General features: G+C 69.6%; 52 protein-coding genes and 1 riboswitch (1 of these 53 running past the window's edge). Of the genes, 25 read left to right on the top strand and 27 right to left on the bottom strand.

Translation table 11 applies throughout. The features are described 5' to 3' along the window. Window positions 1-65: 65 nt before the first annotated feature. The 5 genes from ACWGST_RS03365 to ACWGST_RS03385 form a co-directional block, all read right to left on the bottom strand. On the bottom strand, window positions 66-1,190 hold the full coding sequence (locus ACWGST_RS03365; RefSeq protein WP_452045230.1) for a hypothetical protein: 1,125 nt from the start codon (window positions 1,188-1,190) through the stop codon (window positions 66-68). Between the two features lie 98 nt (window positions 1,191-1,288). After that, on the bottom strand, window positions 1,289-1,996 hold the full coding sequence (gene lepB, locus ACWGST_RS03370) for a signal peptidase I (protein ID WP_452045231.1): 708 nt from the start codon (window positions 1,994-1,996) through the stop codon (window positions 1,289-1,291). Between the two features lie 43 nt (window positions 1,997-2,039). Then, window positions 2,040-2,909, bottom strand: coding sequence for a nucleotidyltransferase family protein (locus ACWGST_RS03375; RefSeq protein WP_452045232.1), 870 nt, complete (start codon window positions 2,907-2,909; stop codon window positions 2,040-2,042). Window positions 2,910-3,084: 175 nt separating this feature from the next. Beyond that, window positions 3,085-4,158, bottom strand: coding sequence for a glycosyltransferase (locus ACWGST_RS03380; RefSeq protein WP_452045233.1), 1,074 nt, complete (start codon window positions 4,156-4,158; stop codon window positions 3,085-3,087). A 135-nt stretch (window positions 4,159-4,293) separates the two neighbouring features. Further along, window positions 4,294-5,655 (bottom strand): MFS transporter, encoded by a 1,362-nt coding sequence (locus ACWGST_RS03385; protein ID WP_452045234.1) that lies wholly within the window; start codon window positions 5,653-5,655, stop codon window positions 4,294-4,296. A gap of 281 nt (window positions 5,656-5,936) precedes the next feature. On the opposite strand from ACWGST_RS03385, the gene ACWGST_RS03390 reads away from it, so the two are divergent. After that, window positions 5,937-6,374 (top strand): DUF2269 family protein, encoded by a 438-nt coding sequence (locus tag ACWGST_RS03390; RefSeq protein ID WP_452045235.1) that lies wholly within the window; start codon window positions 5,937-5,939, stop codon window positions 6,372-6,374. A 107-nt stretch (window positions 6,375-6,481) separates the two neighbouring features. On the opposite strand, the gene ribH is transcribed toward ACWGST_RS03390, so the two are convergent. The 5 genes from ribH to ACWGST_RS03415 form a co-directional block, all read right to left on the bottom strand. Next, window positions 6,482-6,958 (bottom strand): 6,7-dimethyl-8-ribityllumazine synthase, encoded by a 477-nt coding sequence (gene ribH, locus ACWGST_RS03395; protein ID WP_452045236.1) that lies wholly within the window; start codon window positions 6,956-6,958, stop codon window positions 6,482-6,484. Next, on the bottom strand, window positions 6,955-8,271 hold the full coding sequence (gene ribA / locus ACWGST_RS03400; RefSeq protein ID WP_452045237.1) for a GTP cyclohydrolase II: 1,317 nt from the start codon (window positions 8,269-8,271) through the stop codon (window positions 6,955-6,957). The genes ribH and ribA overlap by 4 nt, the downstream gene beginning before the upstream one ends. Beyond that, window positions 8,268-9,014, bottom strand: a complete 747-nt coding sequence (locus ACWGST_RS03405; protein WP_452045238.1) for a riboflavin synthase — start codon at window positions 9,012-9,014, stop codon at window positions 8,268-8,270. The genes ribA and ACWGST_RS03405 overlap by 4 nt, the downstream gene beginning before the upstream one ends. A gap of 1 nt (window position 9,015) precedes the next feature. Further along, a complete protein-coding gene (gene ribD, locus ACWGST_RS03410; RefSeq protein ID WP_452045361.1) occupies window positions 9,016-10,086 on the bottom strand; it encodes a bifunctional diaminohydroxyphosphoribosylaminopyrimidine deaminase/5-amino-6-(5-phosphoribosylamino)uracil reductase RibD in 1,071 nt (356 codons plus the stop codon). A gap of 99 nt (window positions 10,087-10,185) precedes the next feature. Then, window positions 10,186-10,328: riboswitch (FMN riboswitch) on the bottom strand. A 37-nt stretch (window positions 10,329-10,365) separates the two neighbouring features. Further along, the gene (locus tag ACWGST_RS03415; protein ID WP_452045239.1) at window positions 10,366-11,400 is read right to left on the bottom strand and encodes a sugar-binding transcriptional regulator; all 1,035 of its coding nucleotides are present in this window, start codon (window positions 11,398-11,400) and stop codon (window positions 10,366-10,368) included. Between the two features lie 80 nt (window positions 11,401-11,480). Between ACWGST_RS03415 and ACWGST_RS03420 the strand changes: the two genes are divergently transcribed. The 3 genes from ACWGST_RS03420 (at window position 11,481) to glpK (ending at window position 15,816) form a co-directional block, all read left to right on the top strand. Next, on the top strand, window positions 11,481-13,280 hold the full coding sequence (locus tag ACWGST_RS03420) for an FAD-dependent oxidoreductase (protein WP_452045240.1): 1,800 nt from the start codon (window positions 11,481-11,483) through the stop codon (window positions 13,278-13,280). 169 nt (window positions 13,281-13,449) lie between these two features. Further along, window positions 13,450-14,244 (top strand): MIP/aquaporin family protein, encoded by a 795-nt coding sequence (locus ACWGST_RS03425; protein WP_452045241.1) that lies wholly within the window; start codon window positions 13,450-13,452, stop codon window positions 14,242-14,244. Window positions 14,245-14,301: 57 nt separating this feature from the next. Further along, the gene (gene glpK, locus ACWGST_RS03430) at window positions 14,302-15,816 is read left to right on the top strand and encodes a glycerol kinase GlpK (protein WP_452045242.1); all 1,515 of its coding nucleotides are present in this window, start codon (window positions 14,302-14,304) and stop codon (window positions 15,814-15,816) included. Window positions 15,817-15,967: 151 nt separating this feature from the next. On the opposite strand, the gene ACWGST_RS03435 is transcribed toward glpK, so the two are convergent. From ACWGST_RS03435 to sdhC, 9 genes are all read right to left on the bottom strand, one after another. Next, window positions 15,968-16,735 (bottom strand): HAD family hydrolase, encoded by a 768-nt coding sequence (locus tag ACWGST_RS03435; RefSeq protein ID WP_452045243.1) that lies wholly within the window; start codon window positions 16,733-16,735, stop codon window positions 15,968-15,970. Next, window positions 16,732-17,307, bottom strand: a complete 576-nt coding sequence (locus ACWGST_RS03440; protein ID WP_452045244.1) for a GNAT family N-acetyltransferase — start codon at window positions 17,305-17,307, stop codon at window positions 16,732-16,734. Before ACWGST_RS03440 ends, ACWGST_RS03435 begins: the two co-directional genes overlap by 4 nt. Before the next feature lie 2 nt (window positions 17,308-17,309). Beyond that, entirely contained in the window at window positions 17,310-18,323 is a 1,014-nt protein-coding gene (gene trpS, locus ACWGST_RS03445; protein ID WP_452045245.1) for a tryptophan--tRNA ligase, read from the bottom strand. A gap of 44 nt (window positions 18,324-18,367) precedes the next feature. Further along, window positions 18,368-19,207, bottom strand: coding sequence for an exodeoxyribonuclease III (locus tag ACWGST_RS03450; RefSeq protein ID WP_452045246.1), 840 nt, complete (start codon window positions 19,205-19,207; stop codon window positions 18,368-18,370). A gap of 53 nt (window positions 19,208-19,260) precedes the next feature. Then, a complete protein-coding gene (locus tag ACWGST_RS03455) occupies window positions 19,261-20,514 on the bottom strand; it encodes a YhjD/YihY/BrkB family envelope integrity protein (RefSeq protein ID WP_452045247.1) in 1,254 nt (417 codons plus the stop codon). A gap of 84 nt (window positions 20,515-20,598) precedes the next feature. Further along, the gene (locus ACWGST_RS03460) at window positions 20,599-21,366 is read right to left on the bottom strand and encodes a succinate dehydrogenase iron-sulfur subunit (protein WP_452045248.1); all 768 of its coding nucleotides are present in this window, start codon (window positions 21,364-21,366) and stop codon (window positions 20,599-20,601) included. Between the two features lies 1 nt (window position 21,367). Continuing rightward, window positions 21,368-23,176, bottom strand: coding sequence for a succinate dehydrogenase flavoprotein subunit (gene sdhA / locus ACWGST_RS03465; protein WP_452045249.1), 1,809 nt, complete (start codon window positions 23,174-23,176; stop codon window positions 21,368-21,370). Window positions 23,177-23,183: 7 nt separating this feature from the next. Next, window positions 23,184-23,630, bottom strand: a complete 447-nt coding sequence (locus ACWGST_RS03470) for a succinate dehydrogenase hydrophobic membrane anchor subunit (protein WP_452045250.1) — start codon at window positions 23,628-23,630, stop codon at window positions 23,184-23,186. 14 nt (window positions 23,631-23,644) lie between these two features. Next, window positions 23,645-24,067, bottom strand: a complete 423-nt coding sequence (gene sdhC / locus ACWGST_RS03475) for a succinate dehydrogenase, cytochrome b556 subunit (protein WP_452045251.1) — start codon at window positions 24,065-24,067, stop codon at window positions 23,645-23,647. Window positions 24,068-24,253: 186 nt separating this feature from the next. On the opposite strand from sdhC, the gene ACWGST_RS03480 reads away from it, so the two are divergent. The 8 genes from ACWGST_RS03480 (at window position 24,254) to ACWGST_RS03515 (ending at window position 34,012) form a co-directional block, all read left to right on the top strand. Next, entirely contained in the window at window positions 24,254-25,372 is a 1,119-nt protein-coding gene (locus ACWGST_RS03480; RefSeq protein ID WP_452045252.1) for a mannose-1-phosphate guanylyltransferase, read from the top strand. A 98-nt stretch (window positions 25,373-25,470) separates the two neighbouring features. Continuing rightward, window positions 25,471-26,547: a BMP family lipoprotein gene (locus ACWGST_RS03485; RefSeq protein ID WP_452045253.1), complete on the top strand. Its 1,077-nt coding sequence runs from the start codon at window positions 25,471-25,473 to the stop codon at window positions 26,545-26,547. A gap of 181 nt (window positions 26,548-26,728) precedes the next feature. Continuing rightward, window positions 26,729-27,823 (top strand): BMP family lipoprotein, encoded by a 1,095-nt coding sequence (locus ACWGST_RS03490; RefSeq protein ID WP_452045254.1) that lies wholly within the window; start codon window positions 26,729-26,731, stop codon window positions 27,821-27,823. Window positions 27,824-28,042: 219 nt separating this feature from the next. Continuing rightward, a complete protein-coding gene (locus ACWGST_RS03495; RefSeq protein ID WP_452045255.1) occupies window positions 28,043-29,560 on the top strand; it encodes an ABC transporter ATP-binding protein in 1,518 nt (505 codons plus the stop codon). Continuing rightward, window positions 29,557-30,948, top strand: coding sequence for an ABC transporter permease (locus tag ACWGST_RS03500; RefSeq protein ID WP_452045256.1), 1,392 nt, complete (start codon window positions 29,557-29,559; stop codon window positions 30,946-30,948). Before ACWGST_RS03495 ends, ACWGST_RS03500 begins: the two co-directional genes overlap by 4 nt. 23 nt (window positions 30,949-30,971) lie before the next feature. After that, window positions 30,972-32,234 carry an ABC transporter permease gene (locus ACWGST_RS03505; RefSeq protein WP_452045362.1) on the top strand — a complete coding sequence of 421 codons (1,263 nt, stop codon included), beginning with the start codon at window positions 30,972-30,974 and terminating at the stop codon, window positions 32,232-32,234. A gap of 60 nt (window positions 32,235-32,294) precedes the next feature. Further along, on the top strand, window positions 32,295-32,714 hold the full coding sequence (locus ACWGST_RS03510) for a cytidine deaminase (RefSeq protein WP_452045257.1): 420 nt from the start codon (window positions 32,295-32,297) through the stop codon (window positions 32,712-32,714). Next, a complete protein-coding gene (locus ACWGST_RS03515; protein ID WP_452045258.1) occupies window positions 32,711-34,012 on the top strand; it encodes a thymidine phosphorylase in 1,302 nt (433 codons plus the stop codon). Before ACWGST_RS03510 ends, ACWGST_RS03515 begins: the two co-directional genes overlap by 4 nt. 355 nt (window positions 34,013-34,367) lie before the next feature. Here the strand turns inward: ACWGST_RS03515 and ACWGST_RS03520 are convergent, their stop codons facing one another. Continuing rightward, on the bottom strand, window positions 34,368-35,261 hold the full coding sequence (locus tag ACWGST_RS03520; RefSeq protein ID WP_452045259.1) for an endonuclease domain-containing protein: 894 nt from the start codon (window positions 35,259-35,261) through the stop codon (window positions 34,368-34,370). A 422-nt stretch (window positions 35,262-35,683) separates the two neighbouring features. Here ACWGST_RS03520 and ACWGST_RS03525 point away from each other — a divergent pair, with 422 nt between their 5' ends. From ACWGST_RS03525 to ACWGST_RS03535, 3 genes are all read left to right on the top strand, one after another. Next, window positions 35,684-36,811, top strand: a complete 1,128-nt coding sequence (locus tag ACWGST_RS03525; protein ID WP_452045260.1) for an adenosine deaminase — start codon at window positions 35,684-35,686, stop codon at window positions 36,809-36,811. Window positions 36,812-36,878: 67 nt separating this feature from the next. Then, complete coding sequence (locus ACWGST_RS03530; RefSeq protein WP_452045261.1) at window positions 36,879-37,343, top strand: PTS sugar transporter subunit IIA; 465 nt, start codon at window positions 36,879-36,881, stop codon at window positions 37,341-37,343. Then, window positions 37,340-37,624, top strand: coding sequence for a PTS sugar transporter subunit IIB (locus ACWGST_RS03535; RefSeq protein WP_452045262.1), 285 nt, complete (start codon window positions 37,340-37,342; stop codon window positions 37,622-37,624). The genes ACWGST_RS03530 and ACWGST_RS03535 overlap by 4 nt, the downstream gene beginning before the upstream one ends. A gap of 95 nt (window positions 37,625-37,719) precedes the next feature. On the opposite strand, the gene ACWGST_RS03540 is transcribed toward ACWGST_RS03535, so the two are convergent. Together ACWGST_RS03540 and ACWGST_RS03545 are read right to left on the bottom strand one after the other, a co-directional pair. Beyond that, window positions 37,720-39,447: a phospho-sugar mutase gene (locus tag ACWGST_RS03540; RefSeq protein ID WP_452045263.1), complete on the bottom strand. Its 1,728-nt coding sequence runs from the start codon at window positions 39,445-39,447 to the stop codon at window positions 37,720-37,722. 9 nt (window positions 39,448-39,456) lie between these two features. Further along, window positions 39,457-40,284, bottom strand: coding sequence for a purine-nucleoside phosphorylase (locus ACWGST_RS03545; RefSeq protein ID WP_452045264.1), 828 nt, complete (start codon window positions 40,282-40,284; stop codon window positions 39,457-39,459). Window positions 40,285-40,368: 84 nt separating this feature from the next. Between ACWGST_RS03545 and ACWGST_RS03550 the strand changes: the two genes are divergently transcribed. Together ACWGST_RS03550 and ACWGST_RS03555 are read left to right on the top strand one after the other, a co-directional pair. Beyond that, a complete protein-coding gene (locus tag ACWGST_RS03550) occupies window positions 40,369-41,799 on the top strand; it encodes an NAD(P)H-quinone dehydrogenase (RefSeq protein ID WP_452045265.1) in 1,431 nt (476 codons plus the stop codon). 97 nt (window positions 41,800-41,896) lie between these two features. Further along, window positions 41,897-43,402 carry an APC family permease gene (locus tag ACWGST_RS03555; protein WP_452045266.1) on the top strand — a complete coding sequence of 502 codons (1,506 nt, stop codon included), beginning with the start codon at window positions 41,897-41,899 and terminating at the stop codon, window positions 43,400-43,402. A 101-nt stretch (window positions 43,403-43,503) separates the two neighbouring features. Here ACWGST_RS03555 and ACWGST_RS03560 read toward each other — a convergent pair whose 3' ends face one another. Both ACWGST_RS03560 and ACWGST_RS03565 read right to left on the bottom strand, forming a co-directional pair. Beyond that, a complete protein-coding gene (locus ACWGST_RS03560; protein ID WP_452045267.1) occupies window positions 43,504-45,282 on the bottom strand; it encodes an acetyl/propionyl/methylcrotonyl-CoA carboxylase subunit alpha in 1,779 nt (592 codons plus the stop codon). Between the two features lie 103 nt (window positions 45,283-45,385). Continuing rightward, complete coding sequence (locus tag ACWGST_RS03565; RefSeq protein WP_452045268.1) at window positions 45,386-46,051, bottom strand: Maf family protein; 666 nt, start codon at window positions 46,049-46,051, stop codon at window positions 45,386-45,388. A gap of 63 nt (window positions 46,052-46,114) precedes the next feature. Here ACWGST_RS03565 and ACWGST_RS03570 point away from each other — a divergent pair, with 63 nt between their 5' ends. The 4 genes from ACWGST_RS03570 to ACWGST_RS03585 are packed head-to-tail and all read left to right on the top strand — an operon-like array spanning window position 46,115 to window position 50,401. Continuing rightward, window positions 46,115-47,473 (top strand): class I SAM-dependent RNA methyltransferase, encoded by a 1,359-nt coding sequence (locus ACWGST_RS03570; protein ID WP_452045269.1) that lies wholly within the window; start codon window positions 46,115-46,117, stop codon window positions 47,471-47,473. A gap of 3 nt (window positions 47,474-47,476) precedes the next feature. Continuing rightward, entirely contained in the window at window positions 47,477-48,184 is a 708-nt protein-coding gene (locus ACWGST_RS03575) for a response regulator transcription factor (RefSeq protein WP_452045270.1), read from the top strand. Continuing rightward, window positions 48,171-49,400, top strand: a complete 1,230-nt coding sequence (locus ACWGST_RS03580) for a sensor histidine kinase (RefSeq protein ID WP_452045271.1) — start codon at window positions 48,171-48,173, stop codon at window positions 49,398-49,400. Before ACWGST_RS03575 ends, ACWGST_RS03580 begins: the two co-directional genes overlap by 14 nt. Next, entirely contained in the window at window positions 49,397-50,401 is a 1,005-nt protein-coding gene (locus ACWGST_RS03585; protein ID WP_452045272.1) for a hypothetical protein, read from the top strand. The genes ACWGST_RS03580 and ACWGST_RS03585 overlap by 4 nt, the downstream gene beginning before the upstream one ends. A gap of 376 nt (window positions 50,402-50,777) precedes the next feature. On the opposite strand, the gene ACWGST_RS03590 is transcribed toward ACWGST_RS03585, so the two are convergent. Both ACWGST_RS03590 and ACWGST_RS03595 read right to left on the bottom strand, forming a co-directional pair. Continuing rightward, complete coding sequence (locus ACWGST_RS03590) at window positions 50,778-51,023, bottom strand: acyl-CoA carboxylase epsilon subunit (protein ID WP_452045273.1); 246 nt, start codon at window positions 51,021-51,023, stop codon at window positions 50,778-50,780. Between the two features lie 8 nt (window positions 51,024-51,031). Then, entirely contained in the window at window positions 51,032-52,630 is a 1,599-nt protein-coding gene (locus tag ACWGST_RS03595; RefSeq protein WP_452045274.1) for an acyl-CoA carboxylase subunit beta, read from the bottom strand. Window positions 52,631-52,781: 151 nt separating this feature from the next. Here ACWGST_RS03595 and ACWGST_RS03600 point away from each other — a divergent pair, with 151 nt between their 5' ends. From ACWGST_RS03600 to ACWGST_RS03610, 3 genes are all read left to right on the top strand, one after another. Next, complete coding sequence (locus ACWGST_RS03600; protein ID WP_452045275.1) at window positions 52,782-53,669, top strand: biotin--[acetyl-CoA-carboxylase] ligase; 888 nt, start codon at window positions 52,782-52,784, stop codon at window positions 53,667-53,669. A gap of 7 nt (window positions 53,670-53,676) precedes the next feature. After that, entirely contained in the window at window positions 53,677-54,240 is a 564-nt protein-coding gene (locus ACWGST_RS03605) for a PH domain-containing protein (protein WP_452045276.1), read from the top strand. Window positions 54,241-54,580: 340 nt separating this feature from the next. Next, window positions 54,581-55,198: a DarT ssDNA thymidine ADP-ribosyltransferase family protein gene (locus tag ACWGST_RS03610; RefSeq protein WP_452045277.1), complete on the top strand. Its 618-nt coding sequence runs from the start codon at window positions 54,581-54,583 to the stop codon at window positions 55,196-55,198. A 72-nt stretch (window positions 55,199-55,270) separates the two neighbouring features. Here ACWGST_RS03610 and ACWGST_RS03615 read toward each other — a convergent pair whose 3' ends face one another. Beyond that, window positions 55,271-55,801 carry a GtrA family protein gene (locus ACWGST_RS03615; RefSeq protein ID WP_452045278.1) on the bottom strand — a complete coding sequence of 177 codons (531 nt, stop codon included), beginning with the start codon at window positions 55,799-55,801 and terminating at the stop codon, window positions 55,271-55,273. 68 nt (window positions 55,802-55,869) lie between these two features. On the opposite strand from ACWGST_RS03615, the gene ACWGST_RS03620 reads away from it, so the two are divergent. Beyond that, window positions 55,870-56,069, top strand: partial view of a 5-(carboxyamino)imidazole ribonucleotide synthase gene (locus ACWGST_RS03620; protein ID WP_452045279.1) — the 5' portion only. Its footprint extends 949 nt past the window's final position; 200 of the gene's 1,149 nt are visible here — the first part of the coding sequence; its start codon is at window positions 55,870-55,872; its stop codon lies beyond the right edge, outside the window.

A 56,069-nucleotide genomic window follows, 5' to 3' on the forward strand; every position in this document is an offset into this window, starting at 1 on the left:
GCCCTTCATCCTGTTTCGGATCGTCTCAGCGCGCTGGCGTACCTCAACGTGCAAGACGACCGCAGTCAGTCCCTTCGATCCGCAACGACGACCAGGCCTTTGCGCATGAGTTCATCGATCGCCGCAGCGACGAGTTCCGACGCGTCGCCCTGCGGCGGACGACCGAAGTCGGCGACTGCTTGGGCCACCAATTGCTCGAGCGACAGACTCCTGCCGATCCCCAGCCAGATCGAGGGGGCGATGCCGGCGAGTACGTGAAGGACGCCGTCACTGATGACCGCGATGGAGCCATCGGTTGCGATCACGTCGGAGACTGCCCCCCACCTGAACTCCGTCGCGCCGATCTCGATTCCATCCCGATGCGCCGGCGCGATCGGCTGCCACTTACCGCCGATGCTCGGCGGCGCGCCCAGCAACTCGGGTATCAAGGCGGTGAGCGACGTCGCCTCACCGTAGGTCACCTTCCACACACCGCCGACGGCGTCGCAAAGCCTCGCGAGCCGCTGCAATGGCACGTCGAGGTCGGTGATGTAGCTCAGCTGCGGGACGAGGTCGGTGATCGCGTCGATGACTGGCACGCGCGACAGCACGGGCTCGGTTACTCCGGGCTGACGATCGAGCAACACGAGCGCCGCGAGGCGCAACCGATCGTTCGGCAGCTCCAACAGCCCGGCGCGGCGCGGCGAAACCTGTTCTTTGGGGCCGCCCAACCGCACCATCGACAGCGGCTTGCGGTACGCCTGCACAGTGAGGTCGTGGTCAACGGCGACGGTCTCGTCTGAGACGTAGCCGAAGTGCGCACCGAGGGCCGCGCTCAGGGTCGTCTTGCCACGCCCCGACGGGCCGACGAAGGCGACCACGCGGCCGTCGTCCATCGCGACACCCGCGGCATGCATCATGATCAGCTCGCCCCGCTTGTGCTCGAGGGCTGCGTACGTCACGCGAACTGAAAGATATTCGAGCATCGAGACGATCTCGCCATCCGGATCAACCTGGACGACAGCATCGACGGCGCCCGTGGTCGACATCGCCCCGGACCACGCATCCAGCACACGCTCATGCATGTCGTCTGACACATTGGCAGGGAACTGGATACGCACCGTCGCACCGATCGCTGCGACATCGAGATGCTCGGCGGGTACCTGATCGGCCACGCTCAACGATTCGTCTGGATGCTCGCGGAGACTCATGCGTTCATCCTCTCGTGCGGTTACACGGCCCGCGGCCACGTTCGGTATGCGACAATCCGTCCAAGTTACTACAGAGCCGCCGGGGCACCCTGTTGCCGTCAGCCGAACACCGTCCATCGGGGGATCGGCCAGAGATTGGCGACGACCTTGCCGACAACGCCCGCCCGCGATGCCCAGTGCCAACAGTCCTCACGTGCGGAAGGCGAGCGGCACGATACGGCCGAGTCCAGTGAAGCTGACCGATTGTCGCCGAGCACGAGGAAGGAACGGTCAGGCACCGTGACTTCATCGAAGCAACGTGCGGAGCTCGGGGTCGTTGTGCAGTCGAGTGTACCGGCTTCGAACGGGAAATCGTTGTGCACATAGGGCTCATCGAGGGGCCGCCCATCCACGAGGACTGCACCAGAAGTGTTGCAACACTCGACCACCTGACCAGACGATCCGATCACCCGCTTCACGAGTGTGTGTGTTCCTGACGGGCCGAACCCGGTGACCTCGCCGACCCACCGCAGCACCGCTCGGACCGGATCGACCGGTGCCGTGCCGGGGACCTCCCATGCACGGTCTGCATCGAACACGACGATGTCGCCCGTCGTCGGCTCGGATCCCAGATAGGCGAGTCGGTTCACAAGAATTCGGTCGCCGGGCTCGAGGGTCGGCCACATCGACTCGGACGGTACGACGTAGGGTTTTGCGACGAACGTCAGCACCAACCCGACGACGAGGAAGGCGAGCGCCAACTGACCCCAGAAGCCGCCGAGAAGCCGGCGCCAACGAGGTCGAGGTGCGTTGGCGTCAGTCGTCATCCCGCTACCGTACTCGTGACAGGTTCGTTCGTGCGCTGCAGGGTCATCGGCGAGTTCCCGAGGCGACGACACCGACAGTGATCTCGCGGAGGGCACGAGCCGGGCGGCGGAAGAACTCGCCGACGACCTCTCCGCGGGTGGGCGGCCGTCCGAGCCGGTGTGCGAGGTGGTCGACGTTGACGAAGGGGGCGCGGGCGATCACTCGCATCGCCGCCCCGAGGCTCGGCGCTGCCCTCACGCGCGCCCACCACTCGGCGGAGCGGGTGCCTCCCTCGGAGGCGATCTTCCACAGGTGGTAGTCCCGCTCGCCTCGGAACTGATCGAGCTCGCCTGTGGCAGCAGCAAAGGCGACAGGTGCATCGAGGTCGGCAACGAGTGCCCGCATCTGGTCTCGTCGCTCGTCGGTGGCGTCGCGCCAGACAACCTGGACATCGGGCTTGGTGCGCATGGTCGATCGGGCCGCGTTGAGCACGAGCAGCACGGCCTGCGCCGGCAGACTCGGCACGGCGCATCGGATGCCGGCGATTTCTACCTTCTGCCGGTCGGCCCAGAACCGAGCGAATGCGCTCTCGGGGCGGATTCGTATGCCGGGAAAAGAGCGATGAATGTCGACGTAGCCCCACGCGTCATGGAGGTACGTCTGGGCATGACCGAACGGGGAGCCGTACTCGTATGTGCTGTAGAGGCGCCACCCGTGCCGTCGTAGCGCCCGGTCGAGCGCGGCGATGTGTGTTGGCCGCACGAGCACGTCGACATCGCTGCCGGTGTAGCCGCCGGGCCTCAGCGACGGGTCGGCGGCGACACCCTTGATGTGCAGCAGGTCGACGCCCAGATCGTCGGCGACGTCCTGTACCGCCGCATGGCCGAACCGTAGGCGCACCGAGAGTGGCACGTCGATCTGGGATTCGTTCACGCCCGATGCACCACCCCTTCGGTCACCTTATCAAGTCCGGCGAAGCGCCCATGGGAGGAGCGGCCGTGTCCCCTCGATCGTGGCATGCGACCGCGTCGCGGCACGCGTCTGGCACATCCTACGCCTGGATATGGACGAGAAGGACATCCGCGACGCGGTTGTCGCGAGGCACTCGTCACGCCCGCTGCGCCACCTCGTCCATCACCCGGGTGAGGCGGGCGACATGCGCGTCGCGGCCGAAGCCGCGTGCCCATTCGCGAGTCGCGGATGGATCGAGGTCGCGGGCCTGCCTGATCGCGGTCGCAAGATCAGCGGCGGTGGCGGATGCCGCGTGGGAGCCGCTCACCCCGGGGCTGACGGTCTCGAGGTAACCGCCTCGGGCGATCGTCGCGGCGGGCGTTCCCTCGAGGGCGGCCTCGATGACCGTGAGGCCGAAGTCCTCGTGAGCGGCGCCCAGCACGACGGCGGCATGGCCGTACACCCAGCCGAGTTCGGAGTCGCTGAGGCGACCGATCCCGTGCACGCCGTTCCCGGGGTCGTCGAACGCCTCCGAGCCGGCGCCCACGGCGACGATCGGGAGGCCGGCCTCTGACGACGCAGCGATCGCGTGCGGAACGTTCTTGTAGCCGCGTGCTCTGGCCACCACGACGGCGAACTGCTCGGGAAGCGCGCGGGAAGGCGGTGTCGGCGAGGCGGAGACGCGCTCGACGGGCGGACTGATCACGACCGATTCGAGACCGTAGGCCGAACGGATGCGGTCACGCGTCACGAGCGAATTCGCCACGATCGCGTCGGCACGGTGCATGGCCTCGAGGTCACCGCTGCGCAGCAGCGGGGTGCTGAGCGCGAGCCCGGCACGCCGGAACGGGCTGAGCTTCAGTCGGTAGTCGTCGACCGCGTACAGCCATCGCGCCGGGCTGTGCACGTAGACCACGTGGGGGATCTCGTAGTCGAACCGGTGCGCCCAGCCGCTGCTCGAGACGAGTGCGATGTCGCCATCGCCGGTCGACACCGTGGTGCGAGCTGCGATCGACGGGAGCAGCGGCAGCATGCGCTCGACCTGCCCCGTGAACAGGCTCGACAGGCTCGCCCGCACTTCGAGCCGGTCGAAGTCGTCGAACGTCGAGTCGGGCCGGTGCGCGAGCGTCACGAGTGTTCGAGCGTCGAAACCCGCGGCCCAGTGCGCGACGACGCGCTCAGCACCGCCGATCTGCACGAGGTAGTCGTGGGCGAGGACGATTTCTGGCACTGCACACCTTCAACGGATGTTCTGTCTGCGAAAGCTTACCTTCCGGCTTCGTGACCCGGGCAGGAGCCCTGCAGCGCATACGAACTCGAGGAGGGGCGAACACCGCAGCATCCGCCCCCCTTCGCCGCGCCGCCCTCAGGCGTCCATGTCGACGTCTTTCGTCTCCTTCGAGACGATCAGGGCGATGAGCGTGAGCACCGCCATCGCCGAGAGGTAGATGCCGACCCAGAACGGGCTGCCGCCGCCGGCCTGCCAGAGCGCCACCGCGATGAACGGGGCGACCGCGGCGCCGAGGATCGACGAGACGTTGTACGAGATGCCGGAGCCCGTGTAGCGCACGTTCGTCGGGAACAGCTCGGGCAGGAGCGCACCCATCGGACCGAACGTCATGCCCATGAGCGAGAAGCCCACCACGAGCCAGGCCATGACGCCCCAGAACCCGGCGCCGAGCATCGGCACCCAGACGAGACCGAACACGATGATGCCGAGGGTCACCCAGATGAGCGTCTTGCGGCGGCCCCATCGGTCGGCCCACGGGCCCGAGAGCAGGGTGAAGACACCGAAGAACACGACACCGCCGATGAGCATCAGCACGAAGGTGTTGTACGAGTAGCCGAGGCCCGGCAGCGCGCCTTCGGCGGGCTCGACCGCCGCACGTCCGTATGAGAGCGAGAACGTCGTCATCAGGTAGAAGAGCACGTAGGTCGCGAGCATGAAGAAGGTGCCGAGGATGAGCTGCTTCCAGTGGTTCTTGAAGACCTCGCCGAGCGGCAGCTTCTTGAGCTTGCCCTCCTTCGACGCCTTCGAGAACGCGGTCGACTCGACGAGGCGCAGGCGCACCCAGAGACCGACGATCACCATGACCACCGAGAACAGGAACGGGATGCGCCAGCCCCAGTCGAGGAATGCCTGCGACGGCATGGTCGGGTCGTCAGACGGCAGTACCGCCGCGATGATGAGGAAGAGGCCGTTCGCGATGATGAAGCCGATCGGCGCGCCGAGCTGCGGGAACGTGCCGTACCAGGCGCGCTTGCCCTTCGGCGCGTTCTCGGTGGCCACGAGCGCGGCGCCCGACCATTCGCCGCCGAGCGCGAAGCCCTGCGCGATGCGGAGGACGACGAGGAGGAGCGGCGCGAGCCAGCCCACCATCGCGTACGTCGGCAGCAGGCCGATGAGGAACGTCGCGACGCCCATCGTGAGCAGTGCGCCGACGAGGGTGGCCTTGCGGCCGTGCTTGTCGCCGAGGTGGCCGAAGATGACGGCGCCGAGCGGTCGCGCCACCATGGCGGCGCCGAAGACGGCGAACGAGGCGAGGAGCGCCGTCGTCGCGTCGCCGGTCGGGAAGAACAGGTGCGGGAACACGAGCACGGCGGCGGTCGCGTAGACGTAGAAGTCGTAGAACTCGATCGTCGTGCCGATGAGGCTCGCGAGCACGACGCGGCTGCGCGGATTGGCGGGGGTTGCGGGGGCGGCCGTGGCCGCGGTCGATGTTGACATCGTCAGCGAGGACTCCAGATGAATTGAGCGGTGCGCCCGTCTCCGGGCACGTCGGTCTGGCGTCGAGCGGAGTCGGTGGGGTGGAATCGTCACTTGTGGCAACCGACCTAGCCTACGTCGCGAACATCGGTCACCCCCCAGAGCAGGGGGGTTCGTGCGACGAGCGGCGGTATTCGCGCGATGAACGGCGGGTGCGGCTCGCCGGGTGCGGCTCGCGTCGCCTGGAGCGAGTGCATCGAACGACGGATGCCGCGACATCCGCTCATCGTTAGGCTGGCCCCATGGATACCCTGATCAGCATTCTGCATATCGCCGGAGCCGTCTTCATCGTCGGCCCGATGGCGATCCTTCCGATGACCGCGATGCGGGCGGTGCGCGCCGGCAACGGGTCGCAGGTCGCGGTGCTCGCGAAGTCGACGACGATCTTCGCGTGGCTGTCGCTGCTCGTGTTCGTGTTCGGGTTCGGCGCGATGAGCATGGCGCCCGATGAGTTCAACCTCTCGGTCATGACGCCGTGGATCCTCTGGTCGATCATCCTCTACGTCATCGCCTTCGTGCTGGTGCTCTTCGTCGCCGTTCCGTCGATGAAGAAGGCCGCCGAGGCGCTCGGTGCGAGCTCCGAAGCGCAGACGACGAGCTACCCGGCGATCGCCGCGGGCAGCGGCCTCGCGTCGCTGCTGCTGCTCGCCGTCGTCGTGCTCATGGTCTGGAAGCCGTAGAGCCTCCGGTGGTCGAGTAGCGAGCGCCAGTGAGCGTATCGAGACCGGTCGCCTGGTCTCGATACGCTCCTTCGTCGCTACTCGACCAACGGGGCCAGGGGCCGTCGCTACTCGACCACCGACACCGCGCGCAGCGCGCGCACCGTCGCGACGGCGGCCTCGGCCGCCTCGCGACCCTTGTCCTCCTTCGAGCCGGGCAGGCCGGCGCGGTCGAGCCCCTGCTGCTCGTCGTCGAGGGTGAGCAGGCCGAATCCGACGGGCTTGCCGGTGTCGAGTGCGACCCGGGTGAGCCCGTCGGTCGCCGCGGCCGACACGTACTCGAAGTGCGGCGTGCCGCCGCGGATGATCACGCCGAGCGCGACGACCGCGTCGGCCCCTGCTTCGAGCGCCGCCTTCGCGACGACCGGCAGTTCGAAGCTGCCGGGCACGCGAACGAGCGAGAAGTCGGCGCCGGATGCCTCAAGGGTGCGCGTCGCCCCGGCGATCAGACCGTTCGTGATCTCGTCGTGCCAACTGCCGGCGACGATCGTGACCGTCAGGCCGCGGCCGTCGACGTCGAGTGCAGGAGATCCTGCTCCGCTCATGATGGGTGTCCTTCCAGGAGGGTTTCTGCTGCACCGTCGGTGAGCTGCTGGTCGTCGATCGTGTGGCCCATGCGCTGCCGCTTGGTGTCGAGGTAGCCGGTGTTGCCGGTGCCGACCCCGACGACGAGCGGCAGCCGCTCGCTCACCGTGATGCCGTGCGCCTCGAGCTGCCGTACCTTCTCGGGGTTGTTCGTGAGCAGGCGCACCCGGCTGATGCCGAGATCGGTGAGGATGGCGGTCGCGGCGCTGTAGTCGCGTGCGTCGATCGGCAGGCCGAGGGCGAGGTTCGCATCGAGCGTGTCGAGGCCGTCCTCCTGCAGCCGGTAGGCCCGGAGCTTGTTGATGAGGCCGATGCCGCGCCCCTCGTGGCCGCGCAGGTAGACGACCACGCCGCCCTCGCGCTGGATGGTGTCGAGTGCGGCCTCGAGCTGTGGCCCGCACTCGCACTTGAGCGAGCCGAACGCCTCGCCGGTGAGGCACTCGGAGTGCACGCGCACGATGGCGCCGACGCCGCCCTCGGCACAGTCGGCAGCCGGGTCGCCCGCGATGATCGCGACGTGGTCGGCGCCGGTCGCCCGGTCGCGGTAGGCCCGCACGCGGAACTCGCCGTGCTCGGTCGGCAGGGCGGTCTCGACCTCGAAGTCGACCGACGAGCTCTCGGGCACCGCCTCCGCCGGGGGCGTCGCGGCGAGATCGAGGCCCGCGTGGTGCTGCTCGAGCCAGTCGATGAGCGCCGCGACGGTCGTGACCGGCAGCCCGTCGCGTTCGCCGAGTTCGATGAGCCCGGGCAGCCGCATCATCTCGCCGTCGTCGGCGACGATCTCGCCGATGACGCCCACGGGTGCGAGACCCGCGAGTCGCATGAGGTCGACCGCGGCCTCGGTGTGCCCGGCCCGCTCGCGCACGCCGCCGTCGACCGCGCGCAGCGGGATGACGTGCCCGGGGCGGATCAGCCGATCGGGCGTCGCCGTGCGGTCGGCGAGCACGCGCAGGGTGTGCGCGCGGTCGGAGGCCGAGATGCCCGTCGAGGTGCGATCGGCGGCGTCGACCGTGATCGTGTAGGCCGTGCCGCGCGCGTCTTCGCTGCGCTCGGTCATGAGCGGCAGTGCGAGATGATCGGCGAGCGCGTTGGGCATCGGCGCGCAGAGGTAGCCGCTCGTGTTGCGCACCATCCAGGCGATCCACTCCTGCGTCGCGAACTCGGCGGCCATGATGGCGTCGCCCTCGTTCTCGCGGGCCTCGTCGTCGGCGACGATCACGGGCTTTCCGGCTCTGAGGGCTTCGAGCACCTCGGGAATCGTGGCGAGACTCATGCGGCACCTCCGGCCGTCGGCTGCGGCTGCGTGAACTGCGGTGCCGTCGGCTGCGGCGCCGCCGGCGGTTGGGCTGAGAACGGGGCAGCCTGGAACCCGATGACCGAGTTCCCGCGGGCCTCGGGTTCGCGGCCCCAGCCCGGGGCGAATCGCAGCATGCGGGCCACTTGCCGCGCGACGATGTCGGTCTCGATGTTGACGTGGTCGCCGACGACCCGCTCGCCGAGTGTCGTGGCGGTGAGCGTCTCGGGGATGAGCGAGACCTCGAACCACGAGCCGCCCGGCTCGTCGCCGACGGCGCTGACCGTGAGCGAGACGCCGTCGACCGCGATCGAACCCTTGTCGACCACGAGCGGCGCGTGCGCCGGGTCGAGCGAGAAGCGCACGACCCGCCAGGCTTCGCCAGGGCGGATCTCGAGCACCTCCGCGGTGCCGTCGATGTGACCCTGCACGATGTGACCGCCGAGGCGGTCGCCGACGCGGGCCGCGCGTTCGAGGTTCACGGCGAGCCCCTCGCGGGCGGCGTCGAGCGTCGACATCGCGAGGGTCTGGGCCATGACGTCGGCCGTGAAGCGTTCGCCGTCGAACTCGACGACGGTCAGGCACACGCCCGACACGGCGATCGAGTCGCCGTGCGCCACCCCCTTGACGGCGAGCGGGCCGCGCACCGTGAGGCGGGCCGCGTCGGCCGTGCGCTCGACGCGCTCGATCGTGCCGAGTTCCTCGATGATTCCGGTGAACATGTCAGTTCCTCTCAGGGTCGGTGGTCGAGTCGCGCGAAGCGCGTACCGAGACCGGTCTGGCGACGAGCAGCACGTCGTCGCCGAGTCGTTCGACGACCGCGAAGTCGAAGCGCAGGGCCGCGTCGATCGTCGGCACGCCGAGCTCGCCGAGGGCGAGTCGCGGGCCGCCGAGCAGCGCGGGCGCGAGGTAGACGAGCAGTTCGTCGACGAGTCCGGCCGCGATGAAGGCGCTCGCCAGCGTCGGGCCGCCTTCGATGAACAGCGAGCGGATGCCGCGGTGCGCGAGTTCTGCGAGATCGGCGCGCAGATCGGTGCCCTCGAAGAACAGCGGTGCGTGCGGGTGGCGTGAGATCGCGGCATCCGTCGGCACTGCCCGGCGACCGAAGACGACCGGAACCGGCTGTGCCTCGAAGAATTCGCCGCCCGGCGCCCGAGCCGTCAGCGACGGGTCGTCGGCGAAGACGGTGCCCGTGCCGACGGCGATCGCGTGGGCGGCCGAGCGGCGCCGGTGCACGTCGGCTCGGGCGGCCGCTCCGGTGATCCACTGGCTCGTGCCGTCGGCGGCCGCGGCGCGCCCGTCGAGGCTCGCCGCCCACTTCACAGTGACGTGCGGGCGGTGGTTGCGGGCGGCGAACAGCCAGTCGTCGAGCATCGCGGCGACCTCGTCGACGAGCACGCCCTCGGTGACCTCGATGCCGGCGGCCCGCAGGGTCTCGGCGCCGCCCGAGGAGTGCGCGCCGGGGTCGGCGACCGCGAACACGACTCGGCCGACGCCGGCCTCGATGAGCGCGACGGCGCACGGGCCGGTGTGGCCGGTGTGGTTGCAGGGTTCGAGGGTGACGACCGCGGTCGCACCCCGTGCGGCGCCGGGGGCGAGCCGGTCGAGCGCATCGACCTCGGCGTGGGCGGTGCCGACGCCGCGGTGCCAGCCCTCGGCGATGATCTCGCCCGCGGGGGAGACGATGACGCAGCCGACGCGCGGGTTCACGCCCCGTGCCGGGCCGCGGTCGGCGAGTTCGAGCGCGCGGCGCATCGCCGCGACATCCGCTGCTCGTTGCTCTTCGGCACTCATTCGTGCACTCACCCCCCGATCCTGTCTCAGGTCTCCGGGGCGCTGAACGTGGTCGACGGTCGTCGACGATCTCGATCGGCGGCGCACAGGCGCTGCCGACCCGTGCGCCTCCCATCCGGACTTTCACCGTCGGTACCGGAATTCCACCGGATCGACCACGGGTGCGGGGCCTCTCGGCCTCGCGCTCGCAGTTCGCGGACTGTCACCGCCGGTTCGGACTTACACCGACCCCGGAGCACGTATCTCTTACGATTGTAGGTCAACGCCTGCGGTGCCGAGCTATTCCCGGTTGTCGGGCCGGTCGTCGGGCCGGTCGTGCGCGGGGGAGTCGATGAGCGCTCGCGCGGTGCCCTCGTCGACGATGAGGTCGGTGATGAGGTCGGCGGCGAGTGCGCCTCGCAGGCTCGCGAGCTTCGCCCGACCCGACACCACGCAGATGCGCCGGGGCGCACGGCGCAGCACGGCGAAGTCGGGGCCGGTGGCGCGCTCGTTCAGCGAGATGCCGTCGGTCGAGCCGTCGGCGCGGTAGAACACCGTTGCGACGTCGCCCACGGCGCCCTCGCGGGAGAGCCCCGCGTAGTCGGCCGGCTCGAGGTACCCGCCCTGGTAGACGTGGCTCGGCACCTCGGCGAAGGGGGAGCCGACGCCGAAGAGCGCGAGGTCCATGCGCTCCTGCACGTCGAGCAGGCGCCGCGTGCTGCGCTCGCGCCAGAAGGCGCGGCGCGTCTCGGGGTCGTCGAAGAACGCCGGCACCGGGAACTGCTGCACGCGCGCACCGAACGCGTCGCCGAACCGGCGCAGCAGCTCGCTCGCGTAGACGATGCCGGTCGTGCGGCCGTTGCCGGCGCCGTTGAGCTGCACGATCTCGGAGTTGTGCGTGGCCTTCGGCACGAGATGCCGGCTCATCGCGCTCATCGTCGACCCCCACGCGATGCCGATCGTCTGGTTCGAATCGACGAATCGACCGAGAATTCGTGCAGCCGAGAGGGCGACGCGGTCGAGTCGGTCGACGTCGCTCGCATGATCGGGCACGGGAATCACGTGCGCGGCGACCGCGAATCGCTCGAGGATCTCCTGCTCGATGCGGCTCGGCAGGTCGAGCGGGGAGTGGATCGAGATCTCGACGAGCCCGCTGGCCCTGGCGTGGCTCAGCAGGCGTGAGACCGAGGATCGCGAGGTGTGCAGCTCGTGCGCGATGGCATCCATCGTGAGGTCCTGCATGTAGTACAGGTGGGCTGCGCGCAGCGCGTCGCGGGTCTTGCCGGGCACCGATTCGGCGGCGTCCTCGACGGGGAGTGTCGACTGCTCGTTCATCCTGACCATCCTTGCACGTTTGTTCACCCGGCTTGCAAGTTCGTTCTGCCGTGTTCACGATGTATTCATCCACACCAGGCATGCTCGTGCAAGCCGCTGTTCCGCACCCCCGAGAGGACACCGTGTCTCCGCAGCAGATCCCGACCCAGCCCCGCACCGGCGGCGGCGCCGCGAACAGCCATGAGCGAGCGGATGTCGCGGCCATCCGCACCCGGCCGCAGGCCTCCGTGCTCGTCATCGGCGCCGGCATCAACGGCATCGCGACGTTCCGCGACCTCGCGCTGCAGGGCGTCGACGTCGTGCTCGTCGAACGCGGCGACTTCGTCTCCGGGGCATCCGCCGCCTCGTCGCACATGATCCACGGCGGCATCCGCTACCTCGAGAACGGCGAGTTCCGGCTCGTGAAGGAGTCGGTGACCGAACGCAACGCGCTCATCCGCATCGCGCCGCACTACGTGAAGCCGCTCGAGACGACCGTGCCGATCTTCTCGACGTTCTCGGGCATCCTCTCGGCGCCCATGCGGTTCCTCACGCACAAGGCGGGCAAGCCCACCGAACGCGGCGCCGCGCTCATCAAGACCGGCCTGACGATCTACGACGCGTTCTCGCGTGACGGCGGATCGGTGCCGCGCCATCGCTTCCACGGCCGCACCCGTTCGCTCGCCGAGCTGCCGGCGCTGAACCCCGATCTCAAGTACACGGCGACCTACTACGACGCGAGCATGCACGACCCCGAGCGGTTCGCGCTCGACGTGCTGTTCGACGGCGTCGCGGCGGGCGAGCACGCCCGGGCGGCGAACTACCTCGAGGCGATCGGCATGAGCCCCGCGGGAGTGCGCCTGCACGACACCCTCACCGGCGCGGAGTTCGACGTCGCCGCCGACGTCGTCGTGAACACCTCCGGCCCCTGGACCGACCTCACCAACGAAGAGCTCGGCCGCCCCACCGCCTTCATGGGCGGCACGAAGGGCTCGCACATCGTGCTCGACAACGACGAGCTGCTCGCGGCCACCGGCGGCCGCGAGATCTTCTTCGAGCACGAAGACGGCCGCATCGTGCTGATCTACCCGCTGAAGGGCAAGGTCATGGTCGGCACGACCGACCTCGAGCACGACATGCGCGAGCCCGCCGTGTGCACCGAGGCCGAGGTCGACTACTTCTTCGAACTCATCGCGCACGTTTTCCCAGCCGTACCGGTCGACCGTTCGCAGATCGTCTTCCGCTTCTCGGGCGTGCGGCCGCTGCCGCGGCACGACGACGAAGCGCCCGGGTTCGTCTCGCGCGACTACCGCATCGAGCGAGCGGATGTCGCGGCGCGCCCCGGCACGACGCTGCTGAGCCTCGTCGGGGGCAAGTGGACCACGTTCCGGGCGCTCGCCGAGCATCTCTCCGACGAGGTGCTCGCGCTCCTCGGCCGTTCGCGCACGGTCTCGACCGTGGGCCTCGCGATCGGCGGCGGTGCCGGCTACCCGACCACCGACGACGCGCGACGAGTCTGGGCCGTCGCGCACGGCGACGAGATCGGTCGCCTCCGCGCCGACGAACTGCTCGAGCGCTACGGCACCCGTGCCGAGGCGTTCATCGCCTCGATCGCGGGCGAGCGCGACGAACCGCTCGCCCACCACTCGGGGTACAGCCGGAGCGAGGTCGCCTGGCTCACCCGCAACGAGCGGGTCGTGCACCTCATCGACGTCGTGCTGCGCCGCACGAGCCTCGCCTTCACCGGTGCACTGACGGCGCCGCTGCTCGACGAGCTCGCCGAGGTCGTCGGCGCAGAGCTCGGCTGGGACGCCGGGCGCCGGGCCGACGAGATCGCCGCCGCGCGCGAGCTGCTCGCCGAGCGCCACGGCGTCGAGCTCGAGGCATCCGTACTCCGTTGATCGAGTAGCGAGCGCCAGCGAGCGTATCGAGATCCCGTGACGGGGTCTCCATACGGCCCTGGCGGGCCTACTCGACCAGCGGCGCTCGAAACTGCACGCATGTGCACTCGAAAATGCCGTTTCGGTGGCCGACCACTCGATACCGTTTTCCGGGGCCATTGCCCCAAACATGCGAAAGAAGGTCAATGTGGACAATCTCGGAATCGTCTTCCTCTCCGAACTCGTCGGCACGGCGATGCTCGTGCTGCTCGGTTGCGGCGTCGTGGCGAACGTCGCCCTCGCCAAGACGAAGGGTTTCAACGGCGGGTTCCTCATGGTCACGATCGGCTGGGGCCTCGCGGTCTTCGCCGGTGTGATCGTCTCGTACGCCTCCGGCGCGCACCTGAACCCGGCCGTGACGGTCGGTCTCGTGGCCAACGGCGCGACGGAGTTCGGCAACGCGGCGCTCGGCACGACCGTGCCGGTGGGTGTCGTCTCGGTGCTCACCTACATCGGTGCACAGATGCTCGGCGCCTTCCTCGGCGCGGTCTTCGTCTGGCTCGCCTACAAGCAGCACTTCGACGCAGAGCCCGTCGCCGCCAACAAGCTCGGCGTCTTCTCGACCGGCCCGGCGATGCGCGCGTATGGCTGGAACCTCGTGACCGAGTTCATCGGCACCTTCGTGCTGGTCTTCGTCGTGATCGGCTTCGGCGGCGGCCGCCAGGGCGACGGCGGTCTCGCCGCGCTCGGTGCCCTGCCCGTGGCGCTGCTCGTCATCGTCATCGGCGTCTCGCTCGGTGGCCCGACCGGGTATGCGATCAACCCCGCGCGTGACCTCGGCCCGCGCATCGCACACGCCGTGCTGCCGATCAAGGGCAAGGGCGGCAGCGACTGGTCGTACTCGTGGGTGCCGGTCGTCGGCCCGCTGCTCGGCGGCGTCGTCGCGGGCCTGGCGGCGATCCCGCTGCTTCCGCTGCTCACCTGACCCGCGGCATCCACTCTTCCCAATCACCTTTCACTGACAGCAACGGAGTTCTCAGAAATGGCCGACTACATCCTCGCGATCGACCAGGGCACGACCTCGTCGCGCGCGATCATCTTCGACAAGGCCGGATCGATCGTCTCGACCGGCCAGCTCGAGCACGAGCAGATCTTTCCGAAGGCCGGCTGGGTCGAGCACGACCCCGCCGAGATCTGGCGCAACACCGGCGAGGTGATCGGCCAGGCTCTCGGCAAGGTCAACCTCACCCGTCACGACATCGCTGCGGTGGGCATCACGAACCAGCGCGAGACCGCAGTCGTGTGGGACAAGCACACCGGTGAGCCGGTGTACAACGCGATCGTCTGGCAGGACACCCGCACCCAGTCGATCGTCGACCGGCTCGCGGCCGACGGCGGCGTGGAGCGGTTCAAGCAGAAGGTCGGGCTGCCCCTCGCCACGTACTTCTCTGGCACGAAGATCGTGTGGATCCTCGAGAACGTGCCCGGTGCCCGTGAGAAGGCCGAGGCGGGCGACCTCCTGTTCGGCACGACCGACACCTGGGTGCTCTGGAACCTGACCGGTGGCGTCGACGGGGGCGTGCACGCCACGGATGTCACGAACGCGTCGCGCACGATGTTCATGGACCTCGAGACCCTCGCGTGGGACGACGAGATCCTCGCCGCGTTCGGCGTACCGAAGTCGATGCTGCCCGAGATCAAGTCCTCCTCCGAGATCTACGGCACCGCGAACGAGCACTCGCTGCTGCGCGAGACGCCGATCTCGGGCATCCTCGGCGATCAGCAGGCCGCGACCTTCGGCCAGGCGGCGTTCGAGACCGGCGAGGCCAAGAACACCTACGGCACGGGCAACTTCCTGATCTTCAACACGGGTGAGGAGATCGTCCACTCCAAGAACGGGCTGCTCACGACCGTCGGCTTCAAGCTCGGCGACCAGCCCGTGCACTACGCGCTCGAGGGCTCGATCGCGGTCACGGGTTCGCTCATCCAGTGGCTCCGCGACAATCTCGGCCTCATCTCCTCGGCTGCCGAGGTCGAAGAGCTCGCGAAGTCGGTGGAGGACAACGGCGGCGCGTACTTCGTACCCGCGTTCTCGGGCCTGTTCGCGCCGTACTGGCGGCCCGACGCCCGCGGCGCACTCGTCGGCCTCACCCGCTATGTCAACAAGGGCCACATCGCCCGCGCCGCCCTCGAGGCGATCGCGTTCCAGACGCGCGACGTCATCGAGGCCGTGAACGCCGATGCCGGAGTCGACCTCACCGAGCTGCGCGTCGACGGCGGCGCCACCGCCAACGACACCCTGCTGCAGTTCCAGGCTGACATCCTCGGCGTGCCGGTCGTGCGGCCCGTCGTCGCGGAGACCACTGCGCTCGGCGCGGCGTACGCGGCGGGCCTCGCGGTCGGCTTCTGGTCGAGCCTCGACGAGCTGCGCGCCAACTGGCAGGAGGACAAGCGCTGGACCCCGTCGATGGACGAAGCCGAGCGCGCACGCCTCGACCGCAACTGGAAGAAGGCCGTCACGAAGACCCTCGACTGGGTCGACGAAGACGTCTCCTGATCGTGCGCCGCGGTCGGTGATGGGGGCGACTCATCGCCATACGGCGACACGATGACGGGGCGATCGACCGTACCGAAGGTACGGTTGACGAGTGGGCCGGGTGCATGGGGGTGCGCCCGGCCCCTTCTCGTGCTCGCGCGCTGGGCCTGGGTCAGTCGGCCCGGCCCGGTGCGAGCAGGGGCGCCAGCAGCGCCGGCAGTTCGGTGAGGGACGCGATCTCGAGCACAGCGGATGCCGCGGCTCCCGCTCGCTCGACGGTGACGCCGCCGCGATTCAGCCACACCCCGGTGAGCCCGGCCGCCGCTGCGCCGACGGCGTCGGTCTCGAAGCGGTCGCCGATGTACGCAGCACGCCCGACCGGCGCATCGGCGGCGAACCGCTCGAGCGCGACGCGGAAGATCTCGGCGTCGGGCTTCGTGACACCGACCTCGCCCGAGGCGATGACGTGTTCGAAGCGGTCGCTGACGCCGAGCCGCTCGAGCTTGGCGAGCTGGAAGCCGAGTTCGCCGTTGGTGATGATGCCGAACCTGGCTCGGGGCAGAGCCCGGGTGAGCGCGTCGATCGCGGGCAGCGCGTCGTCGTGCAGCGACCACGAGTCGCGGTAGCGCTCGAAGTAGCGGTCGAACCAGGCACCGGCCGAGAGTTCGTCGAGTTCGTCGCCGTGCGCGATCGCGAAGTCGCGGGCGCGCGCCCGGCGCTGGCCCTCGAAGGTCAGGCGGCCGGCGAGGTACGAGTGGTAGTGCTGCTCTTCGAGGTCGTGCCAGAGGTCGGATGCCGCGCCGACATCGCCGACGTATGCCAGCTCTCGCATGTGCAGTGCGATGCCGGCGCGCACGGCCGCGCGATGGGCCATGAGGGTGTCGTCGAGATCGAACAGCACGAGGGGCGCGGGGGCGTCGACCTCGACCGGGCCGCTCATGTCGCGTTTCCGAGCAGGGGCTCCCAACTCGCGAACGCGTCGGGTTCGACCTCGGCGCGGCGCTCGGCGTGCCAGGCCGGAATCGGACTGCCGTCGCGCGCGGGCACCGTGGCGATGCGCGGTGCGATGCGCCGGAATCCTGCGGCACGCGCGACCTTGGCCGACGCGACGTTGCCCTCGTTCGCACGCCAGAGCACGAACTCGGCGTCGGGCACACCGCCGCTGAGGGTCCATTCGCACACCGCCGAGACGGCTTCAGCCATGAACGCCTCGCCGCGGTGCTCGGCGCCGAGCCAGTACCCGATCTCGTTGCCGCGGCGCAGCCCGACGACGCCGAGCAGGGGCGCGCCGGCCTCGCGCCGGAGAGCCCACGTCAACTCGTCTTCCGAGGCCCACGCCTCGGGCACGTACTCCACGAGGAACGCCCGTGCATGCTCGACGGTGTACGGCCACGGCGTCGTGAGGTACTTCAGGAACAACGGGTCGGTGCAGTAGTGCGCCACGAGCTCGGTGTCGGCCTCGACGGGGAGGTCGAGCACGAGGCGTTCGGTGCTGAGCGTGACGGGCTGCATGATCAGCGTGCGCGCCGGAGGAAGCCGATGCGGTCGTAGACCGTGGCGAGGGTGGTCTCGGCGACCGCGCTCGCCCGGTCGGCGTTGACGCCGAGCAGGCGGTCGAGTTCGGTCGGGTCGTCGAGCAGCTCGAGGGCGCGCGCGCGGATCGGTTCGAACTCGCCCACGACGACCTCGGCGAGCGCCTTCTTGAAGTCGCCGTAGCCGCGGCCGGCGAACTCCTGCTCGATGTCGGTGATCGTGCGACCCGAGAGCACCGAGAAGATCGTGAGCAGGTTCGAGACGCCCGGCTTGTGCTCACGGTCGAAGCGCACCTCGCCGTCGGTGTCGGTCACGGCGCGCATGATCTTCTTCACGGTGACCGCGGGCTCGTCGAGCAGCCACAGGATGCCGGCCGGGGTCTCGCCCGACTTCGACATCTTCGACGTCGGGTTCTGCAGGTCGTAGATGCGGGCCGTCGCGCGCTGGATCGCCGGCTCGGGCAGCACGAAGGTGTCGGCGCCGAAGCGCGCGTTGAACCTCGCGGCGAGGTCGCGGGTCAGCTCGACGTGCTGCTTCTGGTCGTCGCCGACGGGCACGATCTCGGTCTGGTACAGCAGGATGTCGGCGGCCATGAGCACGGGGTAGGCGAAGAGGCCCACGCTCGTGGCGTCGGCGCCCTGCTTCTGCGACTTGTCTTTGAACTGCGTCATGCGCCCGGCCTCGCCGAACCCGGTGATGGTGTTCAGCACCCAGGCGAGCTCGGCGTGCGCGGGCACGTGCGACTGCACGTAGAGCGTCGAGCTCGAGGGGTCGATGCCGGCCGCGATGTACTGCGCGGCCGTGCGCCGGGTCTTCTCGCGCAGTTCGGCCGGGTCTTGCGCCACGGTGATGGCGTGCATGTCGACGACCGAGAAGAAGGCGTCGTGCGTCGACTGCAACTCCTTCCACTGCAGGAGCGCGCCGATGTAGTTGCCGGCGTGCAGGGAGTCGGCCGAGGGCTGCATGCCCGAGTAGAGGCGGGGTTTCTGCGTCATGGTGATCCTTCGAAATGCCCGTCGCGTGCGGCGGAGAGAGTGGGTCAGATGGCGTAGTCGACGACCACGGGGGCGTGGTCGGACCATCGTGCATCCCACGCATCGGCCCGGTCGATCGTGTACGAGACGGCCGTCTCGGCGAGCGCCGGGGTCGCCAGCTGGTAGTCGATGCGCCAGCCCGTGTCGGTGTCGAACGCCTTGCCGCGCTGCGACCACCAGGTGTACGGGCCGTCGACCTCGCCGGCGAAACGGCGGCCCAGGTCGATCCAACCGAGCCCGCCGCCCGCGTTGTAGTCGTCGTCGCCCTCTGCACCGACGAAGCGGTCGAAGTAGGCGCGCTCTTCGGGCAGGAAGCCGGCGCGCTTCACATTGCCCTTCCAGTTCTTGATGTCGAGCGTGCGGTGCCCGACGTTCAGATCGCCCACGATCACCGCGAGCGGTGCGTGCTCGGCGAGCCGCGGCATCCGCTCGATCATCGCATCGAGGAATTTGTACTTCTCGACCTGTTTCGGGGTGTCGACCACGCCGGAGTGCACGTAGGCCGAGACGACCGTGACGACGCGGTCGCCCACCTCGTAGTCGGCCTCGAGCCAGCGGCCGGCGCTGTCGAAGTCGGCCGCGCCGAGTTCGACGCGGTGGATGCTCGCGCGGTTGCGGCTCGCGATCGCGACCCCCGCGCGGCCCTTGGCGGTCGCGGGGTCGTGCAGGATGTCCCATTCGTCGCCGAGCAGGCCCTGCAGGTCTTCGGTCGAGGCGCGCACCTCTTGCATCGCGAGGATGTCGACCTCGCGCCCGGCGAGCCATTCGCCCATGCCCTTGCGGAATGCGGCGCGCACTCCGTTGACGTTGACGCTGGCCAGACGGAGGGGCTTCGCAGAGGGCATGGATCGATCCTACGGGAGGCCGCCGACACCGTGCCGACGCCCTCCGGTGCTCGCTACTCGACCACCGTCACGGTCGCCTCGAGGTCGGCGAGCCGCTGCTCGGCCTTCGCGAGCCGCCGCCTGGCGGCGAACCCCTCGAACCAGTTGGCCGCCTCGACCTCGGCCCGAGCCTCGCGAACCCGCACGCGCGCGGCCGTCACGAGCGCACGTTGTTCGCGGTCGCGCTGCTCGGCGGCGAGCTGCTCTGGCGTCACCATGCGCAGCGTCTCGTGGGCGTCCGACGCCTCGACGGCGATCCAGCTCGCAGCAACCAGGATGACGATGCTCGTGATGCGGAACCAGAGGAGCAGACCGATGAACACCGTGAAGGTGGCGAGCAGCGGGTTCGTGCTCGAGCGCGAGAGCAGTGCGCCGCCGAGCACCTGCAGCACCGAGAGTGCGGCCGAGCCGAGCAGCGATCCGACCCACATGCGGTGCCACGGCATCGCGGCACCCGAGAGGAACCGGAACAGCACGGCGAGCGCGAGGGTGTCGATCACGAAGACGACGAGCAGCGAGCCGCCCTGCACGAGGAACTCCGACCAGACCGAGCCGCGCGCGAGCCCCACCACCTGCGAGAGCCAGTCGAGGAACGAGGTGGTCGCGACCGAGAGCACCGTCGCGAGGAGGAGGATCGCGCCGAAGCCGAACCCCGCGAGGAAGTCGCGAGCCTTCAGCAGCACGTAGGCACGGCGGTCTTTCGGGAGGCCGAAGATGCTGCGCACCGCCATGCGCGAGTAGGTGATCCATCCGATCGCCGTCCAGATCAAGCCCGCCAGCGCGATAGCGCCGGTCCAGCCGAAGAGGCTCGTGCTGGCGGATGCGATCTGCACGAGGTCGTCGGTGGTCATGATGGCGCCGTCGTCGTCTCCGACGAGACCCGGCGCGTAGGTGTTGAGCAGGGCCACGAAGGCGTCGAGGGTCGCCGAGTTGCTCGTCAGCCAGACGCCGAAGACGGCGAACACGACGTAGACCGCGGCGAAGAGGGCGAAGAGGGCCTGATAGCTCATGCCCGACGAGAGGATGAAGCCGTTGCGGTCGAGGAAGTGCCGCCAGACCCGCACGGGGAACAGGGCGAGCGTCTTCTGCGTGAGCGAGCTGACCTTGCTGATCGGCTCTTCGAGACGGTCGCGGATCGGTTGGCTCAGCGCGTCGAGTCGTTCGCGAGTCGTCGGCTGCTGCTCCTCGAGTCCGAGCGGGTCCCGGCCGACACGCTCGTCGAAGGTCTCCCCATGGTGCTCAGGGGTGCCCGGCCCGCGCTCGCTCATCACTCCAACACTAGCGATCTGAGGGTACGGCAGACGGTTCGGGATGCCGCGGCTCGCGTCGGCTCCTCGGAATCGGCTCCGCGGCTACGGCTTGCCGCGCATGACGGCCTGCTTGACCTCGGCGATCGCCTTGGTCACCTCGATGCCGCGGGGGCATGCCTCGGTGCAGTTGAAGGTCGTGCGGCAGCGCCACACGCCCTCTTTGTCGTTGAGGATGTCGAGGCGCGTCGACGCGTTGTCGTCACGCGAGTCGAAGATGAAGCGGTGCGCGTTCACGATCGCCGCGGGGCCGAAGTACTGGCCGTCGGTCCAGAACACGGGGCACGACGAGGTGCACGCCGCGCACAGGATGCACTTGGTGGTGTCGTCGAAGATCGCGCGCTCGGCGACCGACTGCACGCGCTCTTTGCCGGGTTCGGGCTTCGAGTTCGCGACGAGGAACGGCTGCACTTCGCGGTAGCTCGCGAAGAACGGCTCCATGTCGACGATCAGGTCCTTCTCGAGCGGCAGGCCCTTGATGGCCTCTACATAGATGGGCTTGGAGATGTCGAGGTCTTTGATGAGGGTCTTGCAGGCCAGGCGGTTGCGGCCGTTGATGCGCATCGCGTCGGACCCGCAGATGCCGTGGGCGCACGAGCGGCGGAAGGTGAGCGAACCGTCTTGCTCCCACTTGATCTTGTGCAGGGCGTCAAGCACGCGGTCGGTCGCGTACATCTCGACGTCGAAGTCCTGCCAGCGCGGCTCGGTGTCGACCTCTGGGTCGAAACGGCGGATCAGGAACGTGACGGTGAACGAGGGGATCGGGGCATCCGCGGCATTCGGCGACTGGGCTTCGAGTGTTGCAGTGCTCACGTCAGTACTTCCTCTCCATCGGCTGGTAGCGGGTGATCGTCACCGGTTTCCAATCGAGTCTGATGTGGTCGGCAGCGTCTGACGAGTGCGCGTCGCCCGAGAGGTACGCCATCGTGTGCTGCATGTAGTTCTCGTCGTCGCGGTTCGGGAAGTCGTCGCGCATGTGGCCGCCGCGGCTCTCTTTGCGGTTGCGGGCCGAGTAGACGACGACCTCGGCGAGGTCGAGCAGGAACCCGAGCTCGACGGCCTCGAGCAGGTCGGTGTTGAAGCGCTTGCCCTTGTCGTGCACGGCGACGTTCTTGTAGCGCTCGCGCAGGCCCGCGATGACCTTCGTGACGTGTTCGAGCGACTCGTCGGTGCGGAACACCTGGGCGTTCTTGTCCATCTCGTCTTGCAGCTCTTTGCGAATGGCGGCGATGCGCTCGGTGCCGTTCGAGTCGCGCAGCTGCTCGAGCATGCCGCGCACGGCGGCGGCCGGGTCGTCGGGCAGGGGAGTGAACTCGGCCGTCTTCACGTACTCGACCGCGTTGCGGCCGGCGCGCTTGCCGAAGACGTTGATGTCGAGCAGCGAGTTGGTGCCCAGACGGTTCGAGCCGTGCACCGAGACGCACGCGCACTCGCCGGCGGCGTAGAGGCCGGGCACGACGGTGTCGTTGTCGGAGAGCACTTCGGCTGCGACATTCGTGGGGATGCCGCCCATCGCGTAGTGCGCGGTCGGCATGACGGGCACGGGCTCGAACACCGGGTCGACGCCCAGGTAGGTGCGGGCGAACTCGGTGATGTCGGGCAGCTTCGTCTCGAGCACCTCGGCACCGAGGTGCGTGCAGTCGAGCAGCACGTAGTCTTTGTGGGGGCCGGCGCCGCGGCCCTCGGCGACCTCTTGCACCATGCAGCGGGCGACGATGTCGCGCGGCGCGAGGTCTTTGATGGTGGGGGCGTACCGCTCCATGAAGCGTTCGCCCGAGGCGTTGCGGAGGATCGCGCCCTCGCCGCGTGCACCCTCGGTGAGGAGGATGCCGAGGCCCGCGAGCCCGGTCGGGTGGAACTGGAAGAACTCCATGTCTTCCAGCGGCAGGCCCTTGCGCCAGATGATGCCGACGCCGTCGCCCGTGAGGGTGTGCGCGTTCGAGGTGGTCTTGTAGATCTTGCCGAAGCCGCCGGTCGCGAAGATCACGGCCTTCGCCTGGAAGACGTGCAGCTCACCCGAGGCGAGGTCGTAGGCGACGACGCCAGAAGGCTGCTTGCGCCCATCGACCTCGGTCATCACGAGGTCGAGCACGTAGTACTCGTTGAAGAAGTTGATGCCGAGGCGCACGCAGTTCTGGAACAGCGTCTGCAGGATCATGTGACCCGTGCGGTCGGCCGCGTAGCACGCACGCCGCACGGGCGCCTTGCCGTGGTCGCGCGTGTGGCCGCCGAAGCGGCGCTGGTCGATCTTGCCCTCGGGCGTGCGGTTGAACGGCAGGCCCATGTTCTCGAGGTCGATGACCGCGTCGATCGCCTCTTTCGCGAGGATCTCGGCTGCGTCTTGATCGACGAGGTAGTCGCCGCCCTTGACGGTGTCGAAGGTGTGCCACTCCCAGCTGTCCTCCTCGACGTTCGCGAGGGCCGCGGCCATGCCGCCCTGCGCCGCGCCCGTGTGGGAGCGCGTGGGGTAGAGCTTCGAGATGACCGCGGTCTTGGCACCGGGGCCGGCCTCGATCGCGGCTCGCATGCCGGCGCCGCCGGCGCCCACGATGACGATGTCGAACTGGTGGTAGTGGACGCCGTCGATGACCTGGGTCTCGGCGTCGGCGCTCTGGGTGTTCACGGATCTCCTATGCGGCGCAGAACTTGGGAAGCAGGTCGGCGGGTGCGCCGATGGGGCAGGGCTCGAAGGTGAAGACGACGAGCGTGCCGAGGATGATGAGCACGGCCGCGGCGGCGAAGAGGGCGCCCTTCAGCACCTTCTGCACGAGGCCGGGGTTCGTGTAGTCGTTGACGATCGTGCGCATGCCGTTGGCGCCGTGGATGAGGGCGAGCCACAGCATCAGCACGTCCCACCACTGCCAGAACGGGTCGGCCCACTTGCCGCCGACGAAGCCGAAGTCGATGGCCTTGACGCCGTCGCCGACCATGAGGTTCATGATGAGGTGTCCGAAGATGAGCACGATCAGCACGACGCCCGAGGCGCGCATGTAGATCCAGCCCCACTTCTCGAGGTTGATGCCGCGGCGGCGCGGGCGATCGGCTGGTTTCAGCGCCGACGTTTCGATGGCAGTCATAGTCCCGCGGCTCCCTAGTGGCTGAAGACGTTGATGAGGTGGCGCGGCGTGAACGCGAGCATGGTCACGACCCAGAGGGCGATGACGATCCAGAAGAGCAGCTTCTGATGGCGCGTGGCCCAGGCCCAGAAGTCCACGAGGATGATGCGCAGTCCGTTGAACGCGTGGAACACGATCGCGCCGACCAGGGCGACCTCGCCGAGGCCCATGATGGGCGTCTGGTAGGTGCCGATGACCGCGTTGTACGCCTCGGGGCTGACCCGCACGAGCGCCGTGTCGAGGATGTGCACGAGGAGGAAGAAGAAGATCGCGACACCCGTGATGCGGTGCAGCACCCATGACCACATTCCCTCACGGCCGCGGTACAGCGTGCCACCAGGCTTCTGTTTCGCGGGCGTCTCGGGTGCGGTCAGGGTTCCTGCCGAAGTCTCTGGCATGAACAACCCTCCCTGGCTGTGTGAAATCGCCCCGGGTCGCCCGGGGCATGCGGGCACACGGCCCGATTCGAGTGTAGACCCGGCGCGCAGCGGCCGCCGGTAAGGCCCGCCTAACTCTCTCGACGTCGAGATATCGACGTCAGGATGCCTCGGGGCGCGCGCCGTCCGCCCCGATACGCTGTGCGCATGGAAGAAACCCCGATCGACGGCTTCTACAGCGTCATCCCCGCCGGCGGCGTGGGATCGCGGCTCTGGCCGCTCTCTCGCGCTGACGCACCGAAGTTCCTGCACGACCTCACGGGTTCGGGTCAGACGCTGCTGAAAGACACGTGGGATCGCCTCGCCCCGCTGTCGGGCGCCGACCGCATCATGGTCGTCACGGGCCGGGCGCATCGCGCCGCGGTCGAGTCGCAGCTGCCGGGGCTCGCCGACCACAACGTCGTGCTCGAGAGCGAGCCGCGCGACTCGACGGCCGCGATCGGCCTCGCCGCCGCCATCCTCGAACGCCGCGAGCCCGGGGTGATCATCGGCTCGTTCGCCGCCGACCACGTGATCTCGGGCACGGCGCTCTTCCGCGCAGCGGTCGCCGACGCCGTGGCCGCGGCCCGCGCCGGGTACATCGCGACGATCGGCATCACGCCGACCGAACCCGCCGTCGGCTTCGGCTACATCGAGTGCGGGGCGCCCCTCGCCGTCGCGGGGGCCGAACACGTCGAGACGGTCGCGAGCTTCGTCGAGAAGCCCGATCTCGACACCGCCAAGCGCTACCTCGCCGGCGGCGCGCACCTCTGGAACGCGGGCATGTTCATCGCTCGCGCCGACGCGCTGCTCGCCGAGATCGCGCGCAACAAGCCCGAGCTGCACGCCGGCCTCGTCGAACTCGCCGCCGCGTGGGACGACCCCGAGACCCGCGGCCCCGCCGTCGACCGCATCTGGCCGCGCCTCGAGAAGATCGCGATCGACTATTCGGTCGCCGAGCCGGCCGCGGCCGCCGGCAAGCTCGCGGTGATCCGCGGGCACTTCGCGTGGGACGACGTGGGCGACTTCGCCTCGCTCGCCAAGCTCAACACGGCCGGGCGCTCGGGCGAGCTCGCCATCCTCGGTGAGAACGCCCGCGTGCTCTCCGACGCGTCGAGCGGCATCGTCGTCAGCCGCTCGAAGCGCGTCATCAGCCTGATCGGCGTGCACGACATCGTCGTCGTCGACACGCCCGACGCGTTGCTCGTCACCACGAGCGAGCACGCCCAGCGGGTCAAGGCCGTCGTCGACGCGCTTCGGCTCGGCGGTTCCAACGACGTGCTCTAGTCGACCGCGCCGCTCCCTGAGCCTGTCGAAGGGAGCCCGTCGAAGCCCGCTCCCTGAGCTTGTCGAAGGGGCGATCGAATACAGGAAAGAGGTTCCGGATGTCTGTGAGTCGAACCATTGTCGTCGCCGTGGCGGCGGTCGCGGCGTCCGTCGCGCTCGTCTCATGCGCACCGGCGCCCGACGCCGGTGACGGCGACGCGGCGAGCGAATCGTGCGTGCGCATGGTCACGAACTCGGGCGGTCTGGAGGACCGCTCGTTCAACCAGTCGAGCTGGGAGGGGCTGCAGGCGGCCGAGTCCGAGTACGACATCGAGGCGGAGGCGATCGTCTCGACCGGTGAGACCGACCTCGCGCCCAACGTGCAGCAGGCCGTCGACTCGGGGTGCGAGCTCATCGTCACGGTCGGGTGGGAGCTCGCCGAGTCGACGCTCGATCAGGCGGGCAAGAACCCCGACCTCGCGTTCGCGATCGTCGACGAGACCGTCGAGGCCGACAACGTCAAGCCCGTCGTGTTCGACACCGCGCAGGCCTCGTACCTCGCGGGCTACCTCGCGGCCGGCGTCTCGAAGACCGGGGTCGTCGCGACCTTCGGCGGCGGCAACCAGCCGCCCGTCACCCTCTTCATGGACGGCTTCGTCGACGGCGTCGCGAAGTACAACGAGGTGCACGGCACCCAGGTGCGCGCGCTCGGCTGGGACAAGGCGGCGCAGGACGGCGCCTTCACCGGCGACTTCGAAGACGTCAACAAGGGCAAGACCCTGACCGAGAGCTTCATCGACCAGGGCGCCGACGTGATCCTGCCCGTGGCCGGGCAGGTCGGCGAGGGCGCGGCGTCGGCCGCGGTCGAGCGGGGCGGCGTGTCGGTGATCTGGGTCGACAGCGACGGCTACGAGTCGCTCGCGGCGCAGTACCGGCCGGTGATCCTGACGAGTGTGCTGAAGAACACGCAAGACGCCATGGTCGAGATCGTCGGCGACGTGCTCGACGGGTCGTTCACGAACGCGCCGTTCGTCGGCACGCTCGAGAACGGCGGGGTCGAGATCGCGCCGTACCACGACCTCGCACCGCTCGTGTCGCCCGCGCTCGACGGCGAGATCGAGGGGCTGCGACAATCGATCATCGCGGGGGAGATCGTCGTGGAGTCGCCTTCCGCGCCGGGCGGTTCCGCCCCCTGATCCGGTCGAACGGCCGTTCACCCCTGTTCACGGGGCAACTGGTCTGCTCACATGAGCAGAAGATCGCGTCTTGATAACCATTGGATGTCGTCGTGCCTCGCACGATTGCGGAGTTCGCAACATTCGGTAACGTGACGATACAAGCCTCGGATCGGTCGGGGCGCAGTCTTTGGAGGACACAGTGAAGGTCACCACCAAGAAGGCCGCATTCAGCGGCTTCGCGCTGCTCGGCGCAGCCGTGCTGCTCGCCGGTTGCGCAGCGGCTCCCGAAGAGACCGACAACCCCAGCGGAGAGGCCACGAGCGACTTCCTCCCCTGCATGGTGTCCGACTCGGGCGGCTTCGACGACAAGTCGTTCAACCAGTCGGGCTTCGAGGGCCTCAACGCGGCCTCCGACGAGCTCGGCGTCAAGCCGATCACGGTGCAGTCCGACGCCGAGACCGACTTCGCCCCCAACCTCGAGAACCTCGTCGCCCAAGACTGCAACCTGATCGTCACGGTCGGCTTCGCGCTCTCGGCCGCCACGGTCGAGTCCGCGCTCGCGAACCCCGACGTCGAATACGTCATCATCGACGACGCTGCCGACAACGACTTCGACGGCAAGGTCGACGCGCCGAACATCAAGCCCATCCTCTTCGACACCGCCCAGGCGGCGTTCCTCGCGGGCTACGCTGCGGCCGACTACACGAAGACCAACGTCGTCGGCACCTTCGGCGGCATGAACTTCCCGACCGTCTCGATCTTCATGGACGGCTTCAAGCAGGGCGTCGACTACTACAACGAGCAGAACGGCAAGGGCGTCACGGTGCTCGGCTGGGACGGCACCGACGGCCTCTTCACCGGTGGCTTCGAGGCCAACGACACCGCGCGCCAGACCGCGCAGAGCCTGATCGACCAGAACGTCGACGTGCTGCTGCCCGTCGGTGGCCCGATCTACCAGTCGGCCGCTGCCGCCATCCGCGACTCTGGTCGTGAGATCGCCATGCTCGGCGTCGACGCCGACCTGACCATCACCGACCCGTCGGTCGCCGACCTCATCCTGACCTCGATCCTCAAGGGCATCTCGGTCGGCACCGAAGACGCCGTGCTCGCGGCCGGCAACGGCGAGTTCGACACCGCTCCGTTCATCGGCACGCTCGAGAACGACGGCGTCGGCATCGCACCGTTCCACGACTTCGAGTCGAAGGTCTCGCCCGAACTCCAGGGCCAGCTCGACGACCTGAAGGCTGGGATCATCGCGGGCGACGTGAAGGTCACGTCCTACCTCGGCGAGTAGTCACCACCACGCGAGTCGGGGAGGTCGGCGCACGCCGGCCTCCCCGTTCCGCGTCCGGACGCCGTTCGGCGTCTGCGCGCTCCTTCCGCGCCTGGACCCGTTCGGCGTCGGCACGCGGCCCGGCGCACATCGAACAACATCTGAGCACGAGGCATCCCTCGCTCTCAACTTTCGTGCGGCATCACCAACAGATGCGGCCCTCTCACTAGGATCGGTGACATGAAGCTCGAACTTCGCGGCATCACGAAGCGATTCGGCAGCTTGGTCGCCAACGACCACATCGACCTCACCGTTGAGGCAGGCGAGATCCACGCCCTCCTCGGTGAGAACGGTGCAGGCAAGTCGACGCTCATGAACGTGCTCTACGGTCTCTATCAGGCAGACGAGGGCGAGGTGCTCCTCGACGACGAGGTGCAGCACTTCGCGGGCCCCGGCGACGCCATGGCCGCCGGCATCGGCATGGTGCACCAGCACTTCATGCTGATCCCCGTCTTCACCGTCGCCGAGAACGTCATGCTCGGCAACGAGACGACCAAGGGGCTCGGCCGGCTCGACCTCGCCGCGGCGCGCGCCAAGGTCGAAGAGATCTCGGCGCGGTTCGGGTTCCACGTCGACCCCGACGCGCTCGTCGAAGACCTCCCCGTCGGCGTGCAGCAGCGCGTCGAGATCATCAAGGCGCTCTCGCGCGACGCCCGCGTGCTCGTGTTCGACGAGCCGACTGCGGTGCTCACGCCGCAAGAGACCGACGAGCTGATGGGCATGATGCGCCAGCTCAGAGAGTCGGGCACCTCGATCGTCTTCATCACCCACAAGCTGCGCGAGGTGCGCGAGGTCGCCGACCGCATCACCGTCATCCGGCTCGGCAAGGTCGTCGGCGAGGCCGAGCCCACGGCGACGAACGCGGAACTCGCCTCGCTCATGGTCGGCCGTGCGGTCGAGCTGACCGTGCACAAAGAAGAGCCGAAGCTCGGCGAAGACGCCCTCGTCGTCGAGCACCTCACGGTCATCGACCCGATCGGCCAGCTCGTCGTGAACGACGTGGGCTTCACGGTGCGCCGCGGCGAGATCCTCGCCGTGGCCGGCGTGCAGGGCAACGGCCAGACCGAGCTCACCGAGGCGCTGCTCGGCCTGCAGCACCACGTGCAGGGGTCGATCACGCTCGACGGCATCGAGCTCGTCGGCGAACGCGTGCGCACCGTGCTCGAATCGGGCGTCGGCTTCGTTCCCGAAGACCGCAACGAAGACGGCCTCGTCGGCGAATTCACGATCGCCGAGAACCTCATGCTCGACCGCAGCGAGTCGCTGCCGTTCGTGCGCTTCGGCAACGTGCAGCGCGGCGTGCTCGCCGACTTCGCGCGCGAGAAGGTCGAAGAATTCGACATCCGCGCCCAGGGCATCGACGAAGCCGTGCAGAACCTCTCGGGCGGCAACCAGCAGAAGGTCGTGCTCGCCCGCGAACTCAGCCGCGAGCTGCGACTGCTCGTGGCCGCCCAGCCGACCCGCGGTGTCGACGTCGGCTCGATCGAATTCATCCACAAACGCATCGTCGCGGCGCGCGACGCCGGAGTGCCGGTCGTGGTCGTCTCGACCGAACTCGACGAGGTCGCAGCGCTCGCCGACCGCATCATGGTGATGTACCGGGGCAAGATCGTCGGCATCGTGCCCGGCAACACCCCCCGCGATGTGCTCGGCCTCATGATGGCCGGGGAAACCCCTGCAGAAGGAGCCGCCGCATGAGCGACCCCACAACGCCCGGCGATGGCGCCGGCGGCGACCTCGAACCCGACATCGCGCTCGAAGAGCCGAGCGGGGCCGCCCCCGACGAGAGCGACTCGCGCGGCGGCGCCGAGGTGACGGATGCCGCGGCGCTCGCCGCCTCGCCGGCGGGCGCACCGTCGGTGACCGGCGTCGACGACGTCGAGCCGCCGTCGAAGTGGCACACGATGCTGCGTCAGATCGCCACCGGCAACGCGCTCATCTCGGTACTCTCGGTCGTGCTCGCCCTGATCGTCGGCGCGATCATGATCGCCTTCACCGACGAGCGCGTGCAGCAGACGGCCGGATACTTCTTCGCCCGGCCCGGTGACATGCTCCTCGCCGTGTGGGATTCGGTCTCCGGCGCCTACACGGCGCTGTTCCAAGGCTCGGTCTACAACTTCCGCAAAGACACCTTCCTCGCCGGCATCCGGCCGCTCACCGAGACGCTCACCTTCGCGACCCCGCTCATCGCGGGCGGCCTCGGTGTGGCACTGGCGTTCCGCGTCGGCATGTTCAACATCGGTGGTCGGGGTCAGATGCTCATCGCAGCATCCATCGCCGGCTGGATCGGCTTCGCGGTCGAGCTTCCCTGGGGCCTGCACATGCTCGTCGCGCTCGTCGGCGGTCTCGTGGGCGGCGCCCTCTGGGCGGCCATCGCCGGCGTGCTGAAGGCACGCACCGGCGCGCACGAGGTGATCGTGACGATCATGCTGAACTACGTCGCGTTCTATCTGGTGTCATGGATGCTTCGCACCCCGGGTCTACTGCAGGCGCCCGGGTCGTCGAACCCCAAGACCCCCGGGATGCACGACACCGCGATCCTGCCGCCGTTGTTCGGGCCGCAGTTCAACCTGCACTTCGGGTTCGTCATCGCGGTCGCCGCGACCATCCTCGTGTGGTGGATCCTCAGCCGCTCGAGCCTCGGGTTCAAGTTCCGGGCCGTCGGCATCAACCCCAACGCGGCCCGGGTGGCCGGCATCAACGTCAAGGGCATGTACGTCTACGCCATGCTCATCAGTGGTGCGCTCCTCGGCCTCGCCGGCGTCAACCAGGTGCTCGGCACCGTCACGACCGGATTCACCGCGGGCATCGACGCCGGCATCGGCTTCGACGCCATCACGGTCGCCCTGCTCGGGCGCTCGACGCCGTGGGGCACCTTCGCCGCGGGCATCCTCTTCGGAGCGTTCAAGGCCGGCGGATTCTCGATGCAGGCCGCCGAGGGCGTGCCGATCGAGATCGTGCTCGTCGTGCAGTCGCTCATCGTGCTCTTCATCGCAGCGCCGCCGCTCGTGCGCACGATCTTCGGCCTGCCCGACCCGAACGCCAAGCCGAAACGACGCAAGGCCGCGAAGGAGGTGGCGAAGTGACCACGACTGCCCAACGACCCCAGATGTCGCCCCAGGCGGCGTCGCTCGACACGACCGTCGTGACCAGCTGGAAGGCGCCGATCGCCTACGGCATCTTCACGCTCATCGCGCTCGCTCTCGCCGTCTTCGCCCCGCGCTCGGGCGACACGACCTACCGGTGGTCGCGCGAGTCCGACGCCATCCAGGTGCCCGACCTCGTCGTGCCCGCCGAACAGGCGCTGTGGGCGGTCGTCGCGCTGCTCGCCGTCGCGACGCTCTACTCGGTGCTGCTGGTGCGCTCGAAGCGGCGCATTCCGCTGTGGCTCACCGTCGTCTTCGCGATCATCTTCATGTTCGGCTTCCTGACGTGGGCGGGCGCCGGTTCGTCACTGCCCATGATCGGTCTGCTGTTCGGTTCGCTGAGCCTCGCGGTGCCGCTGATCTTCGGCTCGCTGGCCGGCGTGATCGGCGAGCGGGCAGGTGTCGTGAACATCGCGATCGAGGGTCAGCTGCTCGCGGGTGCGTTCACCGCCGCCGTCGTCGCATCGGTGACCGGGCAGCCGTGGTTCGGCCTCATCGCGGCGATGGTCGCCGGCATGCTCGTCGGCATGGTGCTCGCGGTGTTCTCGATCAAGTACTTCGTCGACCAGATCATCGTCGGTGTCGTGTTGAACGTGCTCGTCACGGGCCTGACGAGCTTCTTCTTCTCGCAGGTGCTCGCACCCAACGCGGCGACGCTCAACACCCCGCCGCGGTTCGACCGCTACCCGATCCCGCTGCTCGGCGACATCCCGATCATCGGCCCGGTGTTCTTCCGACAGACGGTCATCGTCTACCTCATGTACATCGCCGTGGCGCTCGTGTTCTTCGGCCTGTTCTACACACGCTGGGGGCTCCGCGTCCGCGCCGTCGGCGAGCACCCGCAGGCCGCCGACACCGTGGGCATCAACGTCAACCGCACGCGGTTCTGGAACGTGGCCCTCGCCGGCGCCATCGCCGGCCTCGGCGGCACGTTCTACACGATCGGCTCGGGCATCGCCTTCAACAAAGAGATGACGGCGGGCGCCGGCTTCATCGCTCTCGCGGCGGTGATCTTCGGCCAATGGGACCCGATCAAGGCGACCCTTGCGGCGCTGCTGTTCGGTTTCGCGTCGAATCTGCAGAACACGCTCTCGGTGATCGGTTCGCCCGTGCCGAGCGAGTTCATGCTGATGCTGCCCTACGTCGTCACGATCTTCGCCGTCGCCGGGTTCGTCGGCCGATCGAGGGCGCCCGCTGCCGACGGCAAGCCGTACATCAAATCCTGAGCGGATGCCCCGGGCCACGGGGCATCCGTCAACCGACCCATCTCGAAACGGGGGAGCACCATGACCGCAACGGATGCGATCGACTGGAACGAGCTTCGCGGGCGCGCCCGTGAGGCGATGGCGAAGGCGTACGTGCCGTACTCCGAGTTTCCCGTGGGCGCCGCGGCGATCGTCGACGACGGCCGCATCGTGAGCGGGTGCAACGTCGAGAACGCCTCGTACGGCGTGACCCTCTGCGCGGAGTGCTCGCTCGTCTCGGCGCTCGCCATGTCGGGCGGCGGCAAGCTCGTGGCGTTCACCTGCGTCGACGGCCACGGAGCCGCCCTCATGCCGTGCGGGCGCTGCCGGCAACTGCTGTACGAGCACTCGGCCGAGGGCATGCTGCTCGACACCGTCTCGGGCATCAAGACGATCGACGAGGTGCTGCCCGATGCGTTCGGTCCGCGGCAGCTCGCCGAATACCGGGGAGTGAACTCATGAGTGCCGTTGAGCCGTTCGACGCCGTCGATCTGATCCGTGCCAAGCGCGACGGGCGCGTGCTCGAGACGCCCGAGATCGACTGGCTCGTCGACGCGTACACACGCGGCTACGTCGCCGACGAGCAGATGTCGGCCATGACCATGGCGATCTTCCTCAACGGCATGACCCGCCGCGAGATCCGCGACCTCACCATGGCGATGATCGCGAGCGGCGAGCGCATGGACTTCTCGGGGCTCGGCAAGCCCACGAGCGACAAGCACTCGACCGGCGGCGTCGGCGACAAGATCACCCTGCCGCTCATGCCGCTCGTCGCGACGTTCGGCGTGGCGGTGCCGCAGCTCTCGGGCCGCGGACTCGGCCACACGGGCGGCACGCTCGACAAGCTCGAGTCGATCCCCGGCTGGCGTGCCGACCTCACGAACGACGAGATGTTCGCGCAGCTGCGCGACGTCGGCGGCGTCATCTGCGCCGCCGGCGCGGGCCTCGCGCCGGCCGACAAGAAGCTCTACGCCCTGCGCGACATCACCGGCACGGTCGAGGCGATCCCGCTCATCGCCTCGTCGATCATGTCGAAGAAGATCGCCGAGGGCACGGGCGCACTCGTGCTCGACGTGAAGTTCGGGTCGGGCGCGTTCCTCACCGACATCGAGCGCTCGCGCGAGCTCGCTCGCACCATGGTCGAACTCGGCGAAGACGCGGGCGTCGCGACCTCGGCCCTCATCACGAACATGAACGTGCCGCTCGGTCTCACGATCGGCAACGCCAACGAGGTGCGCGAGTCGGTCGAGGTGCTCGCCGGCGGCGGCCCGTCGGACGTGCGCGCGCTCACGGTGGCCCTCGCCCGCGAGATGCTCGCCCTCGCCGGGCAGCCCGACGTCGACGTGGAGGCGGCGCTCGACGACGGCCGTGCCATGGACACGTGGCGACGGGCCATCCGCGCCCAGGGCGGCGACCCCGACGCTGAGCTGCCGGTGGCGCGCGATCACCACGTCGTGACGGCTGAGCGCGACGGCGTGCTCGTGGCGCAGCACGCCCTGCCGTTCGGCATCGCGGCGTGGCGCCTCGGCGCCGGGCGTGCCCGCAAGCAAGACCCGGTGCAGCACGCGGCCGGCATCGACCTGCACGCCAAGCCGGGCGATGCCGTGCGCAAGGGAGAGCCGCTCTTCACCCTGCACGCCGATGAGCCCGCCCGCTTCGCGCGCGCGCTCGAGGCCGTCGAGGGCGCCTGGCGCATCGGCGACGCGGGCGACCCGATCGAAGACGGCGGCCCCCTCATCGCCGACCGCATCGGCCGCTGACCCCGTTTCTCCCCACCCTCTCCCTCCGCGCCTCGCGCCTCCCGTCTCGGGTCTGCGCGCCTCGCGCTCCGCGTCTCGCGCTCCGCACGCGTCCCGAATCTTGCGCGAGCGGGCAGTAGATGCCGCCTGGCCGCGATTCGGGCGGCATCTACTGTCCGTTCGACGGAGTGGAGGGGGCGGGGAATTCTGTCCCACCTGTCGCCGCACTCCGCGCGCGTCCCGAATTTGGCGCGAGCGGGCAGTAGATGCCGCTTCGGTGCGATTCGGGCGGCATCTACTGCCCGTTCGGCGGGGTGAGAGGGGTGAGAGGGGTGAGAGAGGGTGAGAGGGGTGAGGCGGCGGGACCGACGGCGCGCTACGGGCGCCAGCCGCGGGCGCGCAGCGCGGTGTCGAGGGCGTCGAGCACTTGGGCAGGGCTCCAATGCTTGGTGATCCTCACCACGAGCCAGCCCGCGGCAGCGAGGGCGTTCAACCTCGCGACATCCTTCGCCCATTGCTCGTCGTCGTCGCGGTGTTGCTCGCCGTCGTACTCGAGCAGCACCCGGTGCGCACGGAACACCAGGTCGCCCCGAGTGTGCGTGCCGTCGAGAAGGGCGATGCGCGAGTTCAGTTCGGGTTCTGGATACCCGGCGCGGCACACGGTGAGACGTGTGCGCGTCTCGCGCGCGGAGTAGCTGTGCGGGCGCATCTCGATCAACGCCGGTGTGAGCAGGGCCGCACCCCGTTTGCCCCTGCGGCGTCGCACCGCGGCGTCGATCTCGTCGCGGCTCGCGAGCGGCGTCGGCAGTCCGAGCAGTCGGTCACCTGCCTCGATGAGATCGTCGAGCGTGAGCAGCGCGCCGAGCTCGCACCACGTGTCGGCAGCGGCGAGCACGGGCATCCCGCGATGCCGACTCACGACCAACCCGTCTTTCGTCGTGTGCCCGACGACATCGCGCACACGCGGTGCCCGCTTGCCCGGCACCGTCACGTGCAGGGGAGTGGTGGACTGCAGACGCGCCGGCAGCGGAATGCCCCAGAGCTGCGCCGCCGTCGGCCCGGAGAACCACGCGATGGGGGCATCGCGCGCGAGGTAGGCGAGGCAGCGGTCGATGAGTTCTTCGGGGGCGTCGCTCGACGCGCGCACCCCGCGGAACGGCGCTCGCAGATCTCGCGCTCGCAGGCGTCGAACGCTCAGGCCATGTTCGAGGGCCTCGCCGGTCGAGAACGGCGCGATCGTGAAGGCGAGGGGGAGCGGCAGCGGCTGCATTCGTCGAGTATCGAGGGCGCGCGACATCCGCTCGCCTGAAAATCACGAACCTGTGAAGGATGCCGCGCGCTCACGCCCTGTGGAGGCAGAGTCGCCCGCGCTCGCCACTGCGTCCCTTCGTGCCCACGCTCCCCGCCGGTCCCGGTCCCGGCCCCAGTTCTGGGGTCGAACGGGCAGTAGATGCCGCGCGCAGTGCGCAGAGGCGGCATCTACTGCCCGCTCGACTGGATGAAAGGGGGCGGAATGCGCGGGTGGGGCGGAGGCAGCAGAAGGGGCAGGGGTGGGGGCGGAGGCGGAGGCCGGGGCAGGGGTGGGGGCGGAGGCGGAGGCCGGGGCGGGTGTTGGAGCGGGCAGTGCGGCGCACGGCGTCTTGCTTCGAGATTGCCGAGACTTCCGAGGCGCCCTGTCGCTATCGTGGAGACGTGAACACGATTCCGACGGAGTACCGCCTCGAAGGCGACGGCACGAACATCCAGGCCCTGCCGAAGATCTCGCTGCACGACCACCTCGACGGTGGCCTGCGCCCGCAGACGCTCATCGAACTGGCCGACGAGATCGGCCATGAGCTGCCGGCCGGCGTGGCCGACGCCGACGCGCTCGCCCAGTGGTTCGGCGAGCGCTCGAACTCCGGTTCGCTCGTCGAGTACCTGAAGACCTTCGACCTGACGACGTCGGTGATGCAGACCCGCGAGGGCCTCACTCGGATCGCGCGTGAGTTCGTGCAAGACCTCGCGGCCGACGGCGTGATCTACGGCGAGATCCGCTGGGCGCCCGAGCAGCACCTCGCGCGCGGGCTCAGCCTCGACGAGACCGTCGAGGCGGTGCAGGCCGGCATCGAGCAGGGCATCGACGATGCGCAGGCGCAGGGCCGCGGCATCCGTGCCGGTCAGCTCGTCACTGCCATGCGCCACAACGATCGCGGTCTCGAGATCGCCGAGCTCGCGGTGCGCCACCGCGACCGCGGCGTCGTCGGCTTCGACATCGCGGGCCCCGAGGCGGGGTTCCTGCCGAGCCGGCATCGCACGGCGTTCGACTTCCTCGCGAGCCAGTACCTGCCGGTCACGGTGCACGCGGGCGAGGCCGACGGCCTCGAGTCGATCCGCAGCGCGCTCTTCGACGGTCGCGCGCTGCGCCTCGGGCACGGCGTGCGCATCGCCGAAGACCTGATCATCGATCGTCAAGACGACGAGAACACCTACGTCTCGCTCGGCCCGATCGCGCAGTGGGTGCGCGACCGCGAGATCGCCCTCGAGACGAGCCCGTCGTCGAACGTGCAGACCGGTGCGATCGCGGCGTGGGGCGACGAGCTCATCGACCACCCGTTCGACCTCTTGTACCAGCTCGGGTTCCGTGTGACGGTCAACACCGACAACCGCCTGCAGTCGGGCACCACGCTCACCCGTGAACTGGCGCTGCTGAGCGACGCCTTCGGCTACGACCTCGATGACTTCGAGACGTTCCAGCTGAACGCGGCCGCCGCCGCGTTCCTGCCGCTCGACGATCGCGAAGAACTCGCCGAGCTGATTCAAGACGGCTTCGACGACGCCTGACACGGATGCTTCGAGGCGGGTCTTCGGAGCACCGTGCACCTGATTGCGCCACCCTGAACGGACTCTCATGACCTTCCCGTCGCTTCCCGACGAAGCCATCGTGCTGCAGGCGCACGCCGACGACTGGCGTGCCGCAGTGCGTGAGGCTGGCCGGGCGCTCGTGCGTTCGGGTGCGACGCGATCGGAGTACGCCGACCGCATGATCGCCGTCATCGAGGAGTTCGGCGCCTACGTCGTGATCGCCCCCGGGCTCGCCCTCGCGCATGCCAGGCCGGGCCCCGACGTGCGCCGCGAAGGGCTCGCCGTGGTGACGCTCGCCGAGCCCGTGTCGTTCGGGCACCCGCACAACGACCCCGTGCGCGTGGTCGTCGGACTCGCGGTGTCGAACGCCGAAGAGCACGTGGCATCCGTCGCCAAGCTCGCGAACGCGTTCAACGACAGCGGCATCGTCGGTCGCATGGCGCGAGCCGAGACCGCCGGCGAGCTGCGCGGCCTGCTCGGTTTCGATGCGGCACCCGAGGGAGAAGCATGAAGATCGTCGCCGTCTGCGGACTGGGCATCGGCACGTCCGCAATTCTGAAGGTCAACGCCGAGCGAGCCCTCGACCGGCTCGGGCTCACGGCGGATGTCGACGCGAGCGATCTCGCCGGCATCGCCGCCGCGTCGGCCGACGCGCAGGTGATCCTGACGTCGAGCGAACTCGCCGACGCGGTGCGCGCCGCGGTCGGTCGCAGCTTCGCCGAGATCGTCGAGGTCTCGAACTACTTCGACGTCGAAGAGATTGGCGCGAAGCTTCAGATCTCGCTCGGCTGAGCTGTTCGCTCCCTGAGCCTGTCGACGCTCCCTGAGCCTGTCGAAGGGCGCGTGTCGCGTGCCGCGCTTCGACGGGCTCAGCGAGCGATTTCCACCTACGCGACGAGTTCCCGCATGCCCGCATCGAGGGCGGCGACGGCGGCGGCCGCTGCGGCGCGACGCTCGGCGACCGTGCCCGCCTCTGACACGGCATCGATGTAGATCTTGAGCTTCGGCTCGGTACCGCTCGGGCGCACCATCACGCGGCCGCCGTCTTCGAGCACGATGCGCAGCACATCCGAGGGCGGCAGGTCGCCGAACCCGTCGGCGAGGTCTTCGATGCGTTCGACCCGGATGCCACCGATTGATGCCGGCGGCTCGGCGCGGAGCCGCGACATGATCTCGCCGATGCGCGCGAGTTCGGTGACCCTGATCGAGATCTGGGCGGAGTCGTGGCATCCGAATCTCTCGACGAAGGCGTCGAGGTGATCGGCGACGGTGCGGCCCTCGGCCTTCAACGACGCGGCGAGCGACAGGAACGCCACGCCCGCCGAGATGCCGTCTTTGTCGTGAACGGTGTCGGGGTTCACGAGGTAGCCGAGCGCCTCTTCGAAGCCGAAGACGAGGCCGGGTGCGCGCGAGATCCACTTGAAGCCGGTGAGCGTCGCCTCGAAGTCGAGACCGTAGGCCCTGGCGATCGCCTCGAGGCCGGGGGAGGAGACGATCGAGCACGCGAGGGCACCGTTCGGGCCCGAGTCGCCGGGTGCCGCGAGTGCGCGTTCGGCCGCCTGCCAGCCGAGCACGAGTCCGACCTCGTTGCCGCTCAACCGGCGGTAACCGGACTCGGCCGACGCGTCGGGAATCGCGATCGCGAGACGGTCGGCGTCGGGGTCGTTCGCGATGACGAGCTCGGCATCGACCTCGCGAGCGCGCGCGAACGAGAGGTCCATCGCGCCCGGCTCTTCGGGATTCGGGAACGACACCGTCGGAAAGGCGGGGTCGGGATCGATCTGCGCCTCGACGAGTGCGGGCGCGTCGAAGCCGGCCGCAGCCAGCACACGCGCCATCGTCTGCCAGCCCACGCCGTGCATCGCCGTGTAGACGACGCGCGGCTGCGCCACGCGCGCGCCAGCACCGCCGCCACCGCCCGCGACCTGCGCCGTCAACCGCACGTACTCGTCGACGACGCCCTCGGCGGCCGTCTCGAACACGCCGCGCGGCAGGTCGCCGACGAGCACCGAATCCGCGACGCGCTGGATCTGCGCGGCGATCTCGCCGTCCGTCGGCGCGACGATCTGCGATCCGCGGTCGATGCCGCCGAGGTAGACCTTGTAGCCGTTGTCGTTCGGCGGATTGTGCGAGGCCGTCACCATGACGCCCGCCGACACGTCGAAGTACCGCACGGCGAAGGCCAGCACGGGGGTCGGAAGCAGGCGGGGCAGCAGAATGGCCCGCACCCCGGCGCCCGCCATGATCTCGGCGGTGTCGCGAGCGAACACGGCCGAGTTCTTGCGACCGTCGTAGCCGATCACAATCGACGGCGTCTGGCCGACCTCGGCGTGCTCGACGAGATAGGCGGCGAGGCCCGCCGCCGCCTGGGAGACGAGCACGCGGTTCATGCGGTTCGGGCCGGCCGCGATCTCGCCGCGAAGACCCGCGGTGCCGAAGGCGAGGCGCCCGTCGAAGCGATCGGCGAGGTCGGCGGATGCCGCGGGGTCGCCGCCGCGCACGGCGTCGACGATCGCCGCGAGCTCGGCACGGGTCTCGGGGTCGGGGTCTTGCCCGAGCCAGGCCTCGGCGAGCGCGATGCGCTCCGCGTCACGGGGATCGATGAGCTGCGACATCCTCGAACCTCAGATCTTCGCGACGATCTTGGCGAGCAGGCTCGCGATCACCGGCTCGGCGAGACGTCCCGACTCCATGACCTCTTCGTGGCTCAGCGGCCACTGCTGGATGCCGGCCGCGAGGTTCGTGATGAGCGACATGCCGAGCACCTCCATGCCGGCTTGTCGGGCGGCGATCGCCTCGAGCGCGGTCGACATGCCCACGATGTGGCCGCCGACGATCTTCGCCATCTGCACCTCGGCGGGCGTCTCGTAGTGCGGCCCGCGGAACTGGCAGTAGACGCCCTCGTCGAGCTCGGAGTCGACCTCGTGTGCGAGGTCGCGCAGCCGCTTCGAGTAGAGGTCGGTGAGGTCGATGAAGGTCGCGCCCTCGAGCGGCGAGTCGGCCGTGAAGTTGATGTGGTCGCTGATCAGCACGGGGGTGCCGGGCTTCCAGGTCTCTTTGATGCCGCCGGCGCCGTTCGTGAGGATCATGACGGTCGCGCCCGTCGCGGCCGCCGTGCGCACCGAGTGCACGACGCGGCGCACGCCGTGGCCTTCGTAGTAGTGGGTGCGGGCGCCGATGACGAGCGCGCGCTTGCCGCTCGGCAGCAGCACCGAGCGCAGCGTGCCGACGTGGCCCTCGACCGCGGGCTTCGAGAAGCCGGGCACCTCGGTCGCGGGGATCGTGTGCGTCGTCTCGCCGATGAGTTCGGCAGCGCGGGTCCAGCCGCTGCCGAGGGTGAGGGCGATGTCGTGACGCTCGACCCCGGTGAGTTCGGCGATGCGCTCGGCCGCGAGGGCGGCGATCGCGAACGGGTCGGCAGTGGGGTCGTCGAGCGGGTTGGCAGCGTGCATCATCCCACTCTAATGACGAGCGGATGTCGCGGCGACGCCGTGCTCGTTTGCTGGTCGTAGCCCCGCGACTGGCAGAATGTGAGCATGGCCTACGAGTTCGAGCGCACACAACGCATTGCCGTCCTCGGAGGAGGACCCGGCGGCTACGAGGCGGCTCTCGCCGGCGCGCAGCTCGGGGCCGAGGTCACCCTCATCGAGCGGGCCGGCGTCGGCGGGTCGGCGGTGCTCACCGACGTCGTGCCGTCGAAGTCGCTCATCGCCACGGCCGAGGCCTCGAACGCCGTGAAAGAGGCCGCCGACCTCGGCGTGCAGTTCTATGCGAAGGGCGACGCCGAGAAGGCCGTGAAGCCCAACGTGGCGATCAACCTCGCCGCCGTCAACAAGCGCCTGCTCGGCCTCGCGGCCCAGCAGTCCGACGACATGCGCGGCAACCTGATCGAGGCCGGCGTGCACCTCGTGCACGGCGAGGGCCGCCTCGACGGGCCCAACGCGATCATCGTCGCGACCGCGAAGGGCGGCACCGACTTCGATCGCATCGAGGCCGACACGCTCGTACTCTCGGTCGGGGCCTCGCCGCGAGTACTGCCGACCGCGGTGCCCGACGGCGAGCGCGTCCTCACGTGGACCCAGCTCTACCACCTGCAGCAGGTGCCCGAGCACCTCATCGTCGTCGGCTCCGGCGTCACCGGTGCCGAGTTCGCCTCGGCGTACCGTGCCCTCGGGGCGAAGGTCACGCTCATCTCGAGCCGCGACCAGGTGCTTCCGGGTGAAGATGCGGACGCGGCATCCGTCATCGAAAAGGTGTTCAAGCGCAACGGCATGAAGGTCATGAACAAATCGCGCGCCGAGTCCGTCGTGCGCGACGGCGACAGCGTCGTCGCGACCCTGACCGACGGCCGCGAGGTGCGCGGCACCCACTGCCTGATGGCGGTCGGCTCGGTGCCGAACACGCGCGAGATCGGCCTCGAGCAGGCGGGCGTGCAACTGTCGGAGTCGGGTCACATCCGCGTCAACCGGGTGGCGCGCACCTCGATCCCGAACATCTACGCGGCGGGCGACTGCACGACGTTCCTGCCGCTGGCCTCGGTCGCGTCGATGCAGGGCCGCACCGCGGTCTTCCACGCCATGGGCGACATCGTGAACCCGCCCGAGAACCGCAACATCACCTCGAACATCTTCACGCAGCCCGAGATCGCCACCGTCGGCTGGACCGAGAAGGAGATCGACGAGGGCGTCGTGCCCGGCGTCGCCTACAAGCTGCCGCTCGCCTCGAACCCGCGCGCGAAGATGATGGGCATCCGCGACGGCTTCGTGAAGCTCTTCGCGTCGGCCGGTTCGGGCGCCATCATCGGCGGCGTCATCGTGGCGCCGAAGGCCTCTGAGCTCATCTTCCCGCTCGCGCTCGCCGTCGAGCACCGGCTCACGGTCGACCAGTTCGCCGAGGCGTTCCCGGTGTATCCCTCGCTCAGCGGGTCGCTGACAGATGCCGCGAGGGCCATGCACGTCGTACGCTGAGGTTTGCAGCGTCGCTGGAGTCGGCGCTTCCGGGTGTCGCGGAGGGCGGCGCGCGTGGGCGTCGTCGAAGGCGGCGCGCCGAACTCTGGGGGTAGCGATGAACCTGCGAGTGAAATCGGTCGAGTCCTCGATCGCCGACTCCCACGACGAGGAGCGGAGCCTGAAACGCTCGCTCGGCACGTGGGATCTCGCCCTCATGGGCATCGCGGTCGCGGTCGGCGCCGGCATCTTCTCGGTCGGCGCGCAGGCGGCGGCGAACTTCGCCGGGCCGAGCGTCATCCTCTCGTTCGTGCTCGCGGCCGTCACGTGCGGCCTCGCGATCATGTGCTACGCCGAGTTCGCCTCGACCGTGCCCGTCGCCGGCAGCGCCTACACCTTCACGTACGCGACGATGGGGGAGCTGCTCGCGTGGATCATCGGCTGGGACCTCATCCTCGAGCTCTTCACCGCTGCCGCCGTGCTCGCGAAGTACTGGGGCGTCTATCTCGGTGAGGCGCTGCTCGCGTTCGGACTGCCGTTCCCGTCGACGTTCCAGCTCGGGGGCATCGAGGTGAGCTGGCCCGCGTTCCTCATCGTCGCGGTGTTCACGGCGCTGCTCGTGGCCGGCACGAAGCTCACGGCGCGCATCGGCGCGGTGTTCACGATCATCAAAGTCGCGATCGTGCTCTTCGTCATCGTCGTCGGGTTCTTCTTCGTGAAGGCGGCGAACTTCACGCCGTTCATCCCCGAGTCGGTGCCCAAAGAGGGCGGCGCAACGGATGTCTGGACGCAATCGCTCTTCTCGTGGATGACGGGCGCCGCGCCCGCGCAGTACGGCATCTTCGGCATGCTCTCGGCGGCGGCGCTCGTGTTCTTCGCGTTCATCGGCTTCGACGTCGTCGCCACGAGCGCCGAAGAGGTGCGCGAACCGCAGAAGCGGTTGCCGCGCGGCATCTTCCTCGGACTCGGCATCGTGACGCTGCTCTACGTGCTCGTCTCGATCGTCATGACGGGAATGGTCTCGTACACCGAGCTCGCGGCTGAAGAGACGCCGTCGCTCGCGACCGCCTTCCGGCTCGTCGGGCAGGACTGGGCGTCGGCCGTGATCTCGCTCGGCGCCCTCGCGGGCCTCACGACCGTGATCATGATCATCCTGCTCGGCCTCTCGCGCATCGTCTTCGCCCTCAGTCGCGACGGGTTGCTGCCGCGGTGGCTGTCGAAGACGACCGAGCACACGAAGACTCCCGCACGCATCCAGATCATCGCGGGCACGGTGGTCGCATTCGTCGCGGCGTTCACCGACGTCGGCCTGCTCGAAGAGATGATCAACATCGGCACGCTCTCGGCGTTCGTGCTGGTCAGCATCGGCGTCGTGGTGCTGCGTCGCACCCGGCCCGATCTGTCGCGCGGCTTCCGTGTGCCGTGGTCGCCCGTGCTGCCGATCATCTCGGCGGCGCTCTGCGTGTGGCTCATGTTCAACCTCACGACGCTCACGTGGGTGCGTTTCGCCGTCTGGCTCGCGATCGGCCTCGTCATCTACCTGCTGTACGGGCGCCGCCGCTCGCGGCTCGGCCTCGAGCAGCGCGTCAGCGAGGTCGAGCTCCCGACCGCCCAGGGCACCTGATCATTCGCCTCTTCAGGAGGGGGTGTGGGAACGCGGCGCCTTCAGCGCGCGTACGGCGCCGAAACGGCCCCGCGTGCCACACCCCGTCCTGAAACGTGAAATCAGGCGTCGATGATGGCGAGCAGCAGGTGGCCGCTCGAGACGGTCGCGCCGGCCTCGGCGTTCACCGTGCCGATCACACCGTCTTTGTGGGCGAGGATCGGCTGCTCCATCTTCATGGCCTCGAGCACGAGCACGAGGTCGCCCTTGACGACCTTGTCGCCCTCGGCGACGGCGACCTTCACGATCGTCGCCTGCATGGGCGCCTTCACGGCATCGCCGGTTCCGGTGTCGACGGCGTGCGATGCAGCGCGGCGGCGGGGCGCGGCACCGGCGGTGCGGGAAGAGGAAGCGGAGGAGGAGGACCCGACGAGACGCTTCGGCAGCGTGACCTCGACCCGACGCCCGGCGACCTCGACGACGACGCTCGTGCGTTCGGCGGGGCCGGCGTTGTCGGCGAGTTCGCCCGACCACGGCTCGAGCTGGTTGTCGTACTCGGTCTCGATCCAGCGCGTGTAGATCGAGAAGGGCTCGTCGCCGGCGGGCGCGAAGGCCGGGTTGTGCACGATGTCGCGGTGGAACGGCAGCACGGTCGGCAGCCCGGTGACCTCGAACTCGTCGAGGGCGCGGCGGGCTCGCTCGAGCGCGTCGTTGCGGTCGCGACCGGTGACGATGAGCTTGGCGAGCAGCGAGTCGAACGCACCCGAGATCTCGTCGCCCGAGGTGACGCCCGAATCGATGCGGATGCCGGGGCCGCCGGGGAAGCGCAGTTGGTGCACGGGGCCCGGCGCGGGCAGGAAGCCGCGGCCCGGGTCTTCGCCGTTGATGCGGAACTCGATCGAGTGCCCGGTCGTGACGGGGTCGGCGTAGTCGAGCGCGCCGCCCTCGGCGAGGCGGAACTGCTCGCGCACGAGGTCGATGCCGGTGACCTCTTCGGAGACGGGGTGCTCGACCTGCAGGCGCGTGTTGACCTCGAGGAACGAGACGGTGCCGTCTTGACCGATGAGGAACTCGCAGGTGCCTGCGCCGACGTAGCCGACCTCGCGCAGGATCGCCTTCGACGACTCGTAGAGCAGTGCGGTCTGCGCCTCGGTGAGGAACGGCGCGGGCGCCTCTTCGACGAGCTTCTGGTGGCGCCGCTGCAGCGAGCAGTCGCGCGTCGAGACGACGACGACGTTGCCGTGCTGGTCGGCGAGGCACTGGGTCTCGACGTGGCGCGGCTTGTCGAGGTACTTCTCGACGAAGCACTCGCCGCGACCGAATGCGGCGACGGCCTCGCGGGTCGCCGAATCGAAGAGCTCGGGCACCTCGTCACGGGTGCGGGCGACCTTGAGGCCGCGCCCGCCGCCGCCGAAGGCCGCCTTGATCGCCACGGGCAGACCGTGCACGTCGACGAATTCGAGCACCTCCGAGGCATCCGCCACGGGGTTCAAGGTGCCCGGCGCGAGCGGCGCGCCCACCTTCTCGGCGACGTGCCGGGCCGAGACCTTGTCGCCGAGGCGCTCGATGGCCTCGGGCGACGGGCCGATCCAGATGAGGCCGGCGGCGATGACCGCGCGGGCGAAGTCGGGGTTCTCGGCGAGGAATCCGTAGCCGGGGTGCACGGCGTCGGCGCCCGAGCGGCGGGCGACCGAGAGCAGCTTGTCGATCACGAGGTAGGTGTCGGCGCTCGTCGCGCCGTCGAGGGCGTAGGCCTCGTCGGCGAGCTTGACATGCCGCGCGTCGCGGTCTTGGTCGGCGTAGACGGCGACGGAGCCGAGGCCGGCGTCACGGGCGGCCCGGATGACGCGGACGGCGATCTCGCCACGGTTGGCGATGAGGACCTTGGAGATGCGCGGCATAATCGTCAAGCCTATTGCGCGGGCTGCGGTGCTCTTTGGGTGTCTTCCACAAAAAGGGTGGATGTCTCTTGCGGACGCGCACAATCGCGGGGAACGCGCCTCCTCACCCCGCAGTACGAGAATCCGCCGAGGCGCTGCGGTTCCAGAGACTCGGCCAGGCGACGCCGAGCTCGCGCACGAGGTCGCGCAGCGTCGAGAGCGACAGCCCGACGACGGTCGAAGGGTCTCCCTCGACGCGGCGGATGAACGGCCCGCCGAGGCTGTCGATCGTGAACGCGCCGGCCACGAGCAGCGGCTCGCCCGTCGCGATGTAGGCGTCGATCTCGGCCTCGTCGAGGGCCGCGAAGTGCACGGTCGCGACATCCGCTCGCCCGACGGCGCCGTTGACCCGGCCGCCGCGGTGGTCGATGAGCCAGTGCCCCGACCACAGCTCGCCGCGGCCGCCGTTCTGCGCGAGCCAGCGCCGCTTCGCGACCTCGGGTTCGTGCGGCTTGCCGTGAATCGCACCGCCGGTCAGGAATGCCGAGTCGCCGCCGAGGATGAGCCCGTCGATCGGCGCGCCGCCGATCGAGGCGCCGACGAGTGCCTCGGCCTTCGCCTGTGCGAGCAGTTGCACCATCTCGCGGGCGGGCAACGGGCCCGAAACGGCCTCGCGTGCCGCGACGACCGCGTCTTCGTCGACGCCGGGCGGTGCCGCGATCGGCTCGATGCCGGCCGCGCGCAGGGTCTGCAACCGGGCGGGCGAGGTCGAGGCGAGGTAGAGGCGCATGCGTCCATCCTGCCCGCTCAGGCCGACGGCGTCGGTTCAGGCGGGCTGTGAAATGCTCGATGCATGTCAGAGAACCGGCGCCCTCGTCGAAGCGGCGGGCGCAAGCCCTCCCGATCGCCCCGCCCCGCCCCGAAGCCGCCCGCCACCGACGGGCCGGTGATCGAACTCGAGATCGACCGCGTCGCGCACGGCGGCGTCTTCGTGGCCCGCCACGAGGGGCGCGTCGTGTTCGTCTCCGACGCGATTCCGGGTGAGCGGGTCGCCGCCCGGGTGAGCGACCAGAGCAAAGACAGCTTCTGGCGCGCCGAGACCGTCGAGGTGCTGCGTGCATCGCCCGACCGTCGCGATCACGTGTGGGCCGAGGCATCCGTCGACCGCGCCCCTGAATCGCGGGCCGGCGGCGCTGAATTCGGCCACATCGGCATGGCCCGCCAGCGCGAGCTGAAGGGCGAGGTGCTGCGCGAGGCTCTCACGCGCATGGCCGGTCTCGAGGCCGCCGTCGAGGTCGACCGGGTCGACCCCGCCCTCGCGCCCGGCGTCGACCCTGAAGGCGGCCCAGAGAACGGCACCGGATGGCGCACCCGCCTGCGCCTCCACGTCGGCCCCGACGGCCGGGTCGGGCCCTACGCGGCCCGAAGCCACAACGTCGTCCCCGTGACATCCGTGCCGTTGGCGGTGCCCGAGCTGGCCGCCCTTGCACCGCTCGGTGATCGCTTCCCCGGCGCCGCCGCGATCGATCTGATCGCGCCGAGCGCCGGCGACCCGGCGATCGTCATGGTCGAGGGCGACGGCGACCGGATGCCGCGTGGCCCGCGCCCGACGATCGTCGAACGCGTGGGCGATCGCAGCTTCCGCCTCGACCGCGACGGGTTCTGGCAGGTGCACCGCGGCGCGGCGGCGACGCTCACGCGTGCCGTGCAGGAGCTCGTCGACGGCGACCTCTTCGACCCTCGCGCCGCCAACCACGACCTCTACGGCGGGGTCGGGTTGCTCGCGGCGGCCGTCGGCGACCGCTTCGGCGAGACGGTGCGCATCACGACGGTCGAGTCCGACGCGCGGGCCACCGAGCACGCCGGCGCGAACCTCGCCGAGTGGCTCGGCGCACGGGCCGTGACCGCGCGCGTCGACCGGTACCTCGACGCGCTGGCGGCCGGCGCCGGCACGGCCGAGCGTGCGCGACTGCGCGACGCCACGATCGTGCTCGACCCGCCGCGCGCCGGAGCCGGTCGCGCCGTCGTCGAACGACTCGCCGAGCTGCGACCGCGCCAGCTGGTGTACGTCGCCTGCGACCCCGTCGCCTTCGCCCGCGACGTGGGCCTCTTCCGCGAACGCGGCTACGAACTCGACGAGCTCCGCGCCTTCGACCTGTTCCCGAACACCCACCACGTCGAGGCGGTCGCCCGCCTCCGCGCTATCGTGTGAGACGTGACTGAGGGCGAAGTCGGGACAGCGACGCCGACAAGACGAGCGGATGCCGCGGCGACCGTCGCGATCGTCGACGACCACGAAGCCGTGCGACTCGGCCTTCGGGCGGCGTGTCGCGACGCAGGCTACGACGTCGTGGTCGACGCGGCGAGCGTGCCCGAGCTGCTCGCCGGCCTGGCCGGCCGCTCGTGCGACGTCGTCGTGCTCGACCTGTCGCTCGGCGACGGTTCTTCGGTGACCGAGAACGTGCGAGCCGTGCTCGCGACGGGCAGCGCCGTGCTCGTGCACAGCATCGCCGATCGCGTGGCCGCGGTGCGGGAGTCGCTCGCGGCCGGCGCCGCCGGCGTGATTCCGAAGGCGTCGCCGATGGCGGCGGTCATCGCCGCGATCGCCACGGTGGCCCGCGGCGAAGCGCTCAACAACGTCGAGTGGGCCAGTGCGATCGAGGCCGACCGCGACTTCGCGAAGGCGCAGCTCGGCCGGCGCGAGCACGACGTGCTGCACCTCTACGCCTCGGGGCTGCCGCTGAAGACGGTCGCGATGCAGCTCGGCATCGCGCACTCGACCGCGCGCGAGTACCTCGATCGCATTCGGGCGAAGTACATCGAGGTGGGCCGCCCGGCTCCGACGAAGGTCGACCTGCTGCGCCGCGCCGTCGAAGACGGGATCCTGCCCGGGCTCGACGATGGCGCCGATGCCGCCCGTTGACTGGCGGGTGACGCGCATCGCGCGTCGTCGTTCGTCGGTGACCCGCGCGCAGGTCGAGACCGTCACCGGCCGTGCGCTCGGCCTCTTCGGGCTCGTGTTCGGGGCGCAGACCGTGCCCGTGGCGCTCGCGCAGACCGACGCCCTGCTGCCCGGCGCCGAGGCCGCCCTCATGGCGGTGCTGTACGGCGCGATCGTCGCCCTCGCCGTCGCGACCGTGGCGAAGGTCGCGGTGCGCACCGCGAGCCTCGCCTTCGCGGTGCTCTACGCGCTCGCGCTCGTGGCGTGGCCCCTCATCGTCGACGACCCGGCGGCGCTCGACGGCTCGGCGCCGTGGCTCTACTACCTCTGCACGGTGGCGACGACGGCCGCGGTGGTCGCGGTGCGGCCGATCTGGGCGGCCGCCTACACGATGGTCGTGCCGGCCGTCTACGGCGTGGTGCGATACCTGCCGGCCGGCGGTGAAGCGGGGCCGTTGCTCGCGGTGCTCGATGCGATGTACGCGGTCGTGCTCGGCGTCGTCGTGCTCGTCATCGTCACGATGCTGCGCCAGGCGGCCGAGTCGGTCGACTCGGCGCAAGAGGCCGCTCTCGAACGCTACGACGTGGCGGCGCGCCTGCACGCGAACGAGATCGAGCGGGTCAAGGTCGACGCGCTCGTGCACGACAGCGTGCTGACCACCCTGCTCTCGGCGGCGGCTGCGACGACGCCCGATCAAGAGCAGCTCGCCGCGCGCATGGCGCGCGATGCCGTGCAGCGGCTCGACGAGGCCGGGGTCACGGGGCCGCGCGCCCTCGATCGTGTGGCGCTGCCGGTGCTCGTGCGCCGGCTGCGTGCAGCCCTCACGACCTTCAGCACGCCGTTCACCGTTCGCGTCGTGAACGCGGGCGGCGTCGAGCTGCCCGTCGAGGCGATGGAGGCGCTGTACACGGCGACCGTGCAGGCCATGGTCAACAGCCTGCAGCACGCCGACGAGCCCGGTCTGTCGACGAGACGCGAGCTGCGTATCAGGGGCGTGCGCGCGGGCGGCTGCGTCATCGAGATCTCCGACAACGGCCGGGGCTTCGCGATCGATCGGGTGCCCGCCGAACGCCTCGGTCTGCGCGTCTCGATCGAGGAGCGCATGGCCAACTCGGGCGGCGTCGCCCGCATCGAGTCGAGGATCGGGCACGGGACGACGGTGACGGTCGCCTGGCCGCTCGGGGCGGGTGCCGCATGATCTCCATTCCCCGCTGGCTGCTGCTCGTACTCGGCGCGCTCTTCTCGGCCTACCACGTCGTGCTCGGCGTCTATTCGCTCGATCAGGTGGCGTCGCCGTGGCCGGCGATCGTCGCGCTGCTGCTCTACTCGGCGGCCACGGTGCTGAGCCTCTGGCCGACCAAGCGGGTGCGCATGCCCGACTGGCTCGCCGCGTTCGACCTCGCGGTCTCGATCGTGCTGCCGCTGCTCGTGACGAGTCAGCTCGACCCCGACGCGAACAACGGGTACGCCACGTGGTACGTCGCGGCCGTGGGTACGCTCATGACGATCACCGCCGCTCGTCGCCAGTTGACGGCAGCCTGGCTCGGGGTGATCGCCCTCGCCGTGCAGAGCATCGTCTGGGCCGGCCCGTTCTCGCTCGGCGGTCTCGGCGTGATCGGCAGCATCGTCTGGGTCGGCATCGCCCACATGCTCACGACCGCCCTGACGAATGCCGCGCGTGAGACGCGCCGTTACGCGCAGGCCGAGCGCGAGGCGGCCGCGTGGCAGGCGGCCCAAGACGCCCATCTGTTCGAGGGGCGCATGCGTCTCGCGCACACGAATCGGCTCTCCGCACCGATGCTGCGGCGCATCGCCGACCGCGACGGCGCGCTCACCGAGGAGCAGCGGGCCGAGTGCCGCAGGCTCGAGGCGGCGATCCGCGACGAGATCAGGGGCCGGATGCTGCTGACCGACGCGGTTCGCTTCGAGGTGCAGCGTGCCCGGGCGCGGGGCATCACCGTCACGCTGCTCGACGAGGGCGGCATCGACGACCTCGACGAGGCCGAGCGCGATCGGGTGCTGTCGCGCGTCGCCGAGGCGGTCTCGGGGTCGACTGCGGATCGCATCGTCGTGCGCACCGCCGCCGAGGCGTCGCCCGTCGCGGTCACGGTCGTCGGGCTTCGGGACTCCGCCGCGTCGGCATCGGATTCCGACGAGGCCGAGGTCGAGCTCTGGCTCGAGATCCCGCGGAAGCTCTGACGGCTCGCCGGACATGAGACCGACGGCACCCGCCGGACATGAGATCGACGGCACCCGCCGGACATGAAGGATGGGGGGCCGGTCTGAGACCAGCCCCCCATCAAGCCCGAGTCGCGGCGACAACCCGAATGTCGCCCTGACTCGCCCCCAACTGCCATCGGTTACCCGACCGATGACGGTGGCGACTCCTGTGGAGCCTGCACTGACAATATTGGTGCACAATTCAACGCCCGCAAAGTCGTCATTTCGGGGGACATGGATTGTCCCCCTCGGGCGAGCTCGCGAGACGCTCGCCGAACGTCGGGGGACACGACCGGTGTCACGAGACGGGGCGATGAAGCGCGGTGCAGCGACGGACGCGCACGCAGCCTGCGGTTCAGCGGCCGCTGCGCACCCAGCGCCCTGGGCCGACGGTGAACGGCCGGCGCAGTGCGCCGTCGCTGCGCACCCAGGGACTGCGGCCCGGTTCGTCGACGGATGCCGCGGCGCTCGACTCCTCGTCGATGGCGGCGAGCAGCACGGCGGTGACCGCGGCGGCGTCTTCGGGGGTGACCACGCGGGTCACGAAACGCAGCGCGGCGGCGCGGTCGTCGCCGGTCTGCTCAGCGGTGTCGTCGCTCATGTCGCCCCCTACAGCGGGATGTTCCCGTGCTTCTTGGCGGGCAGGCTCGCGCGCTTCGTGCGGAGCGCCCGCAGCGCCTTGACGACGGCGACCCGGGTCGCCGCGGGCTCGATCACGCCGTCGAGCTCGCCGCGCTCGGCGGCGAGGAACGGCGAGGCCACGTTGTAGGTGTACTCGTTCGCGAGCTTCGTGCGCACCGCGGCGACGTCTTCGCCCGCCTCTTCTGCGCGCTTGATCTCGCCGCGGTAGAGGATGTTGACGGCGCCCTGACCGCCCATGACGGCGATCTCGGCCGTCGGCCAGGCCAGGTTGATGTCGGCGCCGAGCTGCTTGGAGCCCATGACGATGTAGGCGCCGCCGTAGGCCTTGCGGGTGATGACGGTGACGAGCGGCACGGTCGCCTCGGCGTAGGCGTAGAGCAGCTTCGCGCCGCGGCGGATGACGCCGGTCCACTCCTGGTCGGTGCCGGGCAGGTAGCCGGGCACGTCGACGAGGGTGAGGATCGGGATCGAGAAGGCGTCGCAGAAGCGCACGAAGCGCGAAGCCTTCTCGCCCGCGGCGATGTTGAGCGTGCCGGCCATCTGCGAGGGCTGGTTGGCGATGATGCCGACCGAGCGGCCCTCGACCCGTGCGAACCCGATCAGGATGTTCGGCGCGAACAACGGCTGCACCTCGAGGAAGTCGCCGTGGTCGACGATGCCCTCGATCACCGCGTGCATGTCGTAGGGCTGGTTCGGCGAGTCGGGGATGACGGTGTTCAGTCGCCGGTCGTCGTCGGTGATCTCGAGTTCGGGCTCGGCGTCGTACACCGGGGCATCCGTCATGTTGTTGTCGGGAAGGAACGAGACGAGCGTGCGCGCGTAATCGAGCGCGTCGGATTCATCGCTCGCGAGGTAGTGCGCCACGCCCGAGACCGAGTTGTGGGTGAGGGCGCCGCCCAGCTCCTCCATGCCGACGTCTTCGCCCGTGACGGTCTTGATGACGTCGGGGCCGGTGACGAACATCTGGCTCGTCTTGTCGACCATGATCACGAAGTCGGTGAGGGCGGGGGAGTAGACCGCGCCGCCGGCCGCGGGGCCGCACACGATCGAGATCTGGGGGATGACGCCCGAGGCCTGCGTGTTGCGGCGGAAGATCTCGCCGTACTTGCCGAGGGCCACGACGCCCTCTTGGATGCGGGCGCCGCCCGAGTCGAGGATGCCGATGATCGGCACGCCGGTCTTCAGCGCGAGCTCCATGACCTTGATGATCTTCTCGCCGGCGACCTCGCCGAGCGAGCCGCCGAAGATCGTGAAGTCCTGCGAGTACACGGCCACCTGGCGACCGTGGATCGTGCCGGTGCCGGTCACGACGGCGTCGCCGTAGGGGCGCTTGGCCTCCATGCCGAACGCGTGCGTGCGGTGCCGCACGAACTCGTCGAGCTCGACGAAGGAGCCGGGGTCGAGCAGCTCGGCGATGCGCTCGCGCGCCGTCATCTTGCCTTTGGCGTGCTGCTTCTCGATCGCCGCCTCGCCGCTCGCCGTCACGGCTTCGTGGTAGCGCAGCTTGAGGTCGGCGAGCTTGCCCGCGGTCGTGGAGAGGTCGGGGCCGTCAGTCGCTTCGGTCACGCCGTTCACTCTACCGCTGAGCAGTTGGCCGACTTCCTTGACGGATTCCTACAAGATCGACTCCCGTTCCCTGAGCTTGTCGAAGGGAAGCTGCCCGGTGTCGCTCCCCTTCGACGGGCTCAGGGGGCGTCTGGCTGGGTAGGGTGATCGCATGGAGTGGGAGCGTTCGCGGGCGGCGGTGTCGAGGTTCGAGTTCCGTGACGAGGTCGGGTCGACCAACGACGAGCTGCGCGAGGCCGCCGGCGGGTCGGATGCCGCGGGCTGGCGTCACGGCTCGGTGCTCGTCACCGACAACCAGACGCAGGGCCGGGGGCGCCTCGGCCGAGTCTGGCTCGCCCCGACGGGCAAGACGCTCGCGATCTCGGTGCTGCTGCGACCCGAACTCGAGGGCGGCGGCGCGTTGCCGCCCGACGCCTACGGCTGGATTCCGCTCATCGCCGGCGCCGCGATGACCGAGGCCGTGCGCCGCGCGATCCCCGCCCCGCCGCCGCCCGAGCCCGACTCGCGCCCTGAGCCCGTCGAAGCGCGTGGCACCGCCGACGACAGCGGCGGCGTCGAGGTCGAGCTCAAGTGGCCGAACGACGTGCTCGTCTCGGGCTACAAGATCTGCGGCATCCTCTGCGAGCTCCTGCCTTCGACCGGCTCGGGGAGCGGCGAGGCGGTCATCGTGGGTGCGGGCCTGAACCTCACGCTCGACGAGCACGACCTGCCCACGCTGACGTCGACGTCGCTGCTGCTCGTCACCGGCGAGCGGCCCGATGCCGACGCAGTGCTCGCCGACTACCTCGGCACCCTGCTCGAACTCGTCGATCGATTCATCCGCTGGGGTGGCGACGCAGAGGCGAGCGGAATCGCCGCCCGCGTGACCGAGCTGTGCGGCACCATCGGCAGCGAGGTTCGCGTCGAGCTGCCCGGCGACCGCGAGCTGCTCGGGCGCGCCGAACGGCTCGACGCCGATGGCCGACTCGTCGTGATCGACCGCGAGAACGGCGAACCGTGGTCTGTCGCCGCGGGCGACGTCACGCACCTGCGGTATTAATGGGCGTATGAGGCCAGCCGCGACACCCGATGCGACCGTGCCGCCGGCGCAGCCGCCGGAGCGCGTCGTCGCGCGGTTGCGCCGAAATGCCCGCGTGCTGACGCTGCCCGTGATCGTGCTCATCGCGGTGGCGGGGGCGACGGCCTACGGCCTCGGCGTGTTCCACGAGCTCTGGCAGCAGCTCGCGATCGCGGGCGGCGCGCTGCTCGTCGTGCTGCTCGTCGTGTTCCTGCCGTTCCTCGCCTGGCTCACCCGGCGCACGACTATCACGACCCGGCGCATCATCGTGAGCAGCGGCATCTTCGTGCGCGTGCGGCAAGAGCTGCTGCACAGCCGCGGCTACGACGTCACGGTGCGTCGCACGTGGGCGCAGAGCGCGTTCGGCTCGGGCGACGTGCGCATCAACACGGGTCACGAGAAGCCGTTCGTGCTGAAGGACGTGCCGAAGCCGGCCCTCGTGCAGGGCGCCCTGCACGAGCTCATGGGCGAGGAGCATTCCCGCGTCGCAGACCGCCGCAGAGCCGAGCAATCGATGATCGACGGCGACACCGTGGCATGGGGCGGACGCTGAACCTGAGCGACTGAGCGTTGAATCTGAGAGCCTGTGCAGCGGCGCGCGCCGAAAGGACGTAACGTTGACAGGTGGTCTCGTGTTGCCCGAGCGCGAGCCGCACGATGAAGGGTTCCTCTTGGCCGACGAATGCAAACACGGTTTCGATGACGGCCTCTGCGCCATCTGCTTTCCCCCGCCCGAGCCCGAGGCGAGACCGGCGCCCGCTCCGGTCGCTCGTTCGGCACGCTCCTCGACGACGCGCAGCGGCCGCCCGCCTGCGCGCGTTCCCGGTGCCTCGCGGCCCGCGATCGCCTCTGACGCGCCGCGTCTCGACCTCAAGGCGATGCGCATCTACCACGTGACGCACATCGACAACCTGCCGCCGATCCTCGACGCCGGCGCGCTGCTCGCCGATGCCGCGGGCGCCGCACCCGTCGTCGATCTCGCGGCCCCCCACGCCCGCGAGTACCGGCGCGGCGCCGGGGTCGCAGGCACCGACGCCGTCGTGGCCGACTACGTGCCGTTCCTGCTCACGACCGACGCGCACGTGTGGAACGCCGTGCGCACGGCCACCCCCGACCCGCGCCTCGGCGACGAGGCCGTCACGCGCGCGCCCGCCGACTTCGTCATCTTCGTGAGTTCGCTGACGAGCGCGCAGGGCGCGAACGCCGAGGTGCCCGGCACCATCGTCGTCAGCGAAGCGGATGCCGCGGTCTCAGGTGCGACCGTCGCGACCGAGTGGCCCGATGTGCAGCGACTGCTGCAGCGCCTGCACCGCGACGAAGAGGGTGCCGGCCTCGACGGCGCAGAGCTGCTCGTGCGCGAGTGCCTGCCGCTCGATGACGTGGCGCTCATCGCGGTCGCCAACGAGCCCGTGCGCGACCGGGTGCGGGCCGAGCTCGCCGGCGCCGGTGTGCGTGCCCGCGTCGCGGTCTACCCGCCCTGGTTCCAGCCGACCGCTGCGCCGGCGGCGTAGTCGACGCTCGCTGAGCCTGGTTCGGTCGCTGAGCCTGTCGAAGCGCCCATCGACGGGCTCCCTTCGACAGGCTCAGGGAGCGGGCTCTTCGAACAGCGAGCGCTGCGCCTCTTCGACGCGCGCGAGGTTCGAGAGCCCGTCGGTGCGGTGGTGCCCGAAGACCCAGTAGCGGTAGAGCACGAAGCGAAAGGCCGTGCCGAGCGCGAGGCCGACCACGTTCGTCGCGATGTTGTCGGCCACGAGGCTCGTGTAGCCCAGCCAGTGATGGCTGACCCAGAGGCATCCGAGTGCGATCGCCATGCCGCCCAGCGAGACGATGACGTACTCGACGAACTCGCGCAGGTAGTTCTTCCTGCGGTGGTTGCGGAACGTCCAGTAGCGGTTGCCGAGCCAGTTGAAGACGATCGCGACGCTCGTCGAGATCGTCTTCGCGCCGATCGCCGACTGCGCCCAGTGGTCGTCGCCGAAGACGCCGAGCCGCAAGGCGTTGAAGAGCGTCACGTCGATCACGAGGCCGATGAGGCCCACGACGCCGAACTTCACGGCGTAGGCGAGCAGGCCGTTCCACAGGCGGGTGAGGGCGCTCGCGAGGCGGGTGGGCACCGGCACATCCTATGCCGTCGGGCGCGGCCTAAACTGAACTGTGCGCCTGTGCTGGCGTGGCGGCGGCGGTGAACGGAGAGCATGGCGTGCGAGTCGGAGTGATCGGTGGAGGCCAGCTCGCCCGGATGATGATCCCCGCGGCGATCGAGCTCGGCGTCGACATCAGGGTGCTCGCCGAGGCCGAGGGCATGTCGGCGGCGATCGCGGCCGACAGGGTCGGCGACTACACCGACGCTGCGACGGTGCTGGCGTTCGCACGCGAGGTCGA

It is taken from the genome of Agromyces sp. NPDC055520 (assembly GCF_053619715.1).

Bases quoted from the DNA above. Each gene is read 5' to 3' on its own strand.
- ACWGST_RS03530 (WP_452045261.1), top strand. From the start codon at position 36,879: ATGACCTTCCCGTCGCTTCCCGACGAAGCCATCGTGCTGCAGGCGCAC.
- ribD (WP_452045361.1), bottom strand. From the start codon at position 10,086: ATGAGTGCCGAAGAGCAACGAGCAGCGGATGTCGCGGCGATGCGCCGC.
- ACWGST_RS03495 (WP_452045255.1), top strand. From the start codon at position 28,043: ATGAAGCTCGAACTTCGCGGCATCACGAAGCGATTCGGCAGCTTGGTC.
- ACWGST_RS03365 (WP_452045230.1), bottom strand. From the start codon at position 1,190: ATGAGTCTCCGCGAGCATCCAGACGAATCGTTGAGCGTGGCCGATCAG.
- ACWGST_RS03580 (WP_452045271.1), top strand. From the start codon at position 48,171: ATGCCGCCCGTTGACTGGCGGGTGACGCGCATCGCGCGTCGTCGTTCG.
- ACWGST_RS03550 (WP_452045265.1), top strand. From the start codon at position 40,369: ATGGCCTACGAGTTCGAGCGCACACAACGCATTGCCGTCCTCGGAGGA.
- lepB (WP_452045231.1), bottom strand. From the start codon at position 1,996: ATGACGACTGACGCCAACGCACCTCGACCTCGTTGGCGCCGGCTTCTC.
- ACWGST_RS03480 (WP_452045252.1), top strand. From the start codon at position 24,254: ATGGAAGAAACCCCGATCGACGGCTTCTACAGCGTCATCCCCGCCGGC.
- ACWGST_RS03390 (WP_452045235.1), top strand. From the start codon at position 5,937: ATGGATACCCTGATCAGCATTCTGCATATCGCCGGAGCCGTCTTCATC.
- trpS (WP_452045245.1), bottom strand. From the start codon at position 18,323: ATGACGCAGAAACCCCGCCTCTACTCGGGCATGCAGCCCTCGGCCGAC.
- ACWGST_RS03455 (WP_452045247.1), bottom strand. From the start codon at position 20,514: ATGAGCGAGCGCGGGCCGGGCACCCCTGAGCACCATGGGGAGACCTTC.
- ACWGST_RS03605 (WP_452045276.1), top strand. From the start codon at position 53,677: ATGAGGCCAGCCGCGACACCCGATGCGACCGTGCCGCCGGCGCAGCCG.
- ACWGST_RS03590 (WP_452045273.1), bottom strand. From the start codon at position 51,023: ATGAGCGACGACACCGCTGAGCAGACCGGCGACGACCGCGCCGCCGCG.
- ACWGST_RS03560 (WP_452045267.1), bottom strand. From the start codon at position 45,282: ATGCCGCGCATCTCCAAGGTCCTCATCGCCAACCGTGGCGAGATCGCC.
- ACWGST_RS03385 (WP_452045234.1), bottom strand. From the start codon at position 5,655: ATGTCAACATCGACCGCGGCCACGGCCGCCCCCGCAACCCCCGCCAAT.
- ACWGST_RS03485 (WP_452045253.1), top strand. From the start codon at position 25,471: ATGTCTGTGAGTCGAACCATTGTCGTCGCCGTGGCGGCGGTCGCGGCG.
- ACWGST_RS03545 (WP_452045264.1), bottom strand. From the start codon at position 40,284: ATGCACGCTGCCAACCCGCTCGACGACCCCACTGCCGACCCGTTCGCG.
- ACWGST_RS03405 (WP_452045238.1), bottom strand. From the start codon at position 9,014: ATGTTCACCGGAATCATCGAGGAACTCGGCACGATCGAGCGCGTCGAG.
- ACWGST_RS03425 (WP_452045241.1), top strand. From the start codon at position 13,450: ATGCGAAAGAAGGTCAATGTGGACAATCTCGGAATCGTCTTCCTCTCC.
- ACWGST_RS03415 (WP_452045239.1), bottom strand. From the start codon at position 11,400: ATGAACGAGCAGTCGACACTCCCCGTCGAGGACGCCGCCGAATCGGTG.
- ACWGST_RS03555 (WP_452045266.1), top strand. From the start codon at position 41,897: ATGAACCTGCGAGTGAAATCGGTCGAGTCCTCGATCGCCGACTCCCAC.
- ACWGST_RS03500 (WP_452045256.1), top strand. From the start codon at position 29,557: ATGAGCGACCCCACAACGCCCGGCGATGGCGCCGGCGGCGACCTCGAA.
- ACWGST_RS03540 (WP_452045263.1), bottom strand. From the start codon at position 39,447: ATGTCGCAGCTCATCGATCCCCGTGACGCGGAGCGCATCGCGCTCGCC.
- ACWGST_RS03420 (WP_452045240.1), top strand. From the start codon at position 11,481: ATGCTCGTGCAAGCCGCTGTTCCGCACCCCCGAGAGGACACCGTGTCT.
- ACWGST_RS03505 (WP_452045362.1), top strand. From the start codon at position 30,972: ATGTCGCCCCAGGCGGCGTCGCTCGACACGACCGTCGTGACCAGCTGG.
- ACWGST_RS03510 (WP_452045257.1), top strand. From the start codon at position 32,295: ATGACCGCAACGGATGCGATCGACTGGAACGAGCTTCGCGGGCGCGCC.
- ribH (WP_452045236.1), bottom strand. From the start codon at position 6,958: ATGAGCGGAGCAGGATCTCCTGCACTCGACGTCGACGGCCGCGGCCTG.
- ribA (WP_452045237.1), bottom strand. From the start codon at position 8,271: ATGAGTCTCGCCACGATTCCCGAGGTGCTCGAAGCCCTCAGAGCCGGA.
- ACWGST_RS03470 (WP_452045250.1), bottom strand. From the start codon at position 23,630: ATGACTGCCATCGAAACGTCGGCGCTGAAACCAGCCGATCGCCCGCGC.
- ACWGST_RS03515 (WP_452045258.1), top strand. From the start codon at position 32,711: ATGAGTGCCGTTGAGCCGTTCGACGCCGTCGATCTGATCCGTGCCAAG.
- ACWGST_RS03565 (WP_452045268.1), bottom strand. From the start codon at position 46,051: ATGCGCCTCTACCTCGCCTCGACCTCGCCCGCCCGGTTGCAGACCCTG.
- ACWGST_RS03440 (WP_452045244.1), bottom strand. From the start codon at position 17,307: ATGCAGCCCGTCACGCTCAGCACCGAACGCCTCGTGCTCGACCTCCCC.
- ACWGST_RS03600 (WP_452045275.1), top strand. From the start codon at position 52,782: ATGGAGTGGGAGCGTTCGCGGGCGGCGGTGTCGAGGTTCGAGTTCCGT.
- glpK (WP_452045242.1), top strand. From the start codon at position 14,302: ATGGCCGACTACATCCTCGCGATCGACCAGGGCACGACCTCGTCGCGC.
- ACWGST_RS03585 (WP_452045272.1), top strand. From the start codon at position 49,397: ATGATCTCCATTCCCCGCTGGCTGCTGCTCGTACTCGGCGCGCTCTTC.
- ACWGST_RS03570 (WP_452045269.1), top strand. From the start codon at position 46,115: ATGTCAGAGAACCGGCGCCCTCGTCGAAGCGGCGGGCGCAAGCCCTCC.
- ACWGST_RS03520 (WP_452045259.1), bottom strand. From the start codon at position 35,261: ATGCAGCCGCTGCCGCTCCCCCTCGCCTTCACGATCGCGCCGTTCTCG.
- ACWGST_RS03435 (WP_452045243.1), bottom strand. From the start codon at position 16,735: ATGAGCGGCCCGGTCGAGGTCGACGCCCCCGCGCCCCTCGTGCTGTTC.
- sdhC (WP_452045251.1), bottom strand. From the start codon at position 24,067: ATGCCAGAGACTTCGGCAGGAACCCTGACCGCACCCGAGACGCCCGCG.
- ACWGST_RS03535 (WP_452045262.1), top strand. From the start codon at position 37,340: ATGAAGATCGTCGCCGTCTGCGGACTGGGCATCGGCACGTCCGCAATT.
- ACWGST_RS03450 (WP_452045246.1), bottom strand. From the start codon at position 19,207: ATGCCCTCTGCGAAGCCCCTCCGTCTGGCCAGCGTCAACGTCAACGGA.